Annotated in this window: 53 protein-coding genes, 1 rRNA gene and 1 pseudogene (1 of these 55 cut by a window edge); 25 read left to right on the top strand and 30 right to left on the bottom strand. The window is 72.9% G+C overall.

All coding sequences use genetic code 11. The features are described from left to right. From BM339_RS44035 to BM339_RS44015, 5 genes are all read right to left on the bottom strand, one after another. Positions 1 to 403: the 5' portion of an SMODS-associated NUDIX domain-containing protein gene (locus BM339_RS44035; protein ID WP_021592774.1), read on the bottom strand. The gene continues 275 nt to the left of window position 1, outside the view; the window shows 403 of its 678 coding nt (coding positions 1-403); it begins with the start codon at positions 401 to 403; its stop codon lies off the left edge, out of view. 131 nt (positions 404 to 534) lie between these two features. Beyond that, positions 535 to 1320 carry an SDR family NAD(P)-dependent oxidoreductase gene (locus tag BM339_RS44030; RefSeq protein ID WP_021592775.1) on the bottom strand — a complete coding sequence of 262 codons (786 nt, stop codon included), beginning with the start codon at positions 1318 to 1320 and terminating at the stop codon, positions 535 to 537. Positions 1321 to 1330: 10 nt separating this feature from the next. Beyond that, positions 1331 to 2752: an MFS transporter gene (locus BM339_RS44025; RefSeq protein WP_075024694.1), complete on the bottom strand. Its 1422-nt coding sequence runs from the start codon at positions 2750 to 2752 to the stop codon at positions 1331 to 1333. A gap of 48 nt (positions 2753 to 2800) precedes the next feature. Beyond that, positions 2801 to 3154 carry an ArsR/SmtB family transcription factor gene (locus tag BM339_RS44020; RefSeq protein WP_021592777.1) on the bottom strand — a complete coding sequence of 118 codons (354 nt, stop codon included), beginning with the start codon at positions 3152 to 3154 and terminating at the stop codon, positions 2801 to 2803. Then, positions 3151 to 3588 (bottom strand): SRPBCC domain-containing protein, encoded by a 438-nt coding sequence (locus BM339_RS44015; protein WP_021592778.1) that lies wholly within the window; start codon positions 3586 to 3588, stop codon positions 3151 to 3153. Before BM339_RS44015 ends, BM339_RS44020 begins: the two co-directional genes overlap by 4 nt. A gap of 186 nt (positions 3589 to 3774) precedes the next feature. Here BM339_RS44015 and BM339_RS44010 point away from each other — a divergent pair, with 186 nt between their 5' ends. Genes BM339_RS44010 through BM339_RS50450 form a run of 4 tightly spaced genes read left to right on the top strand, consistent with a single transcriptional unit; the run spans position 3775 to position 6968 of the window. Continuing rightward, positions 3775 to 4308: a 2,4'-dihydroxyacetophenone dioxygenase family protein gene (locus BM339_RS44010; RefSeq protein ID WP_075024693.1), complete on the top strand. Its 534-nt coding sequence runs from the start codon at positions 3775 to 3777 to the stop codon at positions 4306 to 4308. 59 nt (positions 4309 to 4367) lie between these two features. Further along, complete coding sequence (locus BM339_RS44005) at positions 4368 to 5333, top strand: helix-turn-helix domain-containing protein (RefSeq protein ID WP_075024692.1); 966 nt, start codon at positions 4368 to 4370, stop codon at positions 5331 to 5333. Next, the gene (locus BM339_RS44000; protein WP_256255825.1) at positions 5311 to 5841 is read left to right on the top strand and encodes a YcxB family protein; all 531 of its coding nucleotides are present in this window, start codon (positions 5311 to 5313) and stop codon (positions 5839 to 5841) included. Before BM339_RS44005 ends, BM339_RS44000 begins: the two co-directional genes overlap by 23 nt. Continuing rightward, positions 5838 to 6968: a hypothetical protein gene (locus tag BM339_RS50450; protein WP_075024690.1), complete on the top strand. Its 1131-nt coding sequence runs from the start codon at positions 5838 to 5840 to the stop codon at positions 6966 to 6968. The genes BM339_RS44000 and BM339_RS50450 overlap by 4 nt, the downstream gene beginning before the upstream one ends. A 5-nt stretch (positions 6969 to 6973) precedes the next feature. On the opposite strand, the gene BM339_RS43990 is transcribed toward BM339_RS50450, so the two are convergent. The 4 genes from BM339_RS43990 to BM339_RS43975 all read right to left on the bottom strand — a co-directional run bounded on the left by BM339_RS43990 (position 6974) and on the right by BM339_RS43975 (position 11680). Then, positions 6974 to 7768, bottom strand: a complete 795-nt coding sequence (locus BM339_RS43990) for an enoyl-CoA hydratase/isomerase family protein (protein WP_021592783.1) — start codon at positions 7766 to 7768, stop codon at positions 6974 to 6976. 83 nt (positions 7769 to 7851) lie between these two features. Next, the gene (locus BM339_RS43985) at positions 7852 to 8997 is read right to left on the bottom strand and encodes an acetyl-CoA C-acetyltransferase (protein WP_021592784.1); all 1146 of its coding nucleotides are present in this window, start codon (positions 8995 to 8997) and stop codon (positions 7852 to 7854) included. Positions 8998 to 9135: 138 nt separating this feature from the next. Further along, positions 9136 to 11172: an MFS transporter gene (locus tag BM339_RS43980; protein ID WP_111832232.1), complete on the bottom strand. Its 2037-nt coding sequence runs from the start codon at positions 11170 to 11172 to the stop codon at positions 9136 to 9138. Between the two features lie 106 nt (positions 11173 to 11278). After that, positions 11279 to 11680 (bottom strand): hypothetical protein, encoded by a 402-nt coding sequence (locus tag BM339_RS43975; protein ID WP_033332308.1) that lies wholly within the window; start codon positions 11678 to 11680, stop codon positions 11279 to 11281. A gap of 105 nt (positions 11681 to 11785) precedes the next feature. On the opposite strand from BM339_RS43975, the gene BM339_RS50445 reads away from it, so the two are divergent. Both BM339_RS50445 and BM339_RS43970 read left to right on the top strand, forming a co-directional pair. Then, a complete protein-coding gene (locus BM339_RS50445; RefSeq protein WP_177287920.1) occupies positions 11786 to 11947 on the top strand; it encodes a hypothetical protein in 162 nt (53 codons plus the stop codon). Between the two features lie 226 nt (positions 11948 to 12173). Further along, positions 12174 to 13055 (top strand): class I SAM-dependent methyltransferase, encoded by an 882-nt coding sequence (locus BM339_RS43970; protein ID WP_024935636.1) that lies wholly within the window; start codon positions 12174 to 12176, stop codon positions 13053 to 13055. 10 nt (positions 13056 to 13065) lie between these two features. Here the strand turns inward: BM339_RS43970 and BM339_RS43965 are convergent, their stop codons facing one another. From BM339_RS43965 to BM339_RS43955, 3 genes are all read right to left on the bottom strand, one after another. Then, a complete protein-coding gene (locus BM339_RS43965; RefSeq protein ID WP_075024689.1) occupies positions 13066 to 14061 on the bottom strand; it encodes a zinc-dependent alcohol dehydrogenase family protein in 996 nt (331 codons plus the stop codon). After that, positions 14061 to 16388, bottom strand: coding sequence for an ATP-binding SpoIIE family protein phosphatase (locus BM339_RS43960; protein WP_024935637.1), 2328 nt, complete (start codon positions 16386 to 16388; stop codon positions 14061 to 14063). The genes BM339_RS43965 and BM339_RS43960 overlap by 1 nt, the downstream gene beginning before the upstream one ends. 186 nt (positions 16389 to 16574) lie before the next feature. Further along, positions 16575 to 17276, bottom strand: coding sequence for an iron-dependent transcriptional repressor DtxR (locus tag BM339_RS43955; protein WP_024935638.1), 702 nt, complete (start codon positions 17274 to 17276; stop codon positions 16575 to 16577). 99 nt (positions 17277 to 17375) lie between these two features. On the opposite strand from BM339_RS43955, the gene BM339_RS43950 reads away from it, so the two are divergent. Next, positions 17376 to 18080 (top strand): UdgX family uracil-DNA binding protein, encoded by a 705-nt coding sequence (locus tag BM339_RS43950; RefSeq protein WP_075024688.1) that lies wholly within the window; start codon positions 17376 to 17378, stop codon positions 18078 to 18080. Positions 18081 to 18103: 23 nt separating this feature from the next. Here BM339_RS43950 and BM339_RS43945 read toward each other — a convergent pair whose 3' ends face one another. Both BM339_RS43945 and pdxH read right to left on the bottom strand, forming a co-directional pair. Continuing rightward, positions 18104 to 19513 carry an MFS transporter gene (locus BM339_RS43945; protein ID WP_021596938.1) on the bottom strand — a complete coding sequence of 470 codons (1410 nt, stop codon included), beginning with the start codon at positions 19511 to 19513 and terminating at the stop codon, positions 18104 to 18106. Beyond that, positions 19510 to 20220: a pyridoxamine 5'-phosphate oxidase gene (gene pdxH, locus BM339_RS43940; protein WP_021596939.1), complete on the bottom strand. Its 711-nt coding sequence runs from the start codon at positions 20218 to 20220 to the stop codon at positions 19510 to 19512. Before pdxH ends, BM339_RS43945 begins: the two co-directional genes overlap by 4 nt. Before the next feature lie 126 nt (positions 20221 to 20346). Between pdxH and BM339_RS43935 the strand changes: the two genes are divergently transcribed. Next, positions 20347 to 21450, top strand: a complete 1104-nt coding sequence (locus BM339_RS43935) for a citrate synthase 2 (protein WP_021596940.1) — start codon at positions 20347 to 20349, stop codon at positions 21448 to 21450. An 86-nt stretch (positions 21451 to 21536) separates the two neighbouring features. Here BM339_RS43935 and BM339_RS43930 read toward each other — a convergent pair whose 3' ends face one another. After that, a complete protein-coding gene (locus BM339_RS43930) occupies positions 21537 to 24425 on the bottom strand; it encodes a type 1 periplasmic-binding domain-containing protein (protein ID WP_075024686.1) in 2889 nt (962 codons plus the stop codon). Between the two features lie 161 nt (positions 24426 to 24586). Here BM339_RS43930 and BM339_RS43925 point away from each other — a divergent pair, with 161 nt between their 5' ends. Then, positions 24587 to 24943 (top strand): hypothetical protein, encoded by a 357-nt coding sequence (locus tag BM339_RS43925; protein ID WP_021596942.1) that lies wholly within the window; start codon positions 24587 to 24589, stop codon positions 24941 to 24943. Positions 24944 to 24986: 43 nt separating this feature from the next. Then, a complete protein-coding gene (gene serC / locus BM339_RS43920) occupies positions 24987 to 26123 on the top strand; it encodes a phosphoserine transaminase (protein WP_075024685.1) in 1137 nt (378 codons plus the stop codon). A gap of 172 nt (positions 26124 to 26295) precedes the next feature. Here the strand turns inward: serC and BM339_RS43915 are convergent, their stop codons facing one another. After that, on the bottom strand, positions 26296 to 27243 hold the full coding sequence (locus BM339_RS43915) for a class II glutamine amidotransferase (protein ID WP_021596944.1): 948 nt from the start codon (positions 27241 to 27243) through the stop codon (positions 26296 to 26298). A 16-nt stretch (positions 27244 to 27259) separates the two neighbouring features. On the opposite strand from BM339_RS43915, the gene BM339_RS50440 reads away from it, so the two are divergent. The 3 genes from BM339_RS50440 (at position 27260) to BM339_RS43905 (ending at position 30724) form a co-directional block, all read left to right on the top strand. Further along, positions 27260 to 27412, top strand: a complete 153-nt coding sequence (locus tag BM339_RS50440; RefSeq protein WP_021596945.1) for a hypothetical protein — start codon at positions 27260 to 27262, stop codon at positions 27410 to 27412. Positions 27413 to 27464: 52 nt separating this feature from the next. After that, complete coding sequence (locus BM339_RS43910) at positions 27465 to 28499, top strand: hypothetical protein (protein ID WP_083598525.1); 1035 nt, start codon at positions 27465 to 27467, stop codon at positions 28497 to 28499. Positions 28500 to 28627: 128 nt separating this feature from the next. Then, the gene (locus BM339_RS43905) at positions 28628 to 30724 is read left to right on the top strand and encodes a hypothetical protein (protein ID WP_075024684.1); all 2097 of its coding nucleotides are present in this window, start codon (positions 28628 to 28630) and stop codon (positions 30722 to 30724) included. On the opposite strand, the gene thpR is transcribed toward BM339_RS43905, so the two are convergent. From thpR to BM339_RS43890, 3 genes are all read right to left on the bottom strand, one after another. After that, positions 30661 to 31284 (bottom strand): RNA 2',3'-cyclic phosphodiesterase, encoded by a 624-nt coding sequence (gene thpR / locus BM339_RS43900; RefSeq protein ID WP_021599323.1) that lies wholly within the window; start codon positions 31282 to 31284, stop codon positions 30661 to 30663. The two genes, BM339_RS43905 and thpR, sit on opposite strands and share 64 nt — an antisense overlap. Positions 31285 to 31350: 66 nt before the next feature. Beyond that, a complete protein-coding gene (locus tag BM339_RS43895; protein ID WP_075024683.1) occupies positions 31351 to 32607 on the bottom strand; it encodes an MFS transporter in 1257 nt (418 codons plus the stop codon). Between the two features lie 521 nt (positions 32608 to 33128). Further along, entirely contained in the window at positions 33129 to 33596 is a 468-nt protein-coding gene (locus BM339_RS43890) for a MarR family transcriptional regulator (RefSeq protein ID WP_024935641.1), read from the bottom strand. A 108-nt stretch (positions 33597 to 33704) separates the two neighbouring features. Between BM339_RS43890 and BM339_RS43885 the strand changes: the two genes are divergently transcribed. Together BM339_RS43885 and BM339_RS43880 are read left to right on the top strand one after the other, a co-directional pair. Next, entirely contained in the window at positions 33705 to 34268 is a 564-nt protein-coding gene (locus BM339_RS43885; RefSeq protein ID WP_021599320.1) for a TetR-like C-terminal domain-containing protein, read from the top strand. A gap of 4 nt (positions 34269 to 34272) precedes the next feature. Next, entirely contained in the window at positions 34273 to 34533 is a 261-nt protein-coding gene (locus BM339_RS43880) for a DUF2530 domain-containing protein (RefSeq protein ID WP_075024682.1), read from the top strand. Here BM339_RS43880 and BM339_RS43875 read toward each other — a convergent pair. Together BM339_RS43875 and BM339_RS43870 are read right to left on the bottom strand one after the other, a co-directional pair. Then, positions 34530 to 37553 (bottom strand): sacsin N-terminal ATP-binding-like domain-containing protein, encoded by a 3024-nt coding sequence (locus BM339_RS43875; protein WP_075024681.1) that lies wholly within the window; start codon positions 37551 to 37553, stop codon positions 34530 to 34532. The two genes, BM339_RS43880 and BM339_RS43875, sit on opposite strands and share 4 nt — an antisense overlap. Before the next feature lie 4 nt (positions 37554 to 37557). Next, positions 37558 to 38412 carry a DUF3027 domain-containing protein gene (locus BM339_RS43870; RefSeq protein WP_024935644.1) on the bottom strand — a complete coding sequence of 285 codons (855 nt, stop codon included), beginning with the start codon at positions 38410 to 38412 and terminating at the stop codon, positions 37558 to 37560. Positions 38413 to 38598: 186 nt separating this feature from the next. On the opposite strand from BM339_RS43870, the gene BM339_RS43865 reads away from it, so the two are divergent. Continuing rightward, positions 38599 to 39999 carry an MFS transporter gene (locus BM339_RS43865; protein WP_083598517.1) on the top strand — a complete coding sequence of 467 codons (1401 nt, stop codon included), beginning with the start codon at positions 38599 to 38601 and terminating at the stop codon, positions 39997 to 39999. Between the two features lie 64 nt (positions 40000 to 40063). On the opposite strand, the gene BM339_RS52390 is transcribed toward BM339_RS43865, so the two are convergent. Then, positions 40064 to 40459 (bottom strand): cold-shock protein, encoded by a 396-nt coding sequence (locus BM339_RS52390; RefSeq protein WP_021599601.1) that lies wholly within the window; start codon positions 40457 to 40459, stop codon positions 40064 to 40066. A 155-nt stretch (positions 40460 to 40614) separates the two neighbouring features. After that, complete coding sequence (locus BM339_RS43855; protein ID WP_075024724.1) at positions 40615 to 41256, bottom strand: HAD family hydrolase; 642 nt, start codon at positions 41254 to 41256, stop codon at positions 40615 to 40617. A 230-nt stretch (positions 41257 to 41486) separates the two neighbouring features. Between BM339_RS43855 and BM339_RS43850 the strand changes: the two genes are divergently transcribed. Continuing rightward, on the top strand, positions 41487 to 41849 hold the full coding sequence (locus BM339_RS43850; protein WP_021599603.1) for a hypothetical protein: 363 nt from the start codon (positions 41487 to 41489) through the stop codon (positions 41847 to 41849). Between the two features lie 36 nt (positions 41850 to 41885). Here BM339_RS43850 and BM339_RS43845 read toward each other — a convergent pair whose 3' ends face one another. Beyond that, positions 41886 to 42368: a GNAT family N-acetyltransferase gene (locus BM339_RS43845; RefSeq protein WP_075024679.1), complete on the bottom strand. Its 483-nt coding sequence runs from the start codon at positions 42366 to 42368 to the stop codon at positions 41886 to 41888. Positions 42369 to 42536: 168 nt separating this feature from the next. Here BM339_RS43845 and BM339_RS43840 point away from each other — a divergent pair, with 168 nt between their 5' ends. From BM339_RS43840 to BM339_RS43830, 3 genes are all read left to right on the top strand, one after another. After that, positions 42537 to 43154, top strand: a complete 618-nt coding sequence (locus BM339_RS43840; protein WP_075024678.1) for a TetR/AcrR family transcriptional regulator — start codon at positions 42537 to 42539, stop codon at positions 43152 to 43154. Positions 43155 to 43247: 93 nt separating this feature from the next. Next, the gene (locus BM339_RS43835; protein ID WP_075024677.1) at positions 43248 to 45608 is read left to right on the top strand and encodes a helicase-associated domain-containing protein; all 2361 of its coding nucleotides are present in this window, start codon (positions 43248 to 43250) and stop codon (positions 45606 to 45608) included. A 129-nt stretch (positions 45609 to 45737) separates the two neighbouring features. Next, entirely contained in the window at positions 45738 to 46187 is a 450-nt protein-coding gene (locus BM339_RS43830; protein ID WP_021597767.1) for a hypothetical protein, read from the top strand. Between the two features lie 156 nt (positions 46188 to 46343). Here BM339_RS43830 and BM339_RS52910 read toward each other — a convergent pair. The 3 genes and pseudogenes from BM339_RS52910 to BM339_RS43815 form a co-directional block, all read right to left on the bottom strand. Further along, positions 46344 to 46640: pseudogene (locus BM339_RS52910) on the bottom strand (zinc finger domain-containing protein); the annotation flags it as partial. 103 nt (positions 46641 to 46743) lie between these two features. Beyond that, positions 46744 to 47736 (bottom strand): sensor histidine kinase, encoded by a 993-nt coding sequence (locus BM339_RS43820; RefSeq protein WP_256255819.1) that lies wholly within the window; start codon positions 47734 to 47736, stop codon positions 46744 to 46746. 155 nt (positions 47737 to 47891) lie between these two features. After that, positions 47892 to 48554, bottom strand: coding sequence for a response regulator transcription factor (locus tag BM339_RS43815; RefSeq protein ID WP_075024723.1), 663 nt, complete (start codon positions 48552 to 48554; stop codon positions 47892 to 47894). A 183-nt stretch (positions 48555 to 48737) separates the two neighbouring features. Here BM339_RS43815 and BM339_RS43810 point away from each other — a divergent pair, with 183 nt between their 5' ends. From BM339_RS43810 to BM339_RS43795, 4 genes are read left to right on the top strand one after another with little or no spacing between them, the layout of a single operon-like run. Next, positions 48738 to 49673: an ATP-binding cassette domain-containing protein gene (locus BM339_RS43810; protein ID WP_075024674.1), complete on the top strand. Its 936-nt coding sequence runs from the start codon at positions 48738 to 48740 to the stop codon at positions 49671 to 49673. Next, positions 49670 to 51199 carry an ABC transporter permease subunit gene (locus BM339_RS43805; RefSeq protein ID WP_075024673.1) on the top strand — a complete coding sequence of 510 codons (1530 nt, stop codon included), beginning with the start codon at positions 49670 to 49672 and terminating at the stop codon, positions 51197 to 51199. The genes BM339_RS43810 and BM339_RS43805 overlap by 4 nt, the downstream gene beginning before the upstream one ends. Continuing rightward, complete coding sequence (locus tag BM339_RS43800) at positions 51196 to 51954, top strand: ABC transporter permease subunit (RefSeq protein ID WP_075024672.1); 759 nt, start codon at positions 51196 to 51198, stop codon at positions 51952 to 51954. Before BM339_RS43805 ends, BM339_RS43800 begins: the two co-directional genes overlap by 4 nt. 26 nt (positions 51955 to 51980) lie before the next feature. Next, positions 51981 to 52220, top strand: a complete 240-nt coding sequence (locus tag BM339_RS43795; protein WP_021597761.1) for a hypothetical protein — start codon at positions 51981 to 51983, stop codon at positions 52218 to 52220. A 155-nt stretch (positions 52221 to 52375) separates the two neighbouring features. Here BM339_RS43795 and BM339_RS43790 read toward each other — a convergent pair whose 3' ends face one another. Together BM339_RS43790 and BM339_RS43785 are read right to left on the bottom strand one after the other, a co-directional pair. Then, positions 52376 to 52723, bottom strand: coding sequence for a Tn3 family transposase (locus tag BM339_RS43790; protein ID WP_256255831.1), 348 nt, complete (start codon positions 52721 to 52723; stop codon positions 52376 to 52378). A 40-nt stretch (positions 52724 to 52763) separates the two neighbouring features. Beyond that, positions 52764 to 53912: a Tn3 family transposase gene (locus BM339_RS43785; RefSeq protein WP_177287918.1), complete on the bottom strand. Its 1149-nt coding sequence runs from the start codon at positions 53910 to 53912 to the stop codon at positions 52764 to 52766. 335 nt (positions 53913 to 54247) lie between these two features. On the opposite strand from BM339_RS43785, the gene BM339_RS43780 reads away from it, so the two are divergent. Next, positions 54248 to 55900 carry a DNA repair helicase XPB gene (locus BM339_RS43780; protein ID WP_021597756.1) on the top strand — a complete coding sequence of 551 codons (1653 nt, stop codon included), beginning with the start codon at positions 54248 to 54250 and terminating at the stop codon, positions 55898 to 55900. A gap of 135 nt (positions 55901 to 56035) precedes the next feature. On the opposite strand, the gene rrf is transcribed toward BM339_RS43780, so the two are convergent. Further along, positions 56036 to 56152, bottom strand: a 5S ribosomal RNA gene (gene rrf, locus BM339_RS43775). Positions 56153 to 56362 lie beyond the last annotated feature (210 nt).

Below are 56362 nucleotides of genomic sequence, written 5' to 3'. Positions count from 1 at the left end.
GGACGTGTTCGAAGCGGGCGCCGAACGTGTCGGGCACCAGGTGGTGGAGCTCGGATTCCGCCAGTTCCTCGGCCAGCTCCCGCCGCAGGCACTCGGTGGCGTCCTCCCGGTAGGCGCCGGTGGAGAACCATCTCTGGAAGGCGCCCAGGGATGATGCCGGCAGAAATCCCCTCAGGTCCGAGCGCATGTCCTCGGCGAGGGGAGCGGCGCGGTCGGCACGGTATCCGAGGGCGTCCAGGATCCGCGCCGCGGGCCGGAAGTACTTGTAGACGCCACCCGGCGGATTGAAGGATCCGGGACGGCTCGGCGAATGCAGCAGCACGTGCCGGTCGTCGTCCCTGATCCGCAGCAGCGCGGCGAACGACACTCGCATCTCGCGCCGCTCACGCCGGCCTGCCGCCATCTCGCTGACCTCCCGCCTCCATCCTGCGCCGTGCCGCCATCGGGTTCTGTGGCACTTGCCATAGAACCCGGAGGTTCCTGCGAGGAGTGGACGGGAGGGTGACCGCCGCGTCGCCGACCTGCCCGACGGGCTTACGGAACCGGCGTGATGCCGCCGTCGATGCGGAGGTTGATGCCGTTGACGTAGCCGGCCAGGGGGCTGGCGAGGAAGGCGACGGCGGCGGCGATGTCGTCTTCGGCGCCGAGGCGTCCGCTGGGGTTCGGGGCGTACTCGGCCAGGACCTCCGGCTCCAGCTCGCGCCATTCCGCCGGGCGGCCCTGGGCGGCGGCGCGGTCCTCGAACATGCGGCGCATGCCCTCGGTGACGATCACGCCGGGGCTCACGGTGTTCGCGGTGATCCCCGACCCGGCGAGGTGGCGGGCGAGGCCGGTGGTCATGTTGACGACGGCGGCCTTCGCGGCGGAGTAGTCGACCATGTTCGGGAGGGGCGTGGTCGCGGCGCGGCTGCCGACGTTGACGATCCGTCCCCAGCCGCGCTCGCGCATCGGGGGGACGAGCCCGCGGATCAGCCGCACCGCGGACACCACGTTGCCGTTCATCGCGTCCAGCCAGGCGGACGGCTCGGCGGTCTCCCAGTCGTGCTCGGCGAACGGGCCCGCGTTGTTCACCAGGACGTCCACGCCCCAGCGGCGGGCCCGCGACGCGACCTCGGCGGCGGCCTCGTCGTCGGTGAGGTCGCCGAGCACGACGTCGCACTCGCCGCGCACGCTCTGCGCGACCTCCGAGGCCCGTCCCTCGTCACGGCCGTGCACCAGGACGGCGCAGCCCTCGCCGGCCAGCCGGCGGGCCACCGCCGCGCCGATCCCGCCGCTGCTCGCCGTCACCAGTGCGCGCCGTCCCGAGAGTCCGAGGTCCATGGCCGGAACCCTAGGCGGAGCCTCCGACAGGGAGGTCCGAGGACGCGGACACCTTGACGGGCGCCGGCGCGGGACCGTCCTCGCCGCGGCGGCGGAGCCCGAACCAGACGAGGACCGCGCTGGCCAGCGTCACGGCCACGTTCACGCTCAGCGCGAAGTGGAAGCCGGTCAGCTCCCCGCTTCGCGTCGCGGCGACCGCGCTGAGGATCGGGACGCCGGCGGTGATGGCGACCTGCTGCGTCATCAGGGTCAGCCCGGTCGCCAGCCCCTGCTCCTCGTTCGGCAGGCCCGAGGTCCCCGTGACGGTGTACGCCACGATCGCGCTCACGTGCCCGAAGAAGCCGATGAACAGCGCCGGGATCAGGATGACGAGCGCGATCCGGCCGGTGCCGAGGAACACCAGGGGCAGCGTCGCCAGGCCTTGCACGGCCAGGCCCGTGGTCAGGACGGCCCGCCCGCCGAAGCGCCCGATGACCCGTCCGCCGATCACCCCGGCGGCGACGGACGCCAGGCCGGGGACGCCGAAGACGGCGCCGGTGGCGAGCGGCGAGAAGCCGAGGACGTTCTGCAGGTAGAGCGTCGTCAGGAAGATCATCGCGGGCTCCATGACGAAGATGACGAGGCCCGCGTAGTTGCCCCACTTCACCGTGGGGCGGCGCAGGATGCGCACCGGGGCGAGCGGGGCGGGCGAGCGCAGCTCGATCACCCAGAAGGCGGAGAGCAGCAGGACGCCGGCGATGGCCGCGGGGACGTTCCGCTCGACGACCGCGTAGATCACGGCCAGCAGGCCGCCGGTCACGGTCACGGCCCCGGGCAGGTCCAGCCGTGTCCGGGCGGGACGGCTGCTCTCGCCGATCAGGGCGGGGGTGGCCACCAGGATGGCCACCGCGACCGGGACGTTGATGAAGAACGCCGCCCGCCAGCTCAGCAGACCGACCAAGGCGCCGCCGACCAGCGCGCCGACGGTGAAGCCGGCGGACAGCAGGGCGCCGTTGAACCCGAGGACGCGCTCGCGCAGCGCGCCCTCCTCGAACGTGCTGGTGATCAGGGACAGCGCGGCGGGCGCCGCCATCGCGGTGGCGAACCCCTGCAGCGCGCGAGCGGCCAGCAGGGTCTCGGGGCCGGACGCGAAGCCGCCGAGCAGCGAGGCCGCCGTCAGCAGCGCCATCCCGGCCAGGAACAGCCTGCGGCGGCCGAACAGGTCCGCCATCCGGCCGAACACCAGCGTGAAGCCGGCCGCGGGCAACGCGTAGGCGGACGCGATCCAGGACAGGTCGGTCACGTCCAGCCCGACGCCCTCCCCGACCATCGGCAGCGCGACGTTCAGGATCGAGAAATCGACGGACAGCATGAACCCGGCACCGAGCAGGACGAGAACGACCAGGCGCTGCCGGCCTTCGATGCGCGGAGGTGACATGGCTTCAGTGGACATGCGAGAACACACCTTCCACAAAGAACAGAAAATGCGCAGGTGGGGTGGTCAGGGGGCGTCTTGCTCGGCTTCTTCGGCGATGCGCTTGATGTTCGCCAGGCGGCGGTCCCAGTCGGCCGCGAGCGCGGCCATCCACCGCGCCGTCGCGTTCAGGGCGGCGGGACGCACCGCGTAGCGCACCTCGCGTCCGACCCGGCTGCAGGTGACCAGCTCGGCGGCGTCCAGGACGGCGAGGTGCTTCACCACCGCCTGCCGCGAGACGGGGAGCCGTCCGGCGAGCGTGGTGGCGGTGGCCTCGCCCTGTTCGGCGAGGAGATCGAGCAGGCGGCGCCGCGTCGGATCGGCCAGCGCCGCGAAGACGCTGTCGACCGACGCGACGCCGTCGCGCGGGGTGTCGGTCACGCGGCCTCGGCGCGGGACTTGAAGGCGTCCAGGACCTGGGGCCAGCCGCCCGAGTTGTCCTCCAGCGCCTTGCGGCGCAGGTCCTCGGAACCGGCCAGCAGCGCGAACCCGCTCTCGACGACGCGGAGCCGCGTCTTGGCGCCCTCGGGGGTCAGTGTGAACTCCACGAGGGTGCTGTTGTCGTCGCGCAGCTCTTCTCCGGGAAAGGCGCTGGCCCAGCGGTAGGCGACGTACGTCGGCGGCTCGACCTTCTCCACGCGCACGGGGAAGTCCCCGTACTCGGAGTTCTTCGCCACTGTCGACTCGCCTTCCTTGGCCGCGCCGGTCGGGCCCGGCTCGTCGTTCACCCAGAACCCGGGATCGGTCACCAGCGACCAGACCCGCTCCAAGGATGCCGCGATCAGGGTTTCGCGTTCAATCCGGTCCTCACTCATGTGATCGCTCCTCACTCGTACCGTTGTTGCAACCACAGGGTTGCACATGAGCCCATCGAGGCGCAACCCTACGGTTGCACTACCGGCATGTCCGGCATCAACAAGGCGGGGCGTCCGCCAGAGGAAAGACAGGACCGGCCGGACGGGCTTCACTCGCGGTGACGCGACCGCGAGAGGAGCCGTCCCATGCCGGAGAAGCCTGGTTCGGAGTTCTGGAAGGACCTCAAGCCGATCGAGAACTCGCAGAAGCCGGACGCGCTGCCGGAGGTGTACCTGTCCAAGGTCGCCACCGACGACGACCGCTACTACGTGCCGTTCACCGACACCGTCGGATCGAGGCCGCTGTGGATCAACGTGAAGGACAACACGTGGTCCGACATCCTGCGGTCCAAGGAGGCCGGGCTCGTCAACCGGCACTACCACCCGCACGAGGTGTTCGCCTACACCATCTCCGGCAAGTGGGGGTACCTCGAACGCCCCTGGACGGCGACGGCGGGCGACTTCGTCTACGAGGCGCCGGGCGAAGGGCACACCCTCGTCGCCTACGAGGACGAGGAGCCGATGAAGACGCTGTTCATCGTCAAGGGCCCGCTCATCTGGCTGGACGAGAACGGCGACCCGGACGGCTACTTCGACGTCCACGACTACATCGATATGTGCCGCAAGCACTACGCCGAGGTCGGCCTGGGCGCGGACCTCGTCGACTCGCTGTTCCGCTGAGCCTCCCGGCCACGACGTAGGCTCCGCCCGAGGACACCCCACCTCGGGAGGAGCAGACCATGCCGGCGCCCGCACCGATGATCTCCCAGGCCAGCACCGAGGACGTCGACCCGCGCGACCGCATCGACTACTGGGAGGACTACAACCGCAGGGCGCTGGTCGGGCTGGCCTGCACGTCCTACTCCGAGCAGGGGCTGCTGGCGCGGCAGGCCAACTTCCGGCTCGGGGACGTGCGGCTGGCCGACATCAGCGGCAACGCCCACGCCATCGAACGCACCCCGCAGATCGCCAGGGCCGTCCCGAAGGAGTCGGTGTTCGCGTCCCTGCTGGTCGAGGGCGAGGCGGTCTTCCTGCACGAGCACGGCTGCCTCGCCGCCACGGCCGGGGACCTCGTCCTGTACGACACGCGCCGCCCCTACCTGTTCGGGTTCTCCTCGTCCATGCGGCAGTTCCTGGTCGACGTCCCGCGCGAGGTGTTCGCCGAGCGGTGCATGGCGGGCGGCGTCCCCGCGCCCATGGTGTTCGGACGCGGCACGGCCCGGGAGGGCGAGCTGCTCCGGACGCTCCGCTCCGTCCTGGAGGCGCCGCACGCGACCGCCCGGGACGGCGTCCTGGACCTGCTCGGGCTCCTGGCCGCCGAGCGCGCCGGCGGACGTCCCGCGCCCGCCGCGTACCGGACCCGGCTGATCGTCGCCCAGGACTACATCGAACGGCACCTGCACGACGCCCGCCTCTCTCCCGGCCGGGTCGCCGCCGCGCTCGGGGTGTCGGTCCGGCATCTCGGCCGGATCTTCGAGCCGGCGGGCACCACCCCGTCCCGGCACATCCTGGAACGCCGCCTCCGGCGCGCGCACGGCGACCTCACCGCGCCGGACGCCGCCCGCGGGACCATCGCGGACGTCGCCTACCGCTGGGGCTTCTCCAGCCAGGCCCACTTCGCCCGCCACTTCCGGGCCCGGTTCGGCCGCACCCCCTCGGAGGTGCGCGCGGAAGCTTGCGCAGGTGAACGCCCACCTGAAGGATGAGCGCGACACTCCAAACAAAGGCGGCAACGTGGACATCACGGTCAGCTACCAGCCCACGCCGGACGAGGTGGTCCGGGCGTTCACCCGGGGTCTCCGGCGCCAGCTCACGGCTCTGTACGCGGTCCTGGTGTCGGCCCTGCTCGTGGGCTCCGCCGTCTTCTTCCTCACCGGCGAGCTGAAGCTGGGCATCGCGCTGCTCGTGTCGTCGGTCCTCGCGCCCCTCGCTGGCAACTGGTGGCTGCGCAAGCGTGCCAGGCAGCAGCTCGCGTTCCTCTGCGTCCCCACGACGCTGCGGGTGACCGCCGAGGGCTACGAGGCCCGCACCGACCAGTCCACCACGATGATGCGCTGGTCGATGCTCTCCGACGTCGCCGCGACCCCGGAGTTCTGGGTGCTCTTCGTGAGCAAGCAGCCCGCCGCGTTCCTCCCCAAGGCCGCCTTCGACCCCGCCCAGCGCGCCGAGATAGACGGCTTCCTGGCCGCCCGGACGCCGGTCGGAGCCAAGTGAGCCAGGTTCCGCGGCTCGCCACCACGTACAGCCTCGTCGTCCCGGACGAGGAGACCGCCCGGAACGGCGCCCAGGAGCTGGCCGCCCGCGGCCACGCGCTCGTTCGCGTCGCCCCCGCGCCCGGCTCCGGATGGCGGATCGACAGCCTCGACGAGGGGCCCTTCCCGGACGACGACGAGACCTGGTGGGCGGCCGCCGAGAACCGGATCGTCTCCCGGTTGAGCGAGGACCTGGGCGGTACCGTCCGGCTCTCGACGGCCTTGCCGGAGACGGCCCGCCGCTTCCTCCCCGAGGGAGAGACGATCTGCGACCGGACCGCCGGGCAGGTGCGGGACGCGCGCCTGTCGGCGCTCTCCTCCGAACCGGCCCGCGCGCCACGCCCGGTCATCGTCCACGATCTCGCGAACCCGGAGCCCTCGGACGGCCCCACGGGCGAGCCCGTCGTGCTGCTGGGTCTGGACGACGTCGACTGGGCGGCGCTGACCGGCGCCTACGGGCCGGCGGACGACGTCCCGGACATCTTGCGGGGCCTCGCCGCCAACGACGAGGCGTGGGACGAGTTCACCGAGGAGTACTTCAGCACGGTCGTCCATCAGGACACCTGCTACGACTGCACCCCGGAGACCGTCGGGTTCCTCGTGCAGCTCGCCCGCGCACCGCGGCTGACCCCCGAGTACCGCCTGGACCTGCTGATCCACCTGGCCTACATCGCCACCATCGACCCCGTGCCGGTCACCGCCGAGGCCGGCACGAACGAGGCCGGCTCGTACGAGGCCGCCTCATGCCGGGCCGTCATCGAGCGGATTCCCGACCTCATGGCGCTCTGGCCGGACGCGTCCGCGTCGGCACGCGCCTGGCTGATCGTTCTGGCGGCCCTGGGCATGGACGGCGGCGCGCCGCCCGAGTTCGAGGCGTTCCGGCGTCGGGTCGAGGGGCCGAGCCCGGCGCTGGACCTCGCGCTCGCCCTGGTCTCCGGCGACGAGGACGGCGCGCTCAAGCTGACGATCGCCGCGGCCTCATGGGACCAGCGGGTCCCGCCGCTGCTGGAGGCTCCGATCCCGCTGCGGGCCCGCCATCTGAAGGTTCTCGTCCACCTCGCCCTGGAAGAGCTCACCCCGGCGAGGTAGCCGTTTCAACGGCCCTGGAAGTCGGGGGGACGGTTCTCCAGGAAGGCCGTGATGCCTTCCTTCGCGTCGTCGGTGGCGGCCAGGTGGACGAGTTCGCCGAGCAGGTGCTCGACCTGGTCCTCCAGGGGGCGGCCTTCGATGGCGAAGAAGGCGTCGCGGCCCCGGCTCAAGCCCAACGGGCTCTTGGACGCGATGACACGGGCCAGCTCGTCCACGCGGGCGTCGAGGTCGGCGCGCGGGACGACCTCGGTGACGAGGCCGATCTCGCGGCCCTCGGCGGCGGTGATGCGGGCGCCGGTGTAGTAGAGCTTGAACGCGTGCTTGGGCGCGACGTTCCGGTTGATGATCGCCATGATCATCATGGGCCAGAGGCCGACGTTGACCTCGGGGGTGGCGAGCTTGACGTCGTCCGCGGCGATCACCAGGTCGCACGCGGCGGCGAGGCCGAGGCCGCCCGCGACGGCGTGGCCGGCGAGCCGCGCGATGATCGGCTTGCCGAGCGCGGGGAAGGCGGTGAACAGGCGGAACGGCGCGCTCTCCCGGATGGCGGAGGCGTCGGCGACCGAGCGGCCGTCCGCCTGGGCCCGGCCGAGGCCGCCGAGGTCGGCGCCGGCGCAGAACGCGCGGTCGCCGGCGCCCGTCAGGACGATCACCCGGACGCCGTCGTCGGCCTTGGCGCGCTCGAACGCGTCGAGCAGCTCGCCGGTCATCCGGTCGCTGAGCGCGTTGCGGGCGTCGGGGCGGTTCAGCGTGATCCGCGCGATCCGCTCGTCCACCGAATAGAGGATCGTCTCGTACATGCCCCGCCCCTTTTCCGCCGGTGAACCGCGAACCGCCCCTCAGAGCATGCCGCATGCTCCGAGGGGCGGTGCCGCGCGGTGCGTCAGACGCGCTCGATGATCGTGGCGTTGGCCTGGCCGCCGCCCTCGCACATCGTCTGGAGACCGTAGCGGCCCCCGGTGCGCTCCAGCTCGTGCAGCAGCTTGGTCATCAGGATGCCGCCGGTGGCGCCCAGCGGGTGCCCGAGGGCGATCGCGCCGCCGTTGGGGTTGGTCTTCTCCAGGGACGCGCCGGTGTCGTGCGCCCACGCCAGCGGGACGGGGGCGAACGCCTCGTTGACCTCGAACACGTCGATGTCGTCGATCTTGAGGCCGCCGCGGTCCAGCGCCTTCTCGGTCGCCGGGATCGGGCCGGTCAGCATGTAGACCGGGTCCGAGCCGCAGACGGCGAGGGTGTGGATGCGGGCGCGCGGCGTCAGGTTGTGCCGCTTGACGGCCTCCTCGGACGCGATCAGCAGCGCGGACGCGCCGATGGAGATCTGCGAGGCGACGGCCGCGGTGATGACGCCGCCCTCGCGGAGGGTCTTCAGCCCGGCCATCTTCTCCAGCGTGGTGTCGGGGCGGGCGCCCTCGTCCTTGGACAGCCCGGCGATGGGGGCGACCTCCCGGTCGAAGTAGCCGGCCTCGATGGCCTTGGCGGCGCGCTGGTGGCTCTCCAGCGCGAACTTCTCCAGGTCCTCGCGGGTGTGGCCCCACTTCTCGGCCATCATCTCCGCGCCGCGGAACTGGGAGATCTCCTGCATGCCGTAGCGCTCGGCCCAGCCCTCGCCGTACGGGAAGGGCATGCCCTTCTCCAGGGCCATGGCGACGGACGAGCCCATCGGGACGACCGCCATCTGCTCGATCCCGGACGCGACGACGAGGTCCTGGGTGCCGGACAGGACGCCCTGCGCGGCGAAGTGGATCGCCTGCTGGGACGACCCGCACTGCCGGTCGATGGTCACGCCGGGCACGGTCTCCGGCAGCCCGGCCGACAGCCACGCGGTGCGGGCGATGTCGAGGGACTGCGGGCCGACCTGCATGACGCAGCCGGTGATCACGTCTTCGACCGCGGAGGGGTCGACGCCGGTGCGGTTGACGAGCTCCTTGAGCACGTGGGCCCCGAGATCGGCGGGGTGGACGTCCTTCAGGGCGCCCTTCTTGGTACCGACGGGGGTACGGACCGCGCCGACGATGTACGCCTCGGCCACTGCGCCTCCAAGTTGTGGGGTTCCGTCCCGAAACCGAGTGAGATTCGGTCGTCAGTATGAGATTACATCCCCGAGGGCGCAACACCATGTGAGCTGAGTCTCGGACGCCATGCCCATCCTCCGCTCCGCGGCCTGTGGCTACCCGCCCCGCTCCGCGGCCCGCGGCTCGGGGCGCAGGACCGCGCCGTCCGCCTCGTCGCCGAGGGACGCCTCGGCGAGCCGCCGCAGGACGTCCGCCAGCTCGGGATGCTCCTCTGGTGCCCACCCTTCCAGGTGCCGGGCGAGGCCCTCGCGGCGCGCGGCGAACAGGCGCCCCGCGGCGGCCTCCCCGGACGGCGTGATCGCGAGGACCCCGTCCTGCCGCCGGACGTACCCGGCGTCGACGAGCAGATCCACGTACGGGCGGCCGTGTTCGACGGCGACGCCCGCGCGGTCGGCGAGGTCCTGGCCGCTGACCGTCCCGTCCTTGGCGATCCGGCACAGCGCCCACACGCTGCCCGCGGGCAGCGAGACCCCGGAGAGCGCGCCCAGCCGGTCGTAGAGCTCGAAGGCCGTGGCGTCCTTGCGCATCAGCTCGCTCAGGGCGCGCTCGATCTCGTGCCTGGACGACCGGACGGTCGGCGCCGCCCCGAAGCCCTCGCCGTAATCGCGCGCCTGCGCGGTCGCCCGCAACGGCACCTCGCGCAGGAACCACGTCAGCACGCACGCGACCGCCACCACCGGGACGGCCCAGAGGAACACCGAGTCGATCGACTGCGCGTAGGCGTGCAGGACGTCCTGCTTCACCGCCGCGGGAAACCCGTCGAGCACGCCGGGATCGCCCTGCACCGCCGCAGGGTCGAAACCGGGCGGCAGGACCCGCGCCAGATCCTCGACCTGGTCGGCCAGCCGGCTGCTGAAGACGGACCCGAACACGGCGACGCCGAACGACCCGCCGATCTGCCGGAAGAACGTGACGCCGGACGTCGCGGAGCCGAGGTCCTTGTACGACACCGCGTTCTGGACGGCGATGACCAGCACCTGCAGGACGAGCCCGAGCCCGAAGCCGAGCAGCGCGAACCGCAGGCTCATCGAGAGCGTGGACGAGTTCTCGTCCAGTCGCGAGCACAGGTACAGCGCCACCGCGATGACCGGGGCGCCGATCACGGGGAACACCTTGTAGCGGCCGAACCGGCTGATCAGCTGGCCGGACCCGACCGAGCTGACCAGCAGGCCGAGCATCATCGGCAGCAGGTGCACCCCGGACAGCGTCGGCGAGATGCCGTGCACCACCTGGAGGAAGATCGGCAGGAACGTCAGCGCGCCGAACATCGCGAAGCCGACCGCGAAGCTGATCGCCGCGCCGAGCGCGAACACCGGGTTCGCCAGCAGCGCCGGCGGCATGACCGGCTCGGCGGCGCGCCGCTCGACGAGCAGCCACACCGCGATGAGGGCCACCGAGCCGGCGGCGAGCCCGATGATCGGCGCCGACGCCCAGGCGTAGCGCGTGCCGCCCCAGGTCGTCATCAGCACGAGCCCGACCGCCCAGCCGACGATCAGCACCGTGCCGAGGTAGTCGATGCGGTGCCGCTCCCGCTCGCCCGCCGCGCGCAGCACGGCGGCGATCACCGCGAGTGCCAGCACCCCGATCGGCAGGTTGATGTAGAACACCCAGCGCCACGACAGGTTGTCGACGAACCAGCCGCCGAGCAGCGGCCCGCACACGCTGGACACGCCGAACACCGCGCCGAACAGCCCCTGGTAGCGCCCCCGCTCGCGGGGCGGCACCACGTCCCCGACGATCGCGACGGCGAGCACCATCAGCCCGCCGCCGCCGAGGCCCTGGAGGGCGCGGAACCCGATCAGCTCCGTCATGTCCTGCGAGAGGCCGCACAGCGCCGACCCGACCAGGAACAGCACGATCGACGCCTGGAACAGCCGCTTGCGCCCGTACTGGTCGCCGAGCTTCCCCCACAGCGGCGTCGAGGCCGTGGCCGCCAGCAGGTACGCCGTCACGACCCACGACAGGTGGTTGAGCCCGCCGAGGTCGCTGACGATCGTCGGCAGCGCCGTCGACACGATCGTCTGGTCCAGCGCCGCCAGCAGCATGGCGAGCATGAGGGCGCCGAGGATGACGTAGAGGTCCCTGCCCTTCGGCATGGCCCGCTCGTCCCGCGCCTCCACCGCCGCAGTCATGCCGCCCCCCTGCCGCCCGCATGCCGGGTGTGCTGGGGGCAGGTCTACCCAGCGGGGAGACCGGATCACCCCGGCCGGCGGCGCGGGGGGCGGCAGGGGCGGCGGGTCAGTGCAGCAGGTCGCGGACGACCTTCGCGGCCCCCACGGCGGCCGCTCCGCCCGCCACCGCGACGGTTCCCGCGGTGACCCAGATGGGGAGGCCCTTGCGGGTCTTCAGCCCGCTCACGAGGTCGAGCGAGTCGACGGCGAGACCGAGCCGCGCCCACATCCGCCGCCCGGAGTCCTCGCCGCTGAGCAGGTAGCCGGCGCCCACGGCGATCTCCCGGGCGCCGAACATCCGGACCATGTAGTCGCGGCCCGGGTCGGCGCCGCCGCTCAGCCCCGCCACCTTCACGGTCAGCCTCGGCGCGGCGAACGCCGCGACCCCGAGGGCGACCCGTCCGCGCGCCAGGGCGGTCATCATTTCGTCGACCTTGTCCCGGCCGTCTTCTTCCTTCGCATCTGCCACACCTGTGAGATTAGCGGCCCCCACTCATCCCTCAACCGGCAGGTAACCCGTTCCTTACACGTCTATCGTCAGAGGAGGCGGCACTCCCCCGGAATGAAGGTGGCCATGGAAGGCATCCTCGCCCTCATCGTCGTGTCACTCCTCGCCGCGTTCTGCGTGCGGTGGGCCGCGGTGCGGCTCCGGCTGCCGATGCCCACCCGGGCCGCGGTGATCATCGTGTTCGTGCTCGTCGTGCTGGCCCTGTACGGGCAGTACCTCCAGGGCTGAGCGGAGCGAACCGGGGTGACCGGCCGGTGAAATTTTCCGGCCGATCACGAACCTCCCGGGCCGGCCGTGAGTCATAACAGGCGAAACCGGCTTCACGCTCGTTCGACGCCCTCCCCGGGCCGATGCGTCTCACCCGCCCCGGTGAGTCCCCCGGCGCGCATCCCCCGCGGCGGACGCGAACGGTACCCCGTCCGGCGAAGCCGGCCCGAGCCGAGGGAGAGCACCCGTGCCGCATCCGGCGACCACCGTCCAGGAGACCGGTGGCACGATCGCCCCGCACCTCAGGCGCCTGCTGGAGTTCGTCGAGCCCGACCGCGACGACGTCTGCCTGGACGTGGCCCGCGGCGGCGGCCCGATGCCGGCCGCGCTCGGCCCCCAGGTCCGGCACATGACCGCGGTGGACGCGATGCCGGCGCCGTCCGCGGCCGACCGGCACCGCGACGGCGGCCGGATGGGGACGGTCGAGTTCGGGACGGGCCCGGTCCGCATCACCGGCGACGCCCGCACCCGCGAGGGGCGCGGCCGCACCGCGGGCGGCACCCGGGCCGACGGCGACCTGTTGCCCGCGTCCGCGACGCGCGAGGAGCGCAGACCGCGCCGCGGCGGCCCCGACCAGCGCACCACGATCAAGGCGGACGCCGCCGCGCTGCCCTACCGGGACAACTCGTTCTCCCTGGTGACGGCCCGTTTCTCGCTCTACAACCTGGGCGACCCCGACCACGTCCTGCGCGAGCTGCTGCGGGTGTGCCGGCCCGGCGGCCGGGTCGTCATCGCCGACCTCGTCCGCGGCAACCTCGCCGGGCCCGAGCGCGACCGGATCGAGCGGCTCCGCGACCCCGGCCACCCCGGCACCCCGTCCATCGCCCGGCTCACCGAGATGATCACCTCGGCGGGCGGGAGCATCCGGCGCCTGGACGTGTTCACCGTGGAGCGCCCCGTGGAGCCGTGGCTCGCCGGGACCGGCGAGGCGGCGGCCGAGCGGATCCGCACCGCCCTCCTCAGCGAGGTGGACGGCGGCCCCCGCACCGGCTCCAAGCCCCGCATCATCGGCGGCGAGCTCTGGTTCACCCAGTCCTGGGCGCACGTGGCCGCCGAGCCGATCCCCTAGACGAGACGATCTACGGGACGAGCACGGCCGCGCCGGTGAACCGGTCCGCCGCCAGGTCGGCCAAGGCCCGGTCCGCCTCGTCCAGCCCGTAGGCGTGCGTCGTGACGGCGACGTCCAGGCGCGCCGCGAGCTTCAGGAACTCCTCGCCGTCCGCCCGCGTGTTCGCCGTCACCGAGCGGACCTGCCGCTCCTGGAACAGATACCGCTGGTAGTCCAAGGACGGGACGTCGCTCAGATGGATTCCGGCGATCGCGCACGTCCCGCCGCGGTCGAGGCGTTCCAGCGCCGCCGCGACCAGCTCCCCCGCCGGCGCGAAGACGATCGCCGAGTCGAGCGGCGCCGGGCCGGCGTCGAACGAGTCGCCCGCCCATGAGGCGCCGAGGTCGCGGGCCAGCTCGCGGGCGGCCGGGCTGCGGGTGAAGACGTGCACGTCGGCGCCCTCGGCGACGGCGATCTGCGCGGCCAGGTGCGCGGAGCCGCCGAACCCCCAGATGCCGAGCCGCCCGCCCGGCGGCAGCGCCGCGCGCCGCAGCGCCCGGTACCCGATGATCCCCGCGCACAGCAGCGGCGCGGCGCGGACGTCGTCCAGCTCGGCGGGCAGCGCGTAGGTGTAGGCGTCGACGGCGACCGCGTACTCGGCGTAGCCGCCGTGCGCGTCCCAGCCGGTGTACACCGACGCCGGGCAGAGGTTCTCGGCGCCGCGGCGGCAGAACCGGCAGGCGCCGCACGTCCCGCGCAGCCACGCCACCCCGACGCGGTCGCCGGTGCCGTGCAGGCAGCCGGGGCCGGCGGCCACGACCTCGCCGACGATCTCGTGGCCGGGCGTCACCCCCGGCAGGTGGACGGGCAGGTCGCCCTCGGCGACGTGCAGGTCCGTCCGGCAGACGCCGCACGCGAGCACCCGCACCAGCAGCTCACCGGGGCCGGGGGACGGCACCTCGCGGTCGGCCCGCCGCAGCGGCCTCTCCGCGATCGGTGCCGGCTCGCGGACCGCCCACGCGCGCATCAGGGCGGCGTCAGCGGCAGCTCGAACCAGACGGCCTTGCCGTCCGCCGTCGGCCGGGCGCCCCAGCGGGTGGCGAGCTGGTCGACGAGGTACAGGCCGCGCCCGCCCTCGTCGGTCTCGCCGGCGCTGCGGATCCGGGGCAGCCGCATGTCGGAGTCGAACACCTCGACCCAGATCGCGTCGTTGCCGCGCCGCAGCCGGAGCCGGAACTCCTTGGTGGGCGGCTCGCGGCGGCCGAGCTCGGCGCCGAGGTTCCAGTCGTCCTCGTCGAACGCGCCGCCCTCGAACGGGTCGCCGTCCAGCGCGCCGAAGTCGGTGTTGAACTGCACGGGCGGCGGCGCGCCGAGCGGCTCGCCGCCGCGCCCCGGCGGGCCCGCCGGGACCGGGACGGCCATCTCGCGGCGCGGCGTGGGCGTCGCGGTGGCGTGCAGGACGACGTTGGTGACGACCTCCGACACCAGCAGGCACGCCAGCTCGGCCTGCTCGTCGAGCATCCCCCAGCCGGCGAACGCGTCGGCGGCCATCCGGCGCGCCTCCGACACCATGATCGGCTCGGCGGTGAAGGTGCGCTCCTCGACGGCCAGTTCCTCGCCGGCGGTGCGGATCACCACGATGGCGACGTCGTCGTCGATGTCGCCCGGCACCGCGTCGTAGGCGGCGTTGGCGATCGCCTCGACGCCGCCGCGGGCGACCTTGGCGACGGCCGCGCGGACCATCTCCCGCGACTCCTCGCGGGTGTAGTGCTCGCCGTCGTCGCGGGGCCGCCGGTCGATGAGGCCGTCGGTGTAGAGGACGAGCGTCGAACCGGGCTTGAGCTCGGTCGTCTCCTCGTTGAAGAGGATCTCGCCGCCCATGCCGGGCGCGCGCAGGCCGAGCATGCCGCCCTCGCTCTCGAACGGCAGCTCGCCGACCTCGCCGTCCACGATCAGCAGGGGCGGGTCGTGCCCGGCGTTGGCGAACTCCAGGACCCGCGACCACGCGTCGTACACGAAGTACGTGCAGGACACCAGCGGCGGGCGGACGAGGTCGTCGCTGTTCCAGCCGGACCGCATCCGCTCGGGCCGCGTCATCGTCCGGACCCACTCGTCCAGCTTGCGCAGGATGTCGGCGGGCGGCTTGTCGTCCTGCGCGAAGGCGCGCAGCGCGGCGCGGAGCTGGCCCATCACGGCGGCGGCGCGGGCCCCGCGGCCCTCGACGTCGCCGATGACGAGGCCGACGCGGCCCGCCGACAGCGGGATGACGTCGTACCAGTCGCCGCCGACCTGGGTCTGGATGCCGTGCCCGTGCGACTCCAGCGGGCGGGCCGGCTCGTACCGCCACGCGATCTGCAGGCCGTCCAGCGGGGGCGGCCGGTCGCCGGGCAGCAGGTGCTTCTGGAAGGCGAGCGCGGTGTCGCGCTCCTCCTCGAACAGCAGCGCGTTGTCGACGGCGAGCGCCACCCGGCTGGCGATGGCGCCGATCAGGTCGCGGTCGAAGCCGTCGTAGTGCGGGTCGGGCCGCTTGGACAGGTTCGACAGCGCCAGGCTCATCACGCCGAGCAGCTCGCCGCGCACCAGCAGCGGCGCGGAGATCAGCGAGGTGATGCCCATCTCGTCGCCGAACCGCTGGGACGGCTCGGCCGGCGCGGTGTAGCGGTGCTGGATCATGTCCTCGACGAGGACGGCGTCGCGGCGGTCCATCGCCTTGGCGCTCGGGTGGCCGGCCGGGTAGGAGACGGGCTCGCCGACCTCCGCCCACGTGCCGGGCGGCGGCGTCCAGTCGCCCGCGTGCCGGGACACGCGGCGGTGGAGCCGGTCGCTGCTGTACAGGTCGATGAAGCAGTGGTCGGCGAACTGCGGGACGAGGGTGTCGGCGACCCGGCGCAGGGTGCTCTCCAGCTCCAGGGACCCGGCGAGCCGCTCCCCGATCCGCTCCATCAGGCCGTAGCGGTCCTGCTCGCGCTGGTTGGAGCGCAGCGCCTCGCGCGCGAAGATCACGACGCCGTCGACGGCGCCGGACGGGTGCCGCAGCGGGACGGCGTGCGCGCGGGTGTAGACGGTGGTGCCGTCGGCGCGCAGGTTGCAGAACGTCCCCTCCCAGACGCCGCCCTTCAGGACGTGCCTGGCCAGCTCGGTCGCCTGCTCGTGGTCCTCCTCGGCGATGCCGAGCGAGAGGACGGAGTGGCCGATGATCTCGTCGCCGCCGAACCCGAACAGCTGGCGCGCGAAGGCGTTGCCGTAGATGACGTTGCTGAAGCGGTCGCAGACGATGACCGCCATCTCCATCTGGCTGAGGACGGTCTCGGGCGGCAGATACGCCTCGTCAGGCGCTTCCCCCCACTCGTTCATCTCCCCATCCCGGTAACACTCGCCATCCCCGCCCCGATGATCACCGGGCGTCGCGGCATCGACCTCTTGCGTATCCGCCTCGTCGTATTGAACGACGAACAGGCCGCCGGGATACGCCCGGAACGCGCGGTGTTATGGAGATCTTCGGTATAGACCGTCGGGACGGATGCTCGCACGCCGACCGTGTCAGCGCCTGCTGACGAAGACGTGCTCGGCGATGTCGCGCTGCAGCTCGGTCGCTGGACTGTCGTCCTCGTCGTCACTGATCACCCGTACCCCGTCATCGGTCGCCCGGAGAATCACCTCTCGTCCCGGTTGTATCCCTATCTGCTTGAGTCTAAGCATCAGGTCGCTGTCGCTCTGCACCTGCTCGCTGATCCGCCTGATCACCGCGCCGGCGCCCGCCGGGCTCGCCACCGCGGTCATCACCGACAGCGGCGCGGTCTCGGTGTCGTCGCCGTGCCCGCCGAGCTCGTCCAGGCCGGGGATCGGGTTGCCGTGCGGGCAGGTGGTCGGGTTGTCCAGCAGCGCGACGAGGCGGCGCTCGACGTCCTCCGACATCACGTGCTCCCACCGGCACGCCTCGATGTGGACGTCCTCCCAGGGCAGTCCGATGACGTTGACCAGCAGGCATTCGGCGAGCCTGTGCTTGCGCATGACCCGCGTGGCGAGGCCGCGACCTTCCTCGGTCAGCTCCAGATGCCGATCGCCCTCGACCCGCAGGAGCCCGTCGCGTTCCATCCGCGCGACCGTCTGGCTCACCGTCGGGCCGCTCTGGGAGAGCCGCTCCGCGATGCGCGCGCGAAGGGGAATGATCCCCTCCTCTTCGAGCTCGAAAACCGTCCGGAGGTACATCTCCGTGGTATCGATAAGGCCGTGTGAGGTCACAGCTCCCTCCAGTCTTATGGTCGGAAGTCTACTTGCTCGGACCCCACGTCGCCGGGTCCCGCGAATATCCCCGTGAAGCCGGGTAGTGGGAAACGCAAGATGAACGCGAAACCTTCCCAGGACGCGGAAGCGTTCCTGCCAGAGACGCCCGAGGAGCGGTCCGATCTGGACGCGCTGCGCGAGGCTGCGGCCGGGTGCCAGGGGTGCGGCCTCTACCGGAACGCCACGCAGACGGTCTTCGGTGAGGGCTCCCCCGGAGGCCGGGTCGTGCTCGTCGGAGAACAGCCGGGCGACCAGGAGGACCGCAAGGGCCACCCGTTCGTCGGCCCCGCCGGACGCGTCCTCGACCAGGTACTGGAAGAGGCCGGGATCGAGCGCGGCGACGTCTACATCACCAACGCCGTGAAGCACTTCAAGTTCAAGAGGCATGAAGGCGGCAAGCGGCGCATCCACGAACCGCCGAACGCGGGCGAGATGCGGGCGTGCCGCCCCTGGCTCCTGGCGGAACTGCGGCTTCTCGACCCGGACGTGGTCGTCGTCCTGGGCGCCACGGCCGGCAAGGCGCTGCTCGGGTCCTCGTTCCGGGTGACGAAGCAGCGCGGGCGCCTGTTCCCGATGCCCGATCTGGAGACGCTCGGCACCCCGGCCGCCGCTCGGGAGATCGAGGACGCGCCCGCGGGCACGGGCGGCGCGCGGCTGCTCGCGACGGTCCACCCGTCCGCCGTCCTGCGCGCCGACGACCGCGAGGCGATGTACCAGGGCCTGCTGGACGACCTGAAGGTCGCCGCCTCAGCCCTGCACTGACGCCTCAGCCCTTCATCGACAGATCAGCCCTTCACCGACACGGTCTGGGCGGTGCGGGTGTCGTAGCGGAGCAGGGCGGGGACGGCGAAGCCGGCGACGACCACCAGCACGGCACAGGCCAGGCCGCCGCCCACCCACGACGCGGTGGCCCCGGCGAGGCTGGCGGTCGCGCCCGCCCGGACGTCCCCGAGCCGCGGACCGCCCGCGACGACGACGGTGAAGACGCCCTGCAGCCGGCCCCGCATCTCGTCCGGCGCGTACGTCTGGAGCATCGTCTGGCGAAAAACCGACGAGACCAGGTCGGCCGCGCCGCCGACGGCGAGCAGGACCACCACCAGCCACAGCTGGTGGGACAGCCCGGCGGCGGCCACGGCCAGGCCCCAGATCGCGATGGACACGACGAGGGCGATCCCCTGCCGGTGCACCCGTCCGATCCAGCCGGACGACAGCCCGCCGAGGAAGGCGCCGATCGCGATCGCGGCGAACAGGTACCCGACCGCCCCCTCGCCGCCGAAGCGGGTCTCGGCGACCTCGGGGAACAGGGCCCGCGGCATCGCGATCGCCATCGCGATGATGTCCACGACGAACGACATCATCAGCACCGGCTGCGTGGACAGGAACCGGAGCCCGTCGAACACCGACCGCAGGCCCGGGGCGCGGCCGGTGTCGGCGAGCGGCGGGATGGCGGGGAGCCGCAGCGCCGCGTACAGCGCGACGGTGAACAGCACGGCGTCCAGCGCGTAGGCCGCGCCGTAGCTCCAGCGCGCGAGGATGACGCCCGCGAACAGCGGCCCGGCCAGCCCGCCGCCTTGCAGGATCGTGAAGTTCAGGGTGTTGGCGGCGGGGACGAGCCGCGCGTCGAACAGCCGGGGGATGATCGCGCTGCGGGTCGGCGAGGACACCGCGAACCCGATCGCCTGGATCGCCACCACCGCCATGATCAGGGCGAGGTTCTCGATGCCGAGCAGCGCCTGGACGAGGAGGAGCAGCGTCGCGACCCACATCACGCAGGACGCGACGAACAGCAGCCTGCGCCGGTCGACGTGGTCGGCGACCGCGCCGCCCCACAGCCCGAACACGATCAGCGGGACGAGGTTGACGAACCCGAGCACGCCGACCCAGAACGACGACCGGGTCATGTCGTACACCTGGACCGGGACGGCCACCGCGGTGACCTGGAAGCCGATGAACGACACGCCCTGCCCGAGCCACAGCCGGCGGAAGGCGGGAAGCGCGAGCGGCCGGGTGTCGATCGCCAGGCCGCGCAGGCGTCCCCGGCGCGCCGTCCCGCCGGGTCTCGCGGGCTCCTCCGGTCCGGGGGCGGGGTCGGTGGTCTCAGACTTTCCGGATTTGCCGGAGTTGCCGGACGTACCGGACGCCGCTGACGTGCCGCTGTCAGGACCGTCGCCGGGGGTTGGCTGCTGTTCCGTCACGGAGACAGTCTCTCGACCGTCCATTCTCCCGGATCCGATGGGGTCGCCCTGCGGTAGCGGATGCGGTCGTGGAGCCGGTCGCGGCGGCCCTGCCAGAACTCGACCGACTCCGGGACGACGCGGTAGCCGCCCCAGAAGTCCGGCAGCGGGACGGCGTCCGCCCCGTCGTCGTCCGGTGCTCCCGGGGCCCGTCCCTCCGCCGGGTCCGGCCACCGCCGGGCGGCCTCGGCGTAGCGGCGCTCCAGCTCGTCCCGTCCGGAGATGACGCCGGACTGGTTCTCGCTGGCCCACGCGCCGAGCCGCGACCCGTACGGGCGCGTCCGGAAGTAGGCGGCCACCTCGTCCCGCGACAGCTCGAACACCGGTCCGGCGACGCGCACCTGCCGGTACATGGGATGCCACGGGAAAACCAGCGCCGCGCGCGGGTTCTCGGCGAGATCGCGGCCCTTGTGGGACGTCAGATTCGTGAAGAACCGGAACCCCTGCGGCCCGTACCCCTTGAGCAGGACGGTCCGGGCGCTCGGGACGCCGTCGCCGGACGCGGTCGCGAGGATCATCGCGTTCGGCTCGACCAGCCCGGAGGCGTGCACGTCGGCGAACCACGCCGCGAACAGCGCGAGCGGATCGGCGGGGAGCGCCGGCTCCGACAGTTCGCCCCCCTCGTAGGATCTGCGGAGCCGTGCAGGGTCGGGCGTTGGGGAACTCACAGCGTCTGAGCCTCTCACCTGGTTCTTGTGCAACTCACATGACCCCTGGGTACTGGTCGGTAAGGCGGACAAGGTTCAATGGCACGGCACCGCCTTATCACTCTTGGGGACGAAAGGCAGGACGACATGTCCGACTTCAAACCCGGTCTCGAGGGGGTCGTCGCCTTCGAGACGGAGATCGCCGAACCGGACAAGGAGGGCGGCGCCCTCCGTTACCGGGGCGTCGACATCGAGGAACTCGTCGGCCGCGTCTCCTTCGGCGACGCCTGGGGGCTCCTGGTGGACGACAGCTTCGACCCGGGACTGGCCCCCGCCGACCCGCACCTGCTCCCGGTCACCTCCGGCGACGTGCGGGTCGACGTGCAGAGCTCCCTCCCCACCCTCGCCACCGCGTACGGGATGCGGCCGCTGCTCGACATCTCCGACGAGCAGGCCCGCGCCGACCTCGCGCGGGTGTCGGTCACGGCCCTGTCGTTCGTCGCGCAGTCCGCGCGGGGCGTCGGCGTGCCGATGGTCTCCCAGGACCGGATCGACGAGGCGAAGACGATCACCGAGCGGTTCATGGTCCGCTGGCGCGGTGAGCCCGACCCCAAGCACGTGCGGGCCATCGACGCGTACTGGGTCTCCGCCGCCGAGCACGGCATGAACGCCTCCACCTTCACCGCCCGCGTCATCGCCTCCACCGGCGCCGACGTGGCGGCCAGCATCTCCGGCGCGATCGGCGCCATGTCCGGCCCGCTGCACGGCGGCGCGCCCGCCCGCGTCCTGCCGATGATCGAGAAGGTCGAGCAGCTCGGCGACGCCCGCAAGGTCGTCACGAACATCCTCGACTCCGGCGATCGGCTGATGGGCTTCGGGCACCGCGTCTACCGCGCCGAGGACCCGCGCGCCCGGGTGCTGCGCCGCACCGCCAAGGAGCTGGACGCGCCGCGCTTCGAGGCCGCCAAGGCCCTGGAGGACGCGGCCCTCGCCGAGCTGCGCGAGCGCCGCCCGGACCGCCCGATCGAGACGAACGTGGAGTTCTGGGCCGCGGTGATCCTGGACTTCGCCGAGGTCCCGACCGCGATGATGCCCGCGATGTTCACCTGCGGCCGCACCGCGGGCTGGGCGGCGCACATCCTGGAGCAGAAGCGCACCGGGCGCCTCGTCCGGCCGAGCGCCCGCTACACGGGCCCCGGGAGCCGCTCGCTCACCGACGTGCGCGGCGCAGCGGAGATCCTCAAGCGCTGACCCCCCACCCCCGCAGGACGCGCCTGAGGCCCCCGGCCGGACCGGGGGCCTTTGCCGTGCCCGGGGCCGCTCCGCCGTGCCCGGGGTCACTGGGACGGCGCGCCGCTCCGCCCGTCCCCGGGCGGGCAGTCGGCCTTCCCCTGCTCGCCCGCGATGAGGCGGCCGCACACCTGCCGGACCTCGGTCGTGCCGTCCCGCTTGATCGTCGCGAGGATCACCGGGCGGTCGATGACCTGGTGGCCGGTGGCGCGCGAGCCGAACCGCAGGACGCCGCTCGCCCCGTTGGGCAGGACGTCGTGGTCCGGGTCGTTCAGCGCGGCGAACACCGAGCCCGCCGACGGCAGCGCCTCCTCCTGCCAGTACACCCTGCCCGCCACGGTCGCGACGAGGGTCGCCGCGTCGTAGCTGACGGCGGCGCGGGTGATGGACGGCCGCCGCCCGGTCGCGTCGTCGTGGTCGGTCATCTTCCGGACGGCCGGGTCGTAGTCGGAGTAGAACGTCTGCGGCGGCTGGTCGCCGATCCAGCGCCGCGTCCACGCCTCCCGCGCGGCCAGCGGCGTGAAGTACAGGTCGAAGGTGCCCTTGCGGCCGATGTCCTCGGCGTTGTCGCTGACGTACTTGGCGATCTCGTCGTCCGCTAGGACCAGCGGGCGCTTCGGGCAGGACAGCTCCAGGACGTTGATGAACGAGCGGAACTCGTCCGACCTGCCCGCGTAGTAGAACAGGTCGGGCTGGTTCCGGCACGCCTCCCGGACCGCCTTGTTCAGCTCGCCCGGGTTCTTGTACGGCCGCATGAGCGCCTTGCCGGGCCGGAACGACTTCCGGAAGTCGTCCGCCAGGTTCGCGCTGTAGATGTCGTCGGGGTCGCCGTCGTAGATGACCACCGCGTCGTCCGCCTTCGTCCCGCCGACGGCGCCGTGCCGCGCCCAGTACGCGGCGTGCTCGGCCGTCCGCGCGTTCGGGGACGCGAGCCGGAAGTAGTAGGGCGAGAAGCCGGCGTCGCCGTCGAGCAGGGCCGTCCCGTCGTAGCTGTTGGCGGTCCCGACCAGCGGCAGCGCCGACTTGGCCAGCAGCCTGATCGCGTCCTGCGTCTGCCGCCGGCTCTGCTCGAACCCGATGACCGCGACGATGGAGCGGTCCTTCAGCGCGAGGTCGCGGATCTGCTGGGCGACGTGCACGGCGTAGCGGAACCTGGCGCCCGCGTTGGCGATCAGCACCCGCAGCCGCAGGTCGTCGCCCTCGGCGGCGTCGTTGAACCGCTGCTGCGCGATCGCCAGCCCGATCAGCTCGCCCTGCACCCCGGCGAGCAGGTCGATCCGCTTGTTCTTGATGGACGGGTCGGCCGTCACCGGGCCCAGGTAGACGACCGTCGCGTGCGGCTTGCCGGACTCCTTGACGTGGTCGTTCTGCGACTCGATCGCGTCCAGGACCTTGTTCAGCCGGTTGTCGTTGTTCTCGCCGCCGGAGTCCGGGCCGAAGCGGTACGACCCGTCGGTGAGGCCGACGCACTCGCCGTTCGCCATCCGCCGGATGCCGAACGGCGAGCAGTACCGCACCGCCTGGACGGAGATCACCGTGATGGACGCGGCGGCGACCGCGACCATCGCGATCCACGGCAGCGCCGGATGGGCGATCCGCGGGCGGCGCCGCACCGGCCGGACGGGCGGCAGGTCGCCGCCCGGGTCGCGGGTGATGTCGACGCGCAGCTCCCGGCGCGAGCCGAGGGCGCCGACGCGCCGCTGCTCCCGCGTGTAGCGGTCCCACAGGCCGCGCGCGGCGATGACGCTCTGCGGCTCGCCCGACGACATGTCCACCCGCACGGCCTGCGCGAGCCGGTCGACCAGCCGCGGCCCGGACGGGGCGGACGGGTCGTCGTCGGCGGGGGCGGTCGGGTCGACGCCGGCGACCACGACGAGCGGGTCGAAGCCGGCCAGCCCGTCGCTCGCCTGGCTGTCGGCGCGGACCCGCTCGACCAGCTCCACGAACGTCACCCCGGGATGCCCGGCCGACAGGTGCTCGAAGATCAGCACCGGATAGCGGACGCGCGCCCACGCCGCCCGCCGGTAGTCGCGCCGGTAGCAGCGGCGCAGGTCCTCCAGGAACGCGGCCACGAGCAGCAGGTCGAGCTGCTCGCCGTGGTCGTCCGGCTCGACCGGGCGCGGGTCGAACACCCCGAGCGCGAACCCGAGGAAGCCGGTGGAGTCGCGGTCCACGTAGGGCTGCCGGAGGAACCAGCCGAACCGGCGCACCCCGAACCAGCCGCGCGTCCGGGCGACGATCTGCACGGTCACGAACGCCAGCCCGATGACCGCGGCGAGCACGGCGGACGCCAGGTCGAGCGCCGCCGCCGTCCCGGCGCTGATCAGCGCGACGGCGGCGACCCCGATCGGCGCGATCTGCTCCAGGAACGACAGGAACGTGGCGGGCCTGCCGCGCACCTCCTCCAGGTCGCGCAGGACGTCCCGCCCGCGCCGCCGGATCACGCGGTTCAGCTCCCGCCGCCGGGCGTTCTCGTTGTCGCCGACCGGCGGCTGCGTCAGCCTCCGCACCAGCAGATGGTTCTCCCGCTCGGCCGAGGACACCCCGCGCGGCGGCGGCCGGTCCCCCGCGAGCCGGATCTCGCGCAGGTCGCGCAGCCACAGCGCCATCTCCAGCAGCGTGAACCGCAGCGCCGGCTCGCCCCGGGCCCGGCTGCTCGGCTGCGACAGCTCCCGCTTGGCCTCCCGCAGGACGCCCGCGACGTCGGTGGCGGGCGTCTCCGCGGCGATGTGCGACACCGGCGCCCGCTCGTCCTCGCATCGGGACTTGAGCATCTCGGCGGCGTGGGACGCGGCGCGGCCCGGCCCGAGCAGCAGCAGGAGGGGCCGCAGCCGCTCCCGCCACCGCCACGGCGGCCGCTCCCGCAGCCGTTCGAACAGGTCGAGCACCCCGCGCAGCCGGTCCTCGCTCAGGACCCTGTCGCCCTCGCCCGCCATGCGCCAACGCCTCGCTCTCGCCCTCGGCCCCCAGCCGCTCCTCGAATCTCGCCCCCGACGCCCCTCTGGGGTTGGACGCGGTCCAACGCCAAAAGGATCGAAAGTTCTTGCTGATCACACGTCCGGACACGAAACCCGGCCACTTTGCCATCATTGGCGCCATGAGTGAAGCCCCCGACGAGCCGCTCGACGGCGACATCGGCCCCGCGCCCGGCGCGGCGGCGGACGCGCGGAAGGCGGACACACGAAAGGCGGACACGGCCGAGGAGCTCCGCCGCTACGAGGCGGAACGCGAGGCCCGGCGCCGCCGTACCAACGCGGTGTCGGGGCGCGTCGCCGCGGTGGCCGCCGCCCTCCTCCTCGCGTTCCTGACCTACGACTCGGCGAACACCGCCATCGAGGCCCACTCCAAGGGCGACGACTGGCTCTACCCGCCCGCCACCGTCGCCGCCGTCTGCGCGGTGGCCCTCATCGCCCTGCTCAGCTGGGCCTGGCGCCGCCGCCGTCTCGGCATGTGACCCGCACCGCGATCTTCCTCGCAGGTCAGATACCCTCGGGTGAGTGACCGACAGTGCGAATCCAGCCATTGACATTCCCGCCGATCTCAAGCCCGCCGACGGCCGTTTCGGGTGCGGTCCGTCCAAGGTCCGGCCCGAGCAGCTCGCGGCACTGGCCGAGTCCGGGTCGGCCTACATGGGCACCTCCCACCGGCAGAAGCCGGTCAAGTCGCTCGTGGGACGCGTCCGCGAGGGGCTGGCGCAGCTCTTCTCGCTGCCCGAGGGGTACGAGGTCCTGCTCAGCAACGGCGGCACCACGGCGTTCTGGGACGCGGCGGCGTTCGGGCTCGTCCGGCAGCGTTCGCAGCACCTGACGTTCGGCGAGTTCTCCAGCAAGTTCGCCAAGGTCACCACGGGGGCGCCCTGGCTGGGGAACCCGACCGTCATCTCCGGCCCGCCCGGCACGCACCCGGAGGCGTCCGCCGAGGAGGACGTCGACGCCTACGCGCTCACCCACAACGAGACCTCGACCGGCGTCGCCATGCCGATCAGGCGCCCCGCCGGGACGACGGCGCGGGAGGGGCTCGTCCTGGTGGACGCCACCTCCGGTGCGGGCGGCCTGCCCGTCGACGTGTCGGAGACCGACGTCTACTACTTCGCGCCGCAGAAGAGCTTCGCGGCGGACGGCGGCCTCTGGGTGGCGCTCGCGTCCCCGGCGGCGCTGGAGCGCATCGACGAGATCGCGATGTCCGACCGGTACGTCCCCGAGTTCTTCAACCTCAAGACCGTCGTGGACAACTCCGCCAAGGACCAGACCTACAACACCCCGGCCGTCGCCACGTTGCTGCTCCTCGCCGAGCAGATCGAGTGGATGAACGGCCAGGGCGGCCTGGAGTGGACGACGTCCCGCACCGCCGACTCGTCGCAGCGGCTCTACACCTGGGCCGAGAAGACGGCGTACACGACGCCGTTCGTGGTCGACCCGGCGCAGCGCTCGCAGGTCGTCGGCACGGTCGACTTCCACGACGACGTGGACGCCGCGGTCGTCGCCAAGACGCTGCGCGCCAACGGGATCGTCGACACCGAGCCGTACCGCAAGCTCGGCCGCAACCAGCTGCGCATCGGCATGTTCCCGGCGATCGACCCCGACGACGTCGAGGCGCTGACCGCCTGCGTCGACTACATCGTCGAGCGCCTCTAGCGGCGAGCGGAAACCCTCGGGGGCGCCACGCCGCACCCCCGAGGGAAGTCTCCCCCTCGCTCAAGCCCTGCCTGCCCGAGGGGGGGACGACCCCCACACCCCCCGGTTCGCTGCGCTCAAGCCCTGCCTGCCCGAGGGGGGACGACCCCCCACACCCCCCGGTTCGCTGCGCTCAAGCCACGGTCAGGAGGCCGCCGGTCCCGCCCTCGCGCTCGATGACCCGGTGGAGCAGCCCGGCGCGGTCGCGCTCGGCGTCGGCGTCGGCGAAGCCCGTCCACACGCGCGGGTCCATGTCGGTGTCCCGGGCGGTCGGGACGAAGGCGGCGGTCATGAGCACCTCGGGCAGGTCGCGGCGGCCGGGACGGCGTTCCATGCCGACCTTCAGGTAGGTGCCCTCGCGCAGCATGACGACGGTGGCGAACCGGACCCGCGTGTGCCGCTCGACGTCCCGGAACCAGGCCGGGTTCGACGCCCAGTAGATGTTCTGGTCGGTGTCCACGGCCACGGCCAGCGGGCTGAGCGCGCCGCGGGCAAGGTGCACCTCGGTGGGACGGTCGCGGTCGACCCACGCCAGCGCGACCCGTCCGACCACGGCTTCGAGGACGCGGGTGACGTCGGACGGCGTCCGGCAGCCCGCCAGCAGCTGGAAGAGCGGCTCGCTGTCGGTCGTCCCGGCCGCGGGCGGCAGCGCGTACCGCGAGCGCAGGCCGGCGGCGTCGATGTCGCCGTTGTGCGTGGCGACGACGCCGGCCGGCGTCCGGGCGGACCGGTCGAGGCACGCCGCGGCGGTGCCGGGGACGACCATCGGGCTGGCGTTGTCCGCCTCGACGGGGGAGCCCTGCGTCGCCCAGCGCGTGTGGCCGAGCGCGACGGGCGCCCGGTCGAGCTCGGCGAGGAACTCCGGCCGCCAGATCCCCGAGAAGCGCCCGCGGCCCTTCACCACCCGGCAGCCCCCGACACCGGCGGCCGGCCCGCCGAGCACCGTCCCGCCGAGCCCCGGACGCCCGCCGAGCAGCGCCAGGCCGGCCGAGTCGGTCCCGCGCTCCTCCGCGAGCGCGCCCAGCGTGACGAACACGTCCGACGCCCGGCCCGGGTCGTCGGCGAAGGGCGAGCGCACCACCCCGAACAATCCACACATGCAGGATGAGATGCAGAAGACGGGCGGACGGTTCGCGCCGGGCACGCGGCCGAATAAGCTCATGGTCGTGAACCGCGCGCCCCAATGGCTGCTCCCCACCGTGCTGACCGCGCTCGTCCTGGCCGTGGTCGTCGGTGCGCTGCTGAGCTGACCGGCGCGGGGATCACATGATCGGCGGGGCGGGGAACGGGGATGATCAGGTCATGCGAGCACGCCGTCCCACCGCCCGTTCCCGATCCCGCGCCGCCGTCGCGGTCATGGTCGCCGGCGCCGCCGTGTGCGCGTTCTCCCCCGCCGCGTCCGCGGCCCCGGGGAGCGCGGCCCGCGACGACGAGGTCGCGTTCACGATCAAGGACCCGCGGATCACCGAGTCCAGCGGGCTCGCGGCCAGCGCGCGCCATTCCGGGGTGGTCTACACCCACAACGACTCCGGCGGCGTCCCGACGGTCTACGCGCTCGGCCCGGACGGCGGCGTCAGGGCGGTCCTCACCCTCGCCGGCGCGGGCGCCCGCGACTGGGAGGGCATCGCGATCGGCAAGGACGGCCGGGGCCGTCCGGCCCTCTACGTGGCCGACATCGGCGACAACCTCGGCGGCGCGTGGCCCTACGTGACCGTGTACCGGATCCCGGAGCCGTCCCGGCTGCGCAGCCAGACCCTGCGCGCGACCCGGTTCCGGATGAAGTACGAGGACGGGCCGCGCAACGCCGAGACGATCATGATCAATCCGCGGACGAACCGGCTCTACATCGTCAGCAAGCTGTTCGGCGGCAGGGTCTACGAGGCGCCCGCGCGCCTGCGCACGGGCGGCGTCAACGTGCTGCGGAAGGTCGGGGACGCCCCCGCCATCGCGACCGACGGCGCGTTCTCCCCCGACGGGCGGACCTGCGTGATCCGCACCTACTTCGGCGCCCGCGTGTACTCGGTCGGAGCCGGCGGCAGGCCCGGCAAGACGCTGGAGTCGATCAACCTGCCGACGCAGGCGCAGGGCGAGTCGGTGACCTACGCGGCCGACGGCGAATCCCTGCTGGTCGGGTCGGAGGGCAAGAACCAGCCGGTCTACCGGGTGCCGCTGCCGAAGAGGGCGCTGCCGTCGCCGTCCGCCTCGCCCGGCAACGCGGGTACGCCGGGGAACACCGAGGACGGCCGCCGGGACGCGTCCAACACCCGGATCGGGCTGTTCCTGGCGCTCGGCATCGCGGCGGCCGTCGGATACGGGCTGAAGCGGAAACGGAAGTGACCCCCGGAAGCGTTGTGCCGGGAGTGGAGCGCCCGACCTGACCGGCACGATGGAAGTCGGTTCCGTCGGGCGAGCGGATCGCGGAAGGGGGCGACGGTCCCGCGGGGACCCGTGTGAGGATGCGGACTGTGGAGCATGAGCTGGTGGGCCTCGCCGGTCCCGGCGGCCGGTGGCGCCCTGTGGCCGCGGGCCCGTTCACCGTCCTCGCGGTGGCGCTGGCGCTGCTGCCGATCCGGCCGGTCTGGCTGTGGGCCGCGCTGATCGGCGCCGTGGCCGCGATCCCGTGGCTGCTGGGCGCTGTCCCGGACGCGCGCCGCCGCCGTCCGCGGCCCTACTGGCGGCTGTCGGCGGCCGGTCTCGAACGCGTCGGCCCCGGCGGGCTGACCATGGTCTCCTACGAGCGGTCCCGGATCGACGGCCTCGCGATCACCACCGGCGACGGCGTGCTGACGGTGTTCCACCGGTTCGGGCGCACCGCGGTCGGCGGGATGACGGCGATGGGCCTGGAGCCGCTCGCGGTGTTCGTGACGGCCCGCCGGCTCGGCATCCCCATGCACGTCCTGGACGGCGAGGCGAGCGACCTGCTCGACCCGGCGCTGGACGAGGCGCTGCGCGCGTCCGGGCTGCAGGACGACGTCCCGGGCGGCGGGCCGCTGCCGCGCGACCACGCGGCGGAGAAGCGCCTGCTGGACCAGGAGGCGGCGCTGCTGGCGGCGGCGCACGAGCCCCCTGCCGCCACGCCTGCGCCCCGCGAGCCGCGCGACGAGCAGCGCCTGGACACGCCCGAGCCGCTCCCGAGCCGCCGCCGGATCGTGGCCCTCGGCGCCCTGACCGCGCTGCTCGGCGGCGTCATGATCATCCGGATCGCGGTGGACGGGACCGGCGAGTTCGGCGCCCGGCTCGCCGCGGGCTGCTGGGCGCTGGCCGCGATCGGCGGCGTGCTCGCGGCGCGCCGGCGGCTGCTGCGCGCCGCGCAGGTCCGCTGGACGATCACCGCGGAGCGGCTGCTGGTGCGGGCCCGTCCCGGCCGCCGCCGCGAGATCCAGAACCTGCCGGCCGGGGACGTCGCGGCGGTCGTCGTCGGGCCCGGCCTGCGCCTGGACCCGGTGAGCGGCGAGCCGCGCCGCGCCGACCTCGCCGCACTCGCGTTCGGGCACCGGCTGGAGCTCGTCGCCCGGCTGCCCGCGCACGGCCTGGACGGCTTCCAGCTCGCGCACGCCCTCGACGACCACGGCTACCGGGTCATCACGCCGGGGGCGCGGGCGCCGCGCCGTCCCGACTACGGGCTGGAGGGGCTGCCGGAGATCTTCGCGCAGGTGCCCGGCGGCCGGCTCGTCGTCGCCGACGACGGGCTCGGCTGGGCGGACGCCGCCGGCGACGTCGTGCTGAAGATGCCGCAGGACCGCATCGGCGGCATCGAGCTGCTCACCATCGCCGGGCACGCGTGGGTGCGGCTCTACGACTCCGACGGCGAGGAGTTCTTCGCCGCGCCCCTGTCGGCGCTGCGGATCTCCCGCACCGACCTGCGCGACTCGGCCCGCCGCGCCGGGCTGCCCGTCAACGACGCCGAGTACGACGCGTACCTGAGCGCGGCGTTCCACTCGGCCGTGTCCACGCTCGCCGCCGATCCGGAGCCCGCAGCGGCGGCCGTGCCCGCGCAGGCCGCGGGCCCGGCGGCACAGCCGGACCTCGCCGAGGGGCACGACCTCACGTTCCCCGCCTCGGCGCCGCCCAGCCCGGTCACGGCGCCGGGCGCGCTCCTGGACGCGACCCGCCGCTCCCGCGTCGGCACGTACGGGATGAGCGTCCTGCTGTGCGAGGCGGTGGCGCTGCTGGGCGCGGTCTGGCTCGGCCCCGACCTCGGCGGCTTCAACGCCACGGCGAGCTGGTCGGTGCCGGCGGGGTTGGTGATCGGGCTCTTCGGCTACTGGCTGTACGACCGCAACCGGTCCCAGCTGCGCGTGTCGTCCGCCGGGGTCGCCGTGGTCACCCGGCGCGGCAGGGTCGAGTGGGACCTGACCCGCGACCGCATCGGCGGCGTCGGCATCGACGAGGCGGGCGAGCGGATGCCGCGCCTGGTGGTGTGGGGGCCGTCCGGCCGGGTGCTGAGGCAGATCACGTTCCCGCCCGACCTGGACGCCCTGCGCCGCGCCTGCGAGCGCTACGGCGTCCCCTGGGGGCCGCCGGACGCGGACCGGCCCGCGCCCCCGCCGCCGGAGCTGTGACGCAGCGACCACGTCTTCAGCGGCTCGTACGTCACCTGGCTGTAGTCCTTGCCCGGCAGGCGGCTGCGCATCAGGTGGACGGACTCGGCCGTCCACGACGCGCCGGCGAACGAGGACAGCGCCTCGACGAGGCTCCGGACGTCCACCGGCCGCCGTGTCCGCGCCAGCGTCATGTGCGGGCGGAACCCCGCGTGCTTGTCCGGGAGCGTCCCGACGCGGCGCCCCGCCGCCGTCGTGGACGCGGCGAGCCGCGCCAGGCGGCGGCGGTCGCCGTACAGGCCCGTCCACAGGACGCGGGCGTGCGCGCCGCTGCCGGGGAAGGCGCCCGCGCCCGCCAGCGACAGCGCCATCCGCTCGTGCCGGCCGACCGCCCGCTCCAGCCTGGGCAGCAGCCGCTCCAGAGTGCGGTCGTCCACCTCGCCGAGGAACGTCAGCGTGACGTGCATCAGGTCGCGGCGGATCCAGCGCAGCCCGGGGACCGCGTCCGTGTGCGGCCGGACGGCCTCTTCGAGCTCGTCCAGAACGTCCGGTGGCGGCACGAGCGCCACGAAAAGCCTCATGAGAGCGTCCGGAGGGCCACGCCGCAAGCTTTTCAGCAGGTGGTCGCCCTTGTCACGCGAACAGGGTCACCCCTCGGCGGCCCGCGGGCGGCGGAGCCGGGCCAGGACGGGGCGCGCGTCGCCGTCCTCCCCGGGCGCCCGCCGCAGGGCCAGCGCCCCGACCGCGAGCGCGGCGAGGACCGAGACCAGCCCGCCGAGGACCAGGCCCGTCCGCGCCCCGTAGTGCTCGGCGAGCCAGCCGATCGCGGGGGCGCCGACCGGGTTCGTCCCGAGGAAGACCAGCATGTACAGGGCCATCACCCGGCCCCGCATCTCGGGCGCGACGCCGAGCTGGACGGTCGCGTTCGCCGCGGTCGTGATCGTCATCATCGCGATGCCGGTGGGGACGAGCAGCGCCAGGAACGACCAGTACGTCGGCATCAGCCCGGTGAGGACCTCCAGCGTGCCGAACGCCAGGCCCATCGCCACGAGCAGCCGCAGCCGGGGCCGGGCGACCCGGCGGGCCGCCAGCAGGGCGCCGCTCAGCGCCCCGACGGCGAGCATGCTGGACGCGAGCCCGAACGCGGACGCGTCGGTGTGGAAGACCTCCTTCGCGACCAGCGCGACCGTGGTGGTGAAGTTCATGCCGAACGTCGCGAGGAACCCGACCAGGATCAGGACGAGCATCAGGTCGCGGCGCCCGCGCACGTACCGGAGCCCCTCGCGGAGCTGCCCCTTGGCCCGCTTGACCGGCTCCGCGTGGTGCAGGTCCTCCGTCCGCATCGCGTACAGGCCGAACAGGACGGCGCCGAACGACGCCGCGTTGACCAGGAAGACCGGCCCGGTGCCGATGAGGGCGATGAGCACGCCGGCGACGGCGGGGCCGAGCAGCCGGGCGCCGTTGAACGTGGCGCTGTTCAGCGCGATCGCGTTCGGCAGGTCGCGCCGGCCGACCATCTCGACCACGAACGCCTGGCGGGACGGGTTGTCGACGACGGTCGCGACGCCCAGCCCGAACGCCAGCAGGTACACGTGCCACACCTGCGCCGCGCCGGTCACGACCAGCACGCCGAGGATGAGCGCGAGCACGCCCATCGACACCTGCGTCATCATCAGCACCCGCCGCTTGGGGTACCGGTCGGCGATCACACCGCCCCACAGCCCGAACAGCAGCATCGGCAGGAACTGAAGCCCGGTAGTGATGCCTAGCGCCGTGCCGCTGCCATGGGCGAGCTCCAGGACGAGCCAGTCCTGCGCCACCCGCTGCATCCACGTCCCGGTGTTCGAGACGACCTGCCCCGCGGCGTAAAGCCGGAAGTTGTGATTCCGCAACGACCGAAACATCCCAAGCCGCGGCTCCGGCTGCTCCCCCGCATCGTCCAGGGGCACGTCTTTGGCGACCTTAGCCGCGTCGCCTACGACCGCGCCTTCCTGCGCCGGGTCTTCCACGGCCGTGTCCGCTACGGCCGTGTCCGCTGGGGCCGTGTCCGCTGGGGCCGTGTCCGCTGGGGCCGGGTCTTCTGAGGCCGTGTCCTTTGGGGGTTTCGCGGTGGTCGCCTTGTGCGCGACAGCCTCGAGCACTGCGGGCTCGGGGGTGGTGGGTTGGAACGTTCCGCCGGGGCGGGTGCGAGTGGGGGCTGGGGCGGGACGCCTGCGTGGGAGGGCGAGGGGTGTCCGGGCGGCGGCGCGGGCGGGGTGTACGGGGAGCCGGCCGCGGGGGCCGCGCGTCGCGGTCCCCTCGGGTTCGCCGGGGCCTTCGTTAGCAGAAGTCATTACCAATGCTAACGGTAAGGGCGGAACCGGCATTCCGGCAAGGGGATGTCTGCACGATCACACCCGCGGGCCACGCCTTTGAGGCCGTGCGGTCAGGAACGGCTGAGCTTGTCGATGATCGGCGCGGCGCGGCGCAGGATCTCCCGCTCGGCGTCGGTCAGCTCCCCGAGCCGCTTGGCGAGCCACGCCTCCTTGCGGCGCCGCTCGTCCGCCAGCAGGGCGGCGCCCTCCTCGGTGGCGCTGAGGACGACCTGGCGGCCGTCGGTGGGATGCGGGCTGCGCGCGACGAGCCCGCGCTCCTCCAGGTGGGCGATCACCCGGGTCATCGAGGGCGGCTGCACCTTCTCGTGGTCGGCCAGCTCGCGGGGCGTCATCGACCCGTGCCGCTCGATGGCGGCGAGCGCGGCGAACTGCGTGAGCGACAGCGGGCTCGGGCCGCCGCCCGCCGCGGAGGGGCGCAGCGTGCGCAGCCGGCGCGACAGCCGCGCGATCGAGATGCGCAGCTCCTCGGCCAGGCCCGGCGCGGACGCCGTGCGGCCCCGGATCGGTGGCGTTGTCATCGTCATTGCTCTCCCGTACTGCCGCCCATGCTGCCACGCCGCCACTTGACACTGTCGCTAACCTCATTAGCCTATCGGCTAGTGCAAAGAAAGGACGGTGGGTGGTCCATGCCCCGTGCGGGTCTGTCCCCGGAGGCGGTCGTGGACGCCGCCGTCGCCGTCGTGGACGCCGGCGGTCCCGGTGCCCTCACGCTGGCGGCGGTGGCGGGGAGGGCCGGGGTGGCGACCCCCTCCCTGTACAAGCATGTCCGTAATCTCGCCGAGTTGCGACACCTGGTGACCGTGCGCGTCATGAACGAGCTCACCGACCGGCTCGGCGAGGCGGCCCTGGGACGGTCCGGCGACGACGCCCTGCGGGCGCTCATGCGCGCGTACCGGTCGTACGTGGTGGAGCACCCCGGCCGCTACGGCGCGATGGAGCAGACGGCCGCGCCGGAGAACGACGCGGCGGCGGAGCGGCTGCTCAACGTCCTGTTCGGGGCGCTGCGCGGCTACGCCCTGGAGGGGCCCGCGCTCGTCCACGCGGCGCGCTGCCTGCGTTCGGCCGTGCACGGGTTCGCCGTCCTGGAGGCCGCGGGCGGCTTCGGCCTGCCCGAGGACCTGGAGGCCAGCTATGAGCTGCTCATCACCATGATCACCGGAGGCCTGGACGGCGCGCGCCACGTAGCCTGATCGCATGAGCCCTCCGCGCCGCCCGGACCCTCCGCCGATGCAGACCAACGACGTCCGTATCTCGGCCGCGGGCGCGGTCGCCTGGGCGGTCGCGCTCGTCGTGCTGCTCATCGTCGGCCTGCCGTCGGAAGACCGGTGGTGGCTGTGGGTGTGCGGGGTCGGCATCGGGATCGGCCTGTTCGGCGTGTGGTACATCCCCCGGCTCCAGGCCGGACGTGCCCGCCAGGAGGCCGCCCGCGCCGCCAAGCGCGACACGGCGGTCTAGGGCTCCAGGTCGTCCTCGGCCAGGAGGGCGGGCAGGGATTCCGGCTCGCGCAGGACGGCCTCCAGCAGGAGGCGGTCGCCCCAATGGCCGCTGGACCAGGCGAGAGCCCGCGCCAGCCCTTCGGCGCTGCTCGCGTGCATCTGGCCGTCCCTCGTCCACCAGGGGACGTTCTGGCCGTCAACGACCAGCCGCTCGTGCGCGAGGTAGTCGGCGGGAGCCTCCGGTAGGACGGCCCTGACCGCGTCAGGGACGGGACGCTTCTCGCCCCCCGACTCGACCGCACCCGGGATCTCGTCACCCGCCCGTGGCAGGTCCAGGAGTTCGGCGAGGCGCCCATCGCGGCCTCGGGCGGCGATGACGAGCGGCTGGCCCTGGAGGAGCGGCAGGAGGTCGGGGCTGTCCAGGACGAGGGCGTCCTGCGCGTCGACGACCTCCACGGCGCCGTCCACGACCGCTCGGACACGGTCGGGTGGCTCGACGGCCGCTTCCGGTGCGTCGGCCAGGGCCGTCCAGAGCCGGCCCAGCTGGGCGCGGGCCACGGACCGCCCAGGGTCCGCGAGCCGGTCGAGCAGTTCTTGGGCGCCTCCCGGCTCGTCGAGCAGCTCCGTGAGCGACGTGCGGACTCCCAGGGCGAGCAGGAGCCGTTCGTCCAGGCCTTCCGGCGCGAGGTCGTAGAGGCCGGCCAGCGACTCGTCCCCGCCCAGGCGGAACTCGCCCGGCCTGCGACCGTGCAGGACGGGGTGACGGCTCAGCCACCACGCCGTGTAGGACGGGGCGGCCACCCGCCGGCCGTTGTGCAGGGTGACGTGGGCGGGGTCCACGATCGCGGCTCGCCACGGCGGTCCGGCAAGGACCCGGAGCGCCGCCGCCCAGTCGTCGACGAGTTCCAGGTCGCGGACGGCCGTGAACTCGGGGACGAGCGGCGGAAGGTCCTGGGGGCCGATCCGCCTGAGCACGTCGTCCGCCCAGAGGTCCTCGCCATCGAGGTCCAGGGTCTCGGCCTCGTCCGCGAGGCCCGTGAGGTTCACGTCCTCGGCCTTGGCGAGGGCGAACCCGTCCAGGACCCCGGCCGCCGCGAGCGTCCCGGCGCCCCACCGGTCGACCAGCTCGCCGGAGACCACGCCGAACGGGGCGTCCTCGGCCATGATCGCCCGCAGCGGGCTCTCCGGCAGCAGCAGCTCGCCCGCCGGGTACAGGTCGCCGTCGTCGCCGGGGAGGGCCAGCTCGGCCAGCCACGGCTCCTCGCCCGGATCGACGTGCGCGGCGGCGACCAGCCCCAGCACGGCCTCGGCGACCGCGTCCGGGTCGTCGGCCTCGAACGACTCCTCGACGGCCGCCCGGACGGCCGCGTCGGCGAGCACGGCCCGCGGCCCCGCCTCGACGGCGCCGAGCCGCACCAGCAGCGGATGCACGGCCTCGGGGTGGACGAACCGCAGCCCGAGCGCGTCCAGCCCGGCCGGGTCGACGCCGTCCGCGATCAGCAGCCCCCGCGGCCCCCGCACCACGCGTCCCGCCGCGCCGCCGGACGGCATGCCATCGGCCCCGGAGCCGGCCAGCGGCACCGGGAGAGCCCCCAGAGCGTCCGTGGCGGCCCTGGCGAGCGCCTCGTACGCCCGGTGCCACCACGCGGGCTCCCGGTCCACAGCGGCCAGCTCATCGATCACGTCGGCCAGCTCCACCCGCCGGACCCCGAGCGCGGCCAGCGCCGGGCTCCGCGCGGGCCACTCCGGCGGCAGCAGCCCGCCGACCACGGCATTCTCGCCGCCGAGCACCTCGACGAACGCGGCGGGCGCGTCCACGGCCAGCGCGTCCCGCCCGCGCGTGCGATGCGGCAGCAGGGGCGCCTCGGGCAGCCGTTCGCGGATCCCGCGCCGGATCCGCGCGTCGAGCTCCCCGGCGCCGACCGGCCCTGGCACATGCCCGAGCACGGCGGGCGAGACGGGCAGGTCGCTCAGCAGCCGCACATAGGCGTCCGCGGCCTGATCCGTGAGGAACTCGGTCAATGCCCCAGGGGCGACATGCCTGCGGTCGGGCGCGAGCGGAAACGACGCGATGAGCAGCGCGTTGAAATCAAGCCGCTCGTCACTGGGCGTGGGCGCATGCAGGACGCTGGGCGTCCCTTCTGGGAGCCCGTCCTCTGGGAGCGCCCACCGCACCTGCCAGAACGGACGTCCCCGCTCCTCCACGGGACGGTCCGCCAGAAGCGCCGCAGGAATCTCCCCGTGCGCTTCGAGGGTCCGCCAGACGCCCCCGTCGATGACGACCTCGCCCGGTCCAGGACGTTCGGCGGTCAACGTCCACGCGTCTCCGTCGACGTCGACGTCCACGCGCTCCAGCGCCGGCAGGGCCAGCATGAGCGCCGCGCCGACCTGGTCGAGCTGCCGCCGGACGGACGCCACCGCCTCGTCCCGCAACGGCAGCCGGACCACCGTGTCGAACCCGGCGGGCACCTCCGGCGGCTGCTCCATGGCGAACGGCAGGCGCAGCAACGGCACATGCCCGCCCCGTCGCTCCAGCTCGTCGGCGAGCCCGGGGACGGCCTCAACGAGCTCGCGAGCCCGCGGCAGCGACCACTCGACCCCTGCGCGACCGGGGCCGGACGGCATCGTCGACGCGATGGCGGGGGCGTCGGTGACGGCGACGACCGCGGCGAAGCCGACGCCGAAGCGGCCCGCCGTGCCCGTCTCGTCCCGCTTGGCCGACGCTCGCAGCGTGGAGAGGGCCTCCACGCCGGCGGCGTCCAGCGGGGCGCCGGCGTTCGCTGCGGTCAGGACGGTGCCCTGCGAGGTCGTGCGAAGGGTCAGCCGCAGATGGCCGGGGACGCCGGCGCGCAGGGCCGCGTCGGCGGCGTTCTGGGCCAGCTCGATGACGAGGCGGTCCCGGTAACCGCCGAGGGCGTGGTCCTCTTCGGCGTTGGCGTCCTCGCGGAACCGCGCCGGGGACTCGCCCCAGGCGCGCACGACCCGCTCGCGCAGGGTCCGCGCGCCGAAAGCGTCGTCCGGTCGGCTGGTGTCCGGCATCGGATCAGCTGTGGCCGAGCGCCTCGTCGTCGAGGGACGCGGTGTCCTCGCCGGCCGGGACGATCTCGTAGCCCAGCTCGTCGATCACGGGCGGGTTGTGCTCGGACGCGGCCGGCAGGCTGACGGCCTCGGAGTGGGCGCCGCAGCCGTGGTCGGCGGACACGACGCGGCCGTCGTCGGGCGCGTACTCGTTGGCGCAGACCCCGAAGACCTGCCGCAGCTCGCCCGCCAGCGCGACGAAGAAGCCGCAGGTGGAGCACTGGGCGGGCGCGGACGCGGCGATGGGCGCGCGGGGGCCGGCGACGCCGTCGTACCAGCGGGTCGCGGCCTCGTCGCGCCCCTCCCGGGACAGCACCCGGACGCGGCCGAGGCCGAGCTCCCACTGGGCCTCGCGGTCGGTGGAGTCGTCCACCTGCGTGAAGCCGGGGGCGAGCCGGGCGTCGTCGGGCGCGGTCGGCAGCAGGTCGCCGGGGCCGAGGTCGCCGGGGCGCAGCCGCTCCAGCCACGGCACCCACGGCGGGGCGAGGAGGGCGTCGTCGCCGGGGAGCAGCACGCACTCGCTGACCGTGACGTTCCTGGCGCGGGACGCCCGGGTCACCGTGACGGCCCAGCGCCAGCCGCGGTAGGCGGGGTCGAGGCAGGCGAAGTAGTGCGTGACCACGCGGTCGGCCTCGGCGCGGACGCCGAGGTGCTCGCCGACGTCACGGGGGCCGGCGGTGTCCTCGGCGGCCTCGCGGGCGAGGTCGACGGCCTCGGCACAGGCCGTGTCGACGGCGGGCGTGCGGGTCCGGCGGGCGGCCCCGGACGTGGCGCGCGCGGCGGCGGGACGCGCGGGGCTGGTTTGACGCTGTGGGCTCACATGTCGATTCTCGCCCATGCGAGCAGGTGACCGAGCCCACCCCCTCCCGCTGAACGGGGAGAGGGGTGGAGGCGGGTTCGCGGGGTGAGCCCGCATCCTCGCGGGGAACGTACTCTCAATTGAGCGACTCCGATGGCCGTGCCACGAGGAACAGCAGGGGCGACCGCAGGGGAGAGATCAGGGCGCATGGGGAACCGCACACGGGCGGGACGGTCCGTACGCGCCGTCGCAGGGGGTGCGGCGCGCGCCTGGCGCGGCGCCCTCTCGGCCCTTCTCGGGACGGGACGGCTCACCCGCCGCGTCACCCACGCGCAGGGCGCGGGCCGCAGCGGGCTCGGCAGCCTGATCGAGGCGTCGGCGTTCAACTCCGCCGGCGACGCGCTGCTGACGGTCGCGCTCGCGGGGACCCTGTTCTTCGGCCTGGACGTCAACCAGGCGCGCGGCCAGGTGGCCCTCTACCTCGTGGTGACGATGGCGCCGTTCGCGCTGGTCGCCCCACTGATCGGCCCGGCGCTGGACCGGGCGCGGCACGTCCGCCGGTACGCGATCGCGAGCACGTTCGTGATGCGGGCGCTGCTGTGCTGGGCGATGGCGAGCGCGCTCCCGCACGGCGACCAGGTCACGTTCCTGCCCGCCGCGTTCGGCGTGCTGGTGCTGTCGAAGGCGTTCGGGGTGCTGCGGGCGGCGGTCACCCCGCGCGTCCTGCCGGACGAGATCACGCTGGTGACGGCGAACGCCCGGTGCTCGTTCGCGGGCCTGATCGCCGCGTCGGTCACCGCGCCGATCGGCGCCGGCCTCGCCGTGCTGATCGGGCCGGGCTGGGTGCTGCGCATCGGGACGGCCGTGTTCCTGCTCGGCGTCGTGTTCACGATGCGCCTCCCGCAGCATGTGGACGTCCCGGAGGTCGAGCCGGCGGAGCAGGACGGCGACGGGCCCCGCCGCCGCTTCCTGGCGCTGCCGCGCGTCGGGCCGGTCGTGGCGGAGGCGATGGAGGCCAACGCGGTGCTCCGCGCGTTCTCCGGCTTCCTGATCATCTATCTGGCGTTCCTGCTGCGGCAGGAGCGGTTCGACCCGGTGTCGCACCATGTCGCGCTCGGCCTGCTCGCCGCGTGCGCGGGCGCCGGCGGGCTGATCGGCACCTCGCTCGGCGCCTGGATGAAGGCGCGGGCGCCGCGGTTCATCGTGTCGGCGACGCTCGCGTCGGTCACCGCCGTCACCGCCGCCGGCGCCGCGTTCTTCGGGCTGTGGGCGGCGCTCGCGGTGGCGACGGCGGCCGGTCTCGGCCAGGTGCTCGGCAAGCTGTCCATGGACGCGGTGGTGCAGCGCGAGATCGGCGAGGAGATGCGCTCGTCCACCTTCGCGGTCTCCGAGACGCTGCACCAGCTCAGCTGGGTGCTCGGCGGGCTGCTCGGCCTCGGCATGTCGATCGTCGCGGACGGCCGGGTCGCGCTCGCGATCGTCGCCGCGGCGCTGGCGGTCGCGTTCGGGCTGCTGGTGTCGCGGCAGGCCGGCACGCCACGGCGGGCGCCGCGGCGGCCCGGCCGCAAGACCACGATCAAGGACGCGCATCCGGAGATGCACACCTGATCATGGTCATGGCCCGGCCGTGCTCAGCGGCACGGCCCGCGCTCGGCCCGCGCTCGGCCCGCGCTCAGGGGGCCAGGTCGTCCGCGACGGCCCGCAGCACGGTGGCGATCTTCTTCGCCTCCGCCGGGGCCGGGTGCTTGCCGCGCCGGTAGGTGTTGGAGATCCCGTCCAGCAGCTTGATCAGGTCCTCGGTGATGACGACCATCTCGTCCGGCTTCTTGCGCCGCTGCTTGGCGATGGTCTTCTCGACCGACGGCAGCGTCTCCAGCACGCGGACCTGCAGCGCCTGCTGGCCGCGGCGCCCCTCGACCACGCCGAACTCGATGCGCTGGCCCGGCCTGAGCGTCGTGACCCCGCCCGGCAGAGCCGATGAGTGCACGAAGACCTCACCGCCGTCGTCGCGGGTGAGGAAGCCGAACCCCTTGTCGGAGTCGTACCACTTGACCTTGCCAGTCGGCACCGGAGACCTCGTTCGGTAATCGTCCTGAATCGCCCCCAAGATTAGTGCCTCGCCGCGGGCCGGTGAACACGCCGGGTGCCCCCGCGACGCCCTAGGGGCAACGCCTTAGAAGCTATCCGGGGCGGCAGACGAAATCACCCCAATATCGCCGCGGATCAGCCGGCGCGGAACCCGCCGAGCCATTCGGGGAAGGCCAGCAGGTCCGGCAGGACGACGTCCGCGCCGTAGGCCGTGAGGGCCGCCGAGTCGAACGCGCCGGTCGCCACGGCCACCGCCACCGCGGACGCGGCCCGCGCGGCGTCCACGTCGCCGGTGTGGTCGCCGATGTAGGCGCCGGCTCCGTGCTCGCGCAGGACGGTGCCCTTGTCCGCGCCGAACAGGCCGCCGACCACGGCGTCCGCCCCCAGATCGAGGTGGCGGACGGTCCGCTCGGTGTCGGCCTGGTTCTTGCCCGACACCACGACCACGCGCCCGCCCATGGCCCGCACGGCGTCCAGGGCGGCGACGGCACCCGGCATCAGGAGTGTCGCCGGGATCGCGATGCCGGCGTAGATCTCCCGGTAGCGGGCCGCCATCGCGGGCACCTCGTCCGGCGGGAACCAGTACGCCAGCTCCTCCTCCAGCGGCGGCCCGATGCGGCGCACCACGAGGTCGGTGTCGATGGCGACGCCCGTCTCGGCGGCGAGGGACGCGTAGACGGCGCTGATTCCGGCGCGGGTGTCGGCGAGGGTCAGATCCAGGTCGAATCCGATGGTGAACCCGGATTCCGGAGATGTCGGGAGATCAAGGTCGAGCACGTCCACAGCGTACGGGGCTGGACACACGCGAGGACCCGCGCTCTCCTGGTAGTGGCGATGCGACGGGATCCGAGTAGGAGAGCGCGGGACCGTGATGCGGATATACCCGGGCCTCCGACCACAAACCAGTTGACCAGGGAAAACACAGCACCCGAACACCCCACCCCAGCCCCAAGGACGATCACTCGCCCGTCCGCCCGCCACGGAGGAACCGGCGAAGGAGGCCGATCATGGCAGAGACCCAGACCGAGACGGGCGGTGACCACCGCGCCCCGCGCACCCGGCGGTTCACGGCCGGTGCCGCCGCGGCCCGCCGCCGCGCCGCCGGCCTGCTCGCCGCCGCGATCTCCGTCGTCACGACGGTCGTGGTCGCGATCCTGGCCGTGCACATCGTGTTCGTGGCGTTCGAGGCCAACACGGCGAACGACCTCGTCCGCTGGTTCGGGGACCGCGCCACCGACCTCTGCTGGCAGTTCAAGGACGTCTTCCAGCCGGAGAACCGCAAGACGGAGGTCGCCGTCAACTACGGCCTGGCCGCCCTCGTCTACCTGGTGGTCGGCCGCATCCTGGTGAACCTCGCCCGGAGGCTCTGACCGCACCCGTCCGGGCTCTGCCCGCCCTTACCGGCCTCACTCGCGGCCGGGGAAGCGGACCTTCTCGAAGGGCCAGGCGGTGGTCACCCATGTACGGACGAACTCCTCCAGTTCCTTCTCCAGGATGGAGTTCTCCTCGTCCGCGCGGACCCAGAACACCACGACGGCGTCCGCGTCGCGGGCGTCGGACGGGGCGACGTGGATGCGGCCGAGCTGCCGCTCCCCGTCCGGGGTGATCACGACGTAGCTGAAGGAGCGGCGCAGCTGGCCCTCCTTCTGCAGCCAGGCGACGTCGATCAGAGCCTGCTCGAAGGTGAACTCCCGGTCGGGCCAGCCCCACTCGGGGCCGAAGCGGCCGGCCAGCCGGTCCAGGCTGCCGATCACGGCGCCGTAGTCCTTGACGGCGTCGTGCACGGTGATCGGGCGGATCTGGAAGTCGGGCCCGGCCACCAGAGTGGGCACCACGAAGTCCTCGGGCAGGAAGGCCCCGTCGGCCGCCTTCCGCGGAGACTTGAACATCGCCGACCTTTCCGACGACGCCCCTTCCGGCGAGCGGGGCGCTGACGATCGCACTCTAGCCGCCCCGGGCGCGACGTGAGCGGCATCACCGATTCGGGCGTGCCGCGCGCGACCCGGCGACCGGCCGCATCAGGATGCCTTAGTGTTCTTGCGGAGGAATTCATCACCATGACGACATCTACGCGCGATCGGATCGTGGCCGAGTCGCTCCGGCTGTTCGCGGACCGGGGCTACGCGGCGACCTCGGTCGCCGAGATCGAGGCGGCGGCGGGCCTGTCGCCGGGCGCGGGCGGCCTGTACCGGCACTTCCGCTCCAAGGAGGAGGTCCTCGCCTCCGCCATCCGCGAGCACATCGAGCGCACCCGGCGGCAGATCAGCGACGTCCTCGACCAGTCGACCGCCTACGCGGGCCGGCCGCTGGAGATCCGGCTGCGGATGACCTGCCAGGCGGGGCTCGCCAAGATGCGCGAGGAACAGGACCTCATCCGGGTGCTGTTCCGCGACCTCGACCAGTTCCCGAAACTGGTGGCCGAGATGCGCGAGGGCATCGTCAACCCGCTGTACGACGGGATCGCGACCTGGCTGGCGGCGCAGCCGGAGTACGAGGGCGTGGACGAGGACTGGCCGGCGATCGCGTCGATCCTCGGGGGCGCGGTGGTGAACTACTGGCTCGCCAACGAGTCGATGTACGAGCCGCCGACGCGCATCGACGAGAAGCGGTTCGTGGAGAGCTGGGCGCGGCTCGGCCTCGGGCTGGTGCACCTGGAGCGCACGCCTGCCACCTGACCTGCGTGGTCCGTGTTCCCCACCGCGTGCGGGCTTCTACCCTTGGAGCCCCGCGCACCCGCGGTATGCACGCGACATATGGTTGGGAAACAGATGGAAACGTACGCGGATTGGTTGCGCGCGCGAGGCGATGACGAGCTTCGCGCGCTCCTGTCCGCGCGTCCCGAGCTGCTCGCCCCCGTCCCGGCCGACCTGACCGCGCTCGCCGCCCGCGCCGCCACGCCCGCCGCCGTGTCCCGCGCGCTCGACCGGCTGGACCGGTTCACGCTCGCCGTCCTGGAGGCCCTCCTCGTCCTGCCCTCGCCGGCCGGGCCGGACGCGCTCGCCACCGCCCTCGGCTGCACGCCCGAGCAGGCCGCCGACGCGCTCGGTACGCTCCGCCGCTACGGGCTCGCCTGGGGGAACGACGCGCCGAACACCGCGCCCGGCGTCCGGCAGGGCCTGCCGCACCCGGCCGGGCTCGGCCCGCCCGTCCAGGAGGTCTTCGCGACCTACCCCGTCGAGCGGCTGACCGACCTCGTCACCGACCTGGACGGGGAGCCGCCGCGCGGGTTCACCGACTCCGCGCGGCTCCTGCGCCGGCTCGCCGACCTGCTCGACGACCCCGGCCCGCTGATCGACGACGCCGGGCCCGACGCGCGGGCCGCCCTCGAACAGCTCGCCTGGGGCCCGCCGGTCGGGCGCGTCGCCGACGCCCGCCGCCCCGTCCGGATCGACACCGCCGCCACGCCGATCGAGCGGCTCCTGGCGCGCGGCCTCCTCGCCGCCGAGGACGACCGCACGGTCACCCTGCCCCGCGAGATCGCCCTGCACCTGCGCGGCGGGCGCCTCTTCCGGGACGTCCCGGCGGAGCCGCCGCCGCTGCCCCCGGCCGCGGCGGCGCGGGGCGAGGACGTCGTGGTGCGCGCCGCCGCGGGCGAGGCCTACAACGCCGTCCGGCTCACCGAGGAGCTGCTGGAGCGCTGGGGGCTGGAACCGCCGCCCGTCCTGCGCAGCGGCGGACTCGCCGTCCGCGACCTGCGCGCCGCCGCGACGCTCCTGGACGTCCCCGAGTGGAAGGCGGCGCTGCTCGTCGAGGTCGCCTACGCGGCGGGGCTGCTCACCCGCAGCGGCGACCTCGACGGCGAATGGCTGCCCACCCCCGCCTACGACCTGTGGCTGATGCGCGACACCGCCGGGCGCTGGACGGAGCTCGCGCGCGGCTGGCTGAAGTCCGACCGCGCCGCCGGGCTCGCCGGCGAGCGCGACGACCGCGACCGGCTCATCAACGCGCTGAGCGAGGCGATGGTGCGCAGCAGCGCGCCCGCCACCCGGCAGGCGGTCCTCGACATCCTCGTCGGCGCCGGGCGCGGCGTCGTCGTCGGCGAGGACGCGCTCCGCGAGCGGCTCACCTGGCTGCGCCCCCGCCGCGGCGGGCCGATCCGCGACCGGCTCCTCGGCTGGACGCTGCGCGAGGCGGCCGCCCTCGGGCTGACCGGGTTCGGCGAGCCGGCCCCGTTCGCCCGCGACCTGCTCGCCGGCGACGACCCCGAGCCCGCCCTGGAGAAGTACCTGCCCGCGCCCGTCGACGAGATCCTCATCCAGGCCGACCTGACCGCGATCGCGCCGGGCCCCCTGGTCACCGACCTCGCCCGGGAGCTCGCGCTCGCCGCCGACGTCGAGTCCACCGGCGGCGCCACCGTCTACCGGTTCACGCCCGAGTCGATCCGCCGCGCCCTGGACGCCGGCCGCACCGCCGCCGACGTCACCGACCTGCTCTCCCGGCACTCGGCGACCCCGCTCCCGCAGCCGCTCACCTACCTGATCGACGACGTCGCCCGCCGGCACGGCCATCTGCGCGTCGGCGCGCTCATGTCCTACGTCCGCACCGACGCGCCCGCCACCCTCGACGAGATCCTCGCCGACCGCCGCGCCGCCCCGCTGCGCCTGCACCGCCTCGCCCCGACCGTCCTCGCGTCCGGGCTGCAGCGCGGCGACCTGCTCGACGGCCTGCGCGCCATGGGGCTCGCCCCGGTCGCCGAGGCGCCCGGCGGCGGCGTGATCGTGACCCGGCCGGACGCGCAGCGCGCCGAGCCGCCGCCGACCGCCGAGATCGTCCGGCTCCGCCCCGGCTCCCGCACCGACGACACGATGATCGCCGCCGCCGTGCGGGCGCTGCGGGCCGGCGACGAGGCCTCCGTGCACGGCGCCGAGCAGGCCCGGCAGGCCCCGTCCGGCGAGCCGCCCCGCTCCCCGGCGATGGCCACCATCGAACTGCTCCGCGCCGCCGTCGAGCGCGGCGGGCGCGTCTGGATCGGCTACCTCGACCAGCAGGGGCAGGCGTCCAGCCGCATCGTCGAACCCGTCCGCGTCGAGGGCGGCTTCCTGACCGGCTACGACGCCACCCGCGCCGCCGTCCACCGCTTCGCGCTGCACCGCATCACCGGGGTCAAGGAACTCGACGACGCCTCCTGAACCGTCCGGAAACGGCTGTCCGCATGCGGCCCCTCCCGGGGACGGGAACCGGCGAACGTCGCATACGGTCCAAGCAGTGACCCTTCGGACCGATAGCGTGTCCGGGCGAATGGTGTGAGGAGGCTCCCGATGAGCGGATACGGCGGGCGTCCGCCGTCGGGCTGGGACGACCCGTACGGCGGATCCCAGGGCTGGGACCCTGGCGGCACGTACGGGCAGGGCTACGGATACGGCCAATCCGGATACGGCCAACCGGGGTACGGCCAGCCCGGATACGGCTACGGGCCGCCGGGCGTCCCGTACCAGCCCGCGAACAACGGCTCCACCATCGCCGCCCTCGTCTGCAACGCCGTCGCGATCCTGGTGTGCTGCAACATCGTCGCCATCCCCGGCGTCATCACCGCCGCGATCGCCCTCGGCCGCACCCAGACCGACCCGCCGTCCGCCCGGAAGCTGACGATCTGGAGCTGGTCCCTCTTCGGCGCGTCCGTGGCCCTCGGCGTCATCGTCCTGATCGTGTACATCGTCATCGGCGTCACCGCGTCCGACCCGGACTACGGCTCGTCCAGCGGTATCTGACCGTCCCCACGCCCCGGCCGCCGTGAGACGCGCCGGGACGGGTCGGCGCGTGCCGTAGCACGCCGGGACGCGCCGGGCCGGGACGGGATCTCCCCAGCAATCGGCCAAAATCCAACGAAGCTGTCTGTGACCTGCGGCGATGCAGGTTGGGGGTGCTTACGGCAGGGCTGCGGCTTTCTCGTCGTGGTCGCGGAGCATGCGTAGGACGGTCGCCGCCGATGGTCTTGCCGCGTCTGCGGGCCGACTCGTGGCCCTCCAGGGTGCGGTCGCGGATGTACTCGCGCTCCATCCCCGACAGCGCCGCCAGCACGGTGAACACCACCCCCGACGGGTCGTGCGAGCCCTGCGGCTCGGGGGCACTAACCGGAACCGGGCGGTGTGAGACTGGGCGACCACCTTGCCCTTAACGGTGCGGCACGGCGAGCCGGGCGGAGCGGCGCAGGTGGACATGGGGCAGGCGTGCGCCTCGTTTCACAGGCGAGGACCTATGAAACGGCCGAGTCCTCGAGTCTTGCGGGTTCCTTGGGGTGCCATGACGGCCAGAGCGACGGAGTGTTCACCTTCGGGACGCGCCGCGAAGCCTTCTCCCTTGATGTTGGAGGTGTGGATGGGATGCGTGCGCGAACTGTACGGCGATGGACAAGCCGCCTTCAGCGCGTACGTTGGCGGTGAGGGTGGCGTGGTGGGCTTGGGCGACGGCGTTGACGATGGCGAGGCCGAGACCGTAGCCGTCGCGGCCGCCGTTACGATCAGGCGCCAGTCTTTGGAAGGGGTGAAAGAGGCGCTGGATCTGGTTGCCGGGGATGACCGGCCCGCTGTTGGTGACCGTCAGGACCACCTGCGTGCCGGAGGTCTGAGTTGTGATCTCTACGTGCCCGCCTGCGTGGTTGTGGCGGATGGCGTTGTCGATGAGGTTGGCGACGAGGCTTTCGATCAATTTCGGGTCCCCGGCCGCCACCGCGGGCGTTAGGTGTTCGGCGAGGTCAATGCCTCTCGCCGTTGCTTGGTCGCGGCGGGAGGCGAGCGCTCCTTTGACGACTTGCGCGAGGTCGAGGGTGTCCCAGCGGGTGACGCCGCGCTCGCTGGTGGCCAGAGCGAGCAGTGCTCGGACGAGCCGCTCTTGGTGTTCGCCGAGGGCGAGGGCCTCCTGGCAGGCCGAGCGCAGCGTGTCGGTGTCGGCATTGGGGTCGGCGAGAGCGACTTCGAGGAGGGTGCGCAGCCCGGCGAGGGGGGTGCGCAGCTCGTGGGAGGCGTTGGCGACGAAGTGGCGTTGGGCGTCGAAGGAGGCTTGAAGGCGGGCGAACAGGTCGTCGAGGGTGTGGCCGAGTTCCGTCAGCTCGTCTGTGGGCTCGCCGAGGTCGAGGCGCCGGTGGAGGTTGCCGGTGGAGATGTTCTTGGCGGTGGCGGTGATGGTGCGCAGCGGGTGCAGGAACCGGCCGGCGACGAACCAGCCGAGAGCCAGGGCGACGGGAATCAGGATGACCAGGGCGACGGCGGATCCGGTGAGGAGCTGGGCCAGGCTGATCCCGCGCCCGGCTCCGGTGGTCACGCTCGATGAGGGTCGGCCCTTGGGCGTGGCCGCATCGACGCTGGCGAGTGGGACGAGTACGAGGACGAGCACGAAGACCCCGGCGGCGTAGATGCCCGCCGCGTAGGCGAGCGCGAGCCGTGTTTGCAGGGACCTTCCGGCGGGCTGCTGGGAGGTCATGTCGACCCGATGCGATAGCCGCCTTGGCGGATGGTCTCGATCACGGGCGGGTCGCCGAGTTTGGCCCGCAACCGGTGCATGGTGTGCTTGACGGCGCTGCTGAAGGGGTCGGCGGCCTCGTCCCAGACGCGTTCGAGTAGTTCCTCAGCGGAGATGACCAGGCCGGGTGCGGCGAGCAGGCATTCGAGCAGGGCGAACTCCTTGGGGCTCAGCTCAAGGCGCCGGCCGGCCCGGAACGCGGTGCGGCGGGCCGGATCGAGGGTGATGTCTCTGCATGCCAGGGTGGGCGGTAGCGGCGGGGTGGCGCGGCGCGCCAGAGCACGGACGCGGGCGACCAGTTCGGCGAACGCGAACGGCTTGGGCAGGTAGTCGTCGGCGCCGAGGCCGAGCCCGTCGACGCGGTCCTCGATCGTGCCGGAGGCGGTGAGCATCAGCACGCGGGTCTCGCGGCGGCCGTGGGCGAGTTGCCGGCAGATCTCGTCCCCGTGGACGCCGGGCAGGTCGCGGTCGAGGATCACCACGTCGTAGCGGGTGACGGCCAGGCGGTCGAGGGCGGCGGTTCCGTCCAGGACGACGTCGGCGGCCATGCCCTCGCGGCGCAGCCCGGTTCCGAGGGAGCGGGCGAGGACCTCGAAGTCCTCGACGACGAGGACCCTCACCACCACTCACCGCCGGCCGTCGTGCGGGCGGGGCGGCCGATCCGTCCACGGGGTCGAGGTGCCATTCGTCAACGATGCCAGATCCCCGGTCTCAGCCCGGTCGCAGCCGCTGCGACCGGGCTGGAACCGGGTGCCGCGTACAACCATCGGCATGAATCCATTTCGAACCGTGAGCTCGCTGCGATGAGCGCACCAGGGATCGTCGTCACCGGACTGCGCAAGCGGTACGGGGCCACGCTGGCCCTCGACGGCATGTCCTTTACCGTCCGTCCGGGTGTGGTGACCGGCTTCGTGGGGCCGAACGGGGCCGGGAAGTCCACCACGATGCGGGTGATCCTCGGCCTGGACGCGGTCGAGGAGGGCACCGCGCTCATCGAGGGGAAGCCGTACCACAGTCTTCGGCGGCCGCTGAACCATGTCGGTTCCCTGCTGGACGCGGCGGCGCTGCACCCCGGCCGCAGCGGGCGTAACCACCTGCTGTGGCTGGCGCATTCGCAGGGCCTGGCCGCGCGGCGGGTGGACCAGGTGATCGAGCAGGTCGGCCTGGCCTCGGCGGCCCGGCGCAAGGCCGGCGGCTACTCGCTGGGCATGCGGCAGCGGCTCGGGATCGCCGCGGCCCTGCTGGGCGACCCGCCGATCATCATGCTCGATGAGCCGTTCAACGGCATGGACCCCGACGGCATCGTCTGGATGCGCGGCTTCCTGCGGTCGCTGGCCGCTCAGGGCCGCGCCGTGCTGGTCTCCAGCCACCTGATGAGCGAGGTGCAGGACACCGCCGATCATCTCGTCGTGGTCGGGCGCGGCAAGGCCATCGCCGACGCCGGCGTGGCCGACCTGATCGCGGCCGCCTCCAGGAACCGGGTGGCCGTGCGGACCACGGTCGGGACGCACGCGATGGGGGTGCTCGCGCATGCCGGCGCGACCGCGACGGCCACCGGACGCGACACCATCACCGTTTCGGGCCTGCCTGCGGATCGGATCGTGACGCTGCTCAGCCAGAGCGCGGTGCCGTTCTCCGAGGTATCAGCCCACCGCGCCACCCTTGAGGACGTCTACCTGGAGCTCACCCGCGAGGCGGTCGAGTTCCGCGCCGCGACGCCCACGGAGGTCTCGCGGTGACCCCCACTGTTACGTCTCACCGCTCCAGCCAACGGGTTGGGCGGGACGGCTTCCCCCAGGTGCTGCACGCGGAATGGACCAAGTTCCGAACCGTCCGCGGCTGGCTGATCGGCATGGTGGCCGCGGCGCTGCTGTTGGTGCTGTTCGCCGTGCTCGCCGGGTTCAGCAGCGATCAGAAGGGCGCACCGCCCGTTCCGATCGGGCCGGGCGGTGCGCCGGTCACCGACAGCTTCTATTTCGTGCACCAGCCGCTGGCCGGGAACGGCGGCATCACCGTCTCCGTCTCCGAGCTCAAGAGCAGCATCCCCGAGGGACCCGGGGACCTGCGGCCCGGCACCGTGCCGTGGGCGAAGGCCGGGCTCATCATCAAGGAGAGCACCCGCCAGGGATCACCCTACGCGGCGATCATGGTCACCGGCAGCCACGGCGTGCGGATGCAGGACGCCTACGTCAACGACACGGTCGGCCCTCCCGGCCCGGTCTCCGCCGAGTCCCCCCGCCGGCTGCGGCTGGACCGCTCGGGCGACACGATCACCGGCTATGCCTCCACCGACGGCACGAGCTGGACCAAGGTGGGCACCGCGCGGGTGAGCGGGCTCGGATCGACCGTGCAGGTCGGGCTGTTCGTCGCGTCCCCGCCTGCCGTGGACGGCATGGGCACGCGCGGCAGCGTGTCGACGGCCACCTTCGGGGATCTTCGCGTCCAGGGGGGCTGGGCCGGGGGTAGGTGGACCGGTGACCAGGTGGGAGCGGAGTCCCCCGGCTTCGCCGGCTACCCGGAGAACACATCGGGTTCGTTCACGGGATCCGACGGCAGGTTCACGGTGACCGGTGCCGGCGACATAGCGCCCGCCATCCGCGAGACCCTGCCGACCGGCGGCACCCTCCGGGACATTCTCACCGGCACGTTCGCCGCGCTGATCGCGGTGATCGTCGTGGGGGCGCTGTTCATCACCACGGAGTACGGGAACAAGATGATCCACCTCACCCTGGCCGCGAGTCCGAGGCGGAGCCGGGTGCTGGTGGCCAAGGCGATCGTGCTGGGGGTCGTCACCTTCGTCGCCGGGCTGGCGGGGGCGATCCTCGCGACTCCGCTCGGTGAGCGGCTCGCCCGGGACAACGGCGTCTACATCTTCCCGGTGTCGTCCTCGACCGAACTGCGGGTGGCGCTCGGGACCGCGGCGCTGCTCGCGACCGCCTCGGTCCTGGCCCTCTCCGTCGGCGCCATCCTCCGGCACAGCGCCGGCGCGGTCACCACCGTCATCGTGGCCATCGTGCTGCCCTACATACTGACGGCCATCCCGTTCATGCCCGCGAGCGTGGCGAACTGGCTGGCCCGGGTGACACCGGGGGCGGCCTTCGCCGTCCAGCAGACGCTCGTGGAGTACGACCAGGTCGCAGCCCATTACACGCCATACAACGGCTACTACCCGCTGGCGCCGTGGGCCGGGTTCGCCGTCTTGGCCGCCTACGCGGTGGTGAGCCTGGCCGCGGCCGCCGTCCTGCTCCACAGGAGGGACACGTGAGACTCGCCCTGCACGCGGAATGGTCGAAGATGCGGACCGTCGCCAGCCCGCTGTGGCTGCTGCTCGGCACCGTCGCGGCGACGGTGGCCCTGAGCGCCGGGGCGACGTCGGTGGTGAACTGCACGGCCGACGGCTGCGGCGGCGACACGACCAAGCTGACCCTCATGGGCGTCCACCTCGGCCAGGCGCTGGTCGCCGTCCTGGCGGTGCTGATCATCAGCGGGGAGTACGGCTCGGGCATGATCCGCACCACCCTGACGGCGGTGCCGCGGCGGGCGACGGTCTTCGCGGCCAAGGCCGTCACTCTCACCGGCGTCGTGGCCGTCGGCGGGACCGTCGCCGTCCTCGGGGCGGTGCTCGCCGGGCGGCTCATCCTGCCCGACCTCGGCGACCGGGCCCTGTCCCTGGCCGACGGGCCGACGCTGCGCGCGGTCGTCGGGACGGTCCTCTACCTGATCCTGATCGGCCTTCTAAGCCTCGGTGTCGCGACCGCGGTGCGGGACTCGGCCACCAGCATCGGCGTCGTCCTCGGCCTGCTCTACATCGTCCCGATCGTCTCCCAGACCATCAGCGACCCGAACTGGCAGCGCCTGCTGGAGAAGATCGCGCCGATGAGCGCCGGGCTCGCCATCCAGGCCACCACCGATCTCGGCAGCCTGCCCATCAGCCCCTGGGCCGGGCTCGGTGTGACCGCCGGGTGGGCCGCCGCGGCGCTGCTGACCGGCGGTCTGCTGCTGTGCACGCGCGACGCCTAGCACCTGGTTGCCAGGCCCCTTGAGGGATGTCTCCGCGGGATGCCGGTGCTGGTCGCGCCGTCATCTGCTGGACCACCGAGTACTACAGCCTGGCGATCGACGAACTGCGCGGCCAGGGCCGCGACATCCGCGACGAACTCTGTCAGAAAAGGTTCGGCAGCCCCGCCTTCGACCGCCGGCTCCGGCAAGCCCGGGGCGGTGATCTGGCGGGGTGGCATGCCTCCAGCGGAAGGCTTAAGTACGCGCCCACCATGCGCCAGTGGTGAACGTCGCTGTCGACGGCGCATACTGGCGCCTTGCCTCTGGACTGCGGGCTATTGATCCCCTCCGCCGCAGTCTGCTTAATTCCATCCAACCTGGCCGTGGACTTTGGCACGGCGAAGCGGTGCCGTTGCCACGGACCGCCGTTGAAGTCTTGAACTCACAGGTTGAGCATGAAGGCGGAGCCGGACTCGTTCACCAACGTTGCGCGCAGGGGCCGCCAGCCGTCGGCAAGTTCGGCTTCGTAGTCGACGTTGATGGTGCCGAAGTTGGTCAGCAGGGTGAGGCACCAGGCCTGCTCGGTCTGGTCGGTCAGGTGGGGCCGGACGATGGTGCCCTGCTGGGCGTAGTGCAGCTCGCGGCGCAGCGCGTGCAGGCTCTCGCCCTTGTTCAGCTGGCGGGAGATCTCCCTGCGGTACAGCGGGTCCGACAGGTAGCGGGCGGCGTGGATCGTGCGTTTGATCATGCCCCACTCCTTGAGCGCGGCGGCGAGGGTGTTCTGCGGAATTCGTCCAGCGTGTAGTGGGCTTCACGGGCGGTCGGCACGATCACCTTCGTCCGTACGTCGACCGCTGGTCGGACACGTGCGTGATCGTGGACAGGACCTTGCCGCCGTGGATGTTCGTCTCCCGTGCGGTGTTCGACTTGCCGCGCACCGGGAACCGCTGCCCGTCGCTGGAGGACAGGGTGCCGCCGCCGAACTTCTTGGCCAGGCCGAGGGTGTAGTGGTGGTTGACGATCAGGTTGTTGGCCCCGCGGAGCGTCTCCTCCCGCACGTACCACTCCTGGGTCCAGGCGAGCACGTCGTACGGCACGCCGCAGGCCTCGCTCATTCTTGCCAGGCCCAGGTTGGTGCCGCCTGCGATCAAGACGGCGAGGATGTTGCGTTTCAGCTCCGCCGACTGTTTGGTCTTGCGGCCGCCGCCGTGGGTGAAGGCCTTCAAGAACCCGGTTCGCCCGTCGAGTTCGACCAGCAGCGCTTCTTCGCCCGCTCGACCAGCTCCTCGTCGGTCTTGGCCTTGGCCCGCGACTCGCGCGCCGACACCGCCTGGTCGAACAGAGCGATGACCATCGTCCATCTGGTCGACCGCCGATTGGGCCACCAACGCCAGCAGGATCGGGTAGCGGCGTTCCTCCCGCCGCATCAGCGCCTGCACCGTCGAGCGGCGGCCGACGGTGGCCAGGAAGCGGCGCCGCTCTCGCGGCGGCATCGACAGGTCCAGCTCGTGGGCGTCCATCCGCCGTAGGTACTTCAGCTTCTCGATCCCGGTCTTCACCGACAGCGCGGTCGCCTCGATCGCTGGCCGGGCCAGCCACGCCAGCCGGGTCATCCCGGTCTCGGGGTCGTCGTCCAGCAGCCGGTCGAGGTCGCCGCGCATCTGCCCGCCCAGCAGATGGTCGACCCGTTCCGAGATGAGTGCGCTGGCGGCGTTGCGGGCTGTGCCGACCATCTCCATCAGCGTGACCACGCCCGGGCGGATCACCCGCGCGCCGATCAGATACTCGGCCGCCAGATGGAACAGCAGCGACGGCGAGTCGTGCTCCATCGCCCGGTCCAGCAGGAACTGCTCCAGCTCCTTCAGCTCCTCCGTCCCGGGCGACGCGGTCCTCCACCCCAGGTACTTCATCACCTGCTTCAGGTGGTCACTGACGGTCTGCTGCCGTTTGCCGTAGAAGTCCAGCACTCCCGGATGCACCGCCAGTCATCAGTGAAGAACCGGCTCCCCAACGCCACCAACCCCTACAGACGCACCTGAAGATCGCCAGAGGTCTCAGGAACCTGAATAATCGCAGGTCAGGGGCATCTTCGTCGGATTTTCGCCAAATGCTACGGGGACCCCGGGACGCACCGAGACGCGCCTGCGCGCCGGGAGGCCAGAGCGCGCAATAAAGGCGGCGGGCCGAGCGTTGAACCCTGCGGTCCGGCCCGGAACGCGCGACGCGCCGTCGCGGCTCGGGTAGCGTGCGGCAGCGGATGCCCGGCACCCGGACGAGGCATCGATCACCACTTTCCCGACGGGGGCTTTCTGCTGTGACCGACGGTCCGCTCATCGTCCAGTCCGACAAGACGCTGCTGCTGGAGGTCGACCACGACCTGGCCGACGCCTGCCGCAAGGAGATCGCCCCGTTCGCCGAGCTCGAACGGGCGCCCGAGCACGTCCACACCTACCGGGTGACGCCGCTCGCGCTGTGGAACGCGCGGGCCGCCGGGCACGACGCCGAGCAGGTCGTCGACACGCTGATCCGGTACTCCCGCTACCCCGTCCCGCACGCCCTGCTCGTGGACGTCGCCGACACGATGGCGCGGTACGGGCGGCTGCGGCTGGAGAAGGACCCCGCGCACGGGCTCATCCTGTCGTCCTCGGACCGCTCGGTCCTGGAGGAGGTGCTGCGCGCCAAGAAGATCAAGGGCATGATCGGCGACCGGGTCGGCGCGGACGCCGTCGCCGTCCACCCGAGCGAGCGCGGCGCCCTCAAGCAGGCACTGCTCAAGCTCGGCTGGCCCGCCGAGGACCTCGCCGGATACGTGGACGGCGAGGCGCACGCCATCTCCCTCGCCGAGGACGGCTGGGCCCTGCGCTCCTACCAGCGGGACGCCGCCGAGACGTTCTGGCACGGCGGGTCCGGCGTCGTCGTCCTGCCCTGCGGCGCCGGCAAGACCATCGTGGGGGCCGCCGCCATGGCCCGCGCCCAGGCCACCACGCTGATCCTCGTCACCAACACCGTCTCGGCGCACCAGTGGAAGCAGGAGCTCCTGCGCCGCACGTCCCTCACCGAGGATGAGATCGGCGAGTACACCGGCACGAAGAAGGAGATCCGGCCGGTCACCATCGCCACCTACCAGATCATGACGACGCGCCGGAAGGGCGCCTACACGCACCTGGAGCTCTTCGACGCCCGCGACTGGGGCCTGGTCGTGTACGACGAGGTCCACCTGCTGCCCGCGCCGATCTTCCGGATGACCGCCGACCTGCAGGCCCGCCGCCGCCTCGGCCTCACCGCCACCCTCATCCGGGAGGATGGCCGGGAAGGCGACGTGTTCTCCCTCATCGGCCCGAAGCGCTACGACGCGCCCTGGAAGGACATGGAGGCGCAGGGCTGGATCGCGCCGGCCGACTGCGTCGAGGTACGCGTCACGCTCACCGACTCGGAACGCCTGGCGTACGCGACCGCCGAACCCGAAGAGCGCTACCGGTTCTGCGCGACCACCGACACCAAGACCAAGCTCATCCAGGCGCTCGTCGACCGGCACCGCGGCGAGCAGACGCTGGTCATCGGCCAGTACATCGACCAGCTTGACGAGCTGGGCGCCCTGCTGGACGCGCCCGTCATCAAGGGCGAGACGCGGGTGCGGGAACGGGAGCGCCTGTTCGACGCGTTCCGCTCCGGCGAGATCGACGTCCTGGTCGTGTCGAAGGTGGCGAACTTCTCCATCGACCTGCCCGAAGCGTCGGTCGCCGTACAGGTGTCGGGGGCCTTCGGGTCACGGCAGGAAGAGGCTCAGCGGCTGGGACGTCTGCTGCGTCCCAAGGCGTCCGGCGCGGGGGCCCGCTTCTACGCCGTCGTCGCCCGCGACACCCTGGACCAGGACTACGCCGCCCACCGCCAGCGCTTCCTCGCCGAACAGGGCTACGCCTACCGCATCGTCGACGCCGACACCGTCCTCGCCGGCGACGACTTCTGATCCCCGGCATTCCTGCGACCACACGACTTCGGCAGGGCAGGCTGCGCTACAAGCCGGCTGCCCGGACTTGGGTTGCGGGGCATGAGAAATGAGAAAAGGGCCCCGCCGTGATGGCGGAGCCCTTTTCTAATATAGGTCCGGCGGTGTCCTACTCTCCCACACAGTCTCCCATGCAGTACCATCGGCGCTGAGAGGCTTAACTTCCGGGTTCGGAATGGGACCGGGTGTTTCCCCCTCGCCAAAACCACCGAACGCCTCAACGCACCACCCCCCAGCGGGGGTGTGCAAGTCTCAACGTCCGAGCCAGGCTCGGTATTCACTTGATTAATGCGGGTTCCCGGTTGTTTTCCAGGAACCACACAGGGACGCGAACAACTCACAACAGCGATTCGGTTTGAACGTCATGTGTGTTCAAGCCACTCGGCCTATTAGTACCGGTCGACTCCACACGTCACCGCGCTT

Source organism: Actinomadura madurae (assembly GCF_900115095.1).
In the GTDB taxonomy this organism is placed as follows: domain Bacteria; phylum Actinomycetota; class Actinomycetes; order Streptosporangiales; family Streptosporangiaceae; genus Spirillospora; species Spirillospora madurae.
Note: the sequence above shows the minus strand (reverse complement) of the source record. Positions and strands in the feature narration are given on the sequence as shown.

What these genes read in the sequence shown, in the direction of transcription:
- BM339_RS43935 (WP_021596940.1), top strand. Translation starts at nt 20,347, where the DNA reads ATGTCCGACTTCAAACCCGGTCTCGAGGGGGTCGTCGCCTTCGAGACG.
- BM339_RS43875 (WP_075024681.1), bottom strand. Translation starts at nt 37,553, where the DNA reads ATGCCGGACACCAGCCGACCGGACGACGCTTTCGGCGCGCGGACCCTG.
- BM339_RS50440 (WP_021596945.1), top strand. Translation starts at nt 27,260, where the DNA reads ATGCAGGATGAGATGCAGAAGACGGGCGGACGGTTCGCGCCGGGCACG.
- BM339_RS43950 (WP_075024688.1), top strand. Translation starts at nt 17,376, where the DNA reads ATGAACGCGAAACCTTCCCAGGACGCGGAAGCGTTCCTGCCAGAGACG.
- BM339_RS43865 (WP_083598517.1), top strand. Translation starts at nt 38,599, where the DNA reads ATGGGGAACCGCACACGGGCGGGACGGTCCGTACGCGCCGTCGCAGGG.
- BM339_RS44015 (WP_021592778.1), bottom strand. Translation starts at nt 3,588, where the DNA reads ATGAGTGAGGACCGGATTGAACGCGAAACCCTGATCGCGGCATCCTTG.
- BM339_RS50445 (WP_177287920.1), top strand. Translation starts at nt 11,786, where the DNA reads ATGGAAGGCATCCTCGCCCTCATCGTCGTGTCACTCCTCGCCGCGTTC.
- BM339_RS44005 (WP_075024692.1), top strand. Translation starts at nt 4,368, where the DNA reads ATGCCGGCGCCCGCACCGATGATCTCCCAGGCCAGCACCGAGGACGTC.
- BM339_RS43885 (WP_021599320.1), top strand. Translation starts at nt 33,705, where the DNA reads ATGCCCCGTGCGGGTCTGTCCCCGGAGGCGGTCGTGGACGCCGCCGTC.
- BM339_RS43880 (WP_075024682.1), top strand. Translation starts at nt 34,273, where the DNA reads ATGAGCCCTCCGCGCCGCCCGGACCCTCCGCCGATGCAGACCAACGAC.
- BM339_RS43910 (WP_083598525.1), top strand. Translation starts at nt 27,465, where the DNA reads ATGCGAGCACGCCGTCCCACCGCCCGTTCCCGATCCCGCGCCGCCGTC.
- BM339_RS44010 (WP_075024693.1), top strand. Translation starts at nt 3,775, where the DNA reads ATGCCGGAGAAGCCTGGTTCGGAGTTCTGGAAGGACCTCAAGCCGATC.
- BM339_RS43850 (WP_021599603.1), top strand. Translation starts at nt 41,487, where the DNA reads ATGGCAGAGACCCAGACCGAGACGGGCGGTGACCACCGCGCCCCGCGC.
- thpR (WP_021599323.1), bottom strand. Translation starts at nt 31,284, where the DNA reads ATGAGGCTTTTCGTGGCGCTCGTGCCGCCACCGGACGTTCTGGACGAG.
- BM339_RS43830 (WP_021597767.1), top strand. Translation starts at nt 45,738, where the DNA reads ATGAGCGGATACGGCGGGCGTCCGCCGTCGGGCTGGGACGACCCGTAC.
- BM339_RS43890 (WP_024935641.1), bottom strand. Translation starts at nt 33,596, where the DNA reads ATGACAACGCCACCGATCCGGGGCCGCACGGCGTCCGCGCCGGGCCTG.
- BM339_RS43925 (WP_021596942.1), top strand. Translation starts at nt 24,587, where the DNA reads ATGAGTGAAGCCCCCGACGAGCCGCTCGACGGCGACATCGGCCCCGCG.
- BM339_RS43895 (WP_075024683.1), bottom strand. Translation starts at nt 32,607, where the DNA reads ATGTTTCGGTCGTTGCGGAATCACAACTTCCGGCTTTACGCCGCGGGG.
- BM339_RS43845 (WP_075024679.1), bottom strand. Translation starts at nt 42,368, where the DNA reads ATGTTCAAGTCTCCGCGGAAGGCGGCCGACGGGGCCTTCCTGCCCGAG.
- BM339_RS43835 (WP_075024677.1), top strand. Translation starts at nt 43,248, where the DNA reads ATGGAAACGTACGCGGATTGGTTGCGCGCGCGAGGCGATGACGAGCTT.
- BM339_RS43930 (WP_075024686.1), bottom strand. Translation starts at nt 24,425, where the DNA reads ATGGCGGGCGAGGGCGACAGGGTCCTGAGCGAGGACCGGCTGCGCGGG.
- BM339_RS43965 (WP_075024689.1), bottom strand. Translation starts at nt 14,061, where the DNA reads ATGCGCGCGTGGGCGGTCCGCGAGCCGGCACCGATCGCGGAGAGGCCG.
- BM339_RS44025 (WP_075024694.1), bottom strand. Translation starts at nt 2,752, where the DNA reads ATGTCCACTGAAGCCATGTCACCTCCGCGCATCGAAGGCCGGCAGCGC.
- BM339_RS44030 (WP_021592775.1), bottom strand. Translation starts at nt 1,320, where the DNA reads ATGGACCTCGGACTCTCGGGACGGCGCGCACTGGTGACGGCGAGCAGC.
- BM339_RS43795 (WP_021597761.1), top strand. Translation starts at nt 51,981, where the DNA reads ATGTCTCCGCGGGATGCCGGTGCTGGTCGCGCCGTCATCTGCTGGACC.
- BM339_RS43840 (WP_075024678.1), top strand. Translation starts at nt 42,537, where the DNA reads ATGACGACATCTACGCGCGATCGGATCGTGGCCGAGTCGCTCCGGCTG.
- BM339_RS43980 (WP_111832232.1), bottom strand. Translation starts at nt 11,172, where the DNA reads ATGACTGCGGCGGTGGAGGCGCGGGACGAGCGGGCCATGCCGAAGGGC.
- BM339_RS43990 (WP_021592783.1), bottom strand. Translation starts at nt 7,768, where the DNA reads ATGTACGAGACGATCCTCTATTCGGTGGACGAGCGGATCGCGCGGATC.
- BM339_RS43960 (WP_024935637.1), bottom strand. Translation starts at nt 16,388, where the DNA reads ATGAACGAGTGGGGGGAAGCGCCTGACGAGGCGTATCTGCCGCCCGAG.
- BM339_RS43810 (WP_075024674.1), top strand. Translation starts at nt 48,738, where the DNA reads ATGAGCGCACCAGGGATCGTCGTCACCGGACTGCGCAAGCGGTACGGG.